We start from the raw sequence: 57,671 nt of genomic DNA on the forward strand, positions 1-57,671 counted from the left end.
GACGGCCGCGTGGCGGTCAACGGCAAGCCGATCGTCATCCGCGGCGTCAATCGCCACGAGCACGACCCGGAGACCTTCCACGTCATCTCCGAAGCCTCGATGCGCCGCGACATCGAGCTGATGAAGCGCAACAACATCAACGCCGTGCGCACCTCGCACTATCCCAACGCCGAGCTCTGGTACGCCCTGGCCGACGAGTACGGCCTCTATGTCATGGACGAGGCCGACATCGAGAGCCACGCGTATATGGATTACGCGAACAAGCACCCGGAGCTGCGGCCCAAGCTGCAGATCGGCTTCGACCCGGCCTGGGAAGGCGCTCACGTCAGTCGCGTGCTCAACATGGTCGAGCGCGACAAGAACCACCCCTCGGTGATCTTCTGGTCGCTCGGCAACGAGGCCGGCATCGGGCCCAATTTCGAGAAGGCGGCCGCCGAGGCCCGCAAGCGCGATCCGTCGCGCCTGATCTCGTATCTCGGCTGGGGCACCCTGGACTGGGAGCATGCCCCCAACGCCTATGTCGACGTCTATGCGCCGATGTACGACGATGTCGAGAAGATGGTCGACTGGGCGCTGGATCCGACCCGCACCCAGCCGATGATCCAGTGCGAATATTCCCACATGCAGGGTAACTCCGGCGGGAACTTCAAGGAGTACTGGGACACCATCTACAAGTACGACAAGCTGCAGGGCGGCTTCATCTGGGACTGGGTCGACCAGTCGATGTACCGCTATGCCAAGGACGGCCGCCGCTATTGGGGCGATGGCGGCGAGTATGGCCCCAACCCCGGCGGCGACGTCGAGTTCGGCGACGGCCTGATCCAACCGGATCGCACCCCTAACCCGCACATCTACGAGGTCCAGAAGGTCCTCTCGCCGATCCAGTTTGAGGCCTTCGATCCGGCGACCGGCGCGGTGACGGTGCGCAACCGCCACGACTTCCGCGACCTGTCCGGCTTCGCGTTCGAGTGGGCGCTGCTGGAGAACGGCGTCACCATCGCGTCGGGCGATCTGCCGGCGCTGGCGACCAAGGCGCGGGCGACCCAGACCGTCACCCTTCCGCTGCCCAAGATCGAGCGCAAGGCGGGGGCGGAGTACTTCGTGACGATCCGCGCCAAGGCCAAGGCGGGCTCGGTGTCGCTGACGCCCGAAGGCTATGTGGTCGGCTGGGAGCAGTTCGCCCTGAGCCAGCCGGCGATCGCGACCGCTCAAGCCGTCAAGGGCGCCGTCGAGCTGAAGGACGCCGCCGACGCCGTCACCCTGTCGGCGGGCGGAACCAGCCTGACCCTGGATCGCAAGACGGGCCTGGTCTCCGGCTATGGCAAGGCCGGCGCGGCCCTGCTGACCGGCGGCCAGCCCAACTTCTTCCGGGCCGAGATCGACAACGACACCCTGACCGGCACCGTCTCGCAGCAGACGCCGTGGAAGGTGATGACCAAGGAGCGGCAGGTCCGCGCGATCACCAGCCGCCGCCTGCCGGGCGGCGGGGCCGAGGTCGTCGTCGACCATGAGCTGGGGGCGGGCGCGGCGCGCTTCGTCACCACCTATACGATGAACGGCGACGGGACCGTCGACGTGGCCGGCCTGCTGACGCCGCTGAAGAGCGATCTGCCGCCGCCCGTGCGCGTGGGGCTGTGGTTCTCCATGCCGACCAGCCTCAAGACGGTCGAGTGGTACGGCCGCGGTCCGCACGAGAGCTACGTCGACCGCAAGACCAGCGCGCCCATCGGCCTGTGGCGCGGGGCGATCGCCGAGCAGAACCACGACTACATGCGGCCCCAGGACACCGGCAACAAGGTCGACGTCCGCTGGATGGAGGTCTCAGGCGAGGGCAAGGGCCTGCGGGTCCGAGGCGCCAGCCCGCTGATGATGAACGTCCTGGCCTTCCCGTACACGGACCTCTACCGCCGTCCGGAAGGAACCTGGAAGAGCACCGACATCACGCCGCACGGCGAGGTCTCGTTGCTGGTCGACGGGGCGCAATGGGGCGTCGGCGGCGACACGGCCTGGAACCATGTCGGCCAGCCGCACATGCAATACCGCACCAAGCTGGAGCCGACCCGCGTGGCCTTCCGGCTCGAGCCTTTCGACGGCGAAGGCACGACACCAGACAAGGCCTCGCCGGCCCAGGCGACCACGCCGCAGTAGATCGCGCACGAGGAGGCGGCCGTTCGATGGACGGCCGTCTCCCGCAGCCTAGCGTTGGGGCGACTGAAAGGTATTAAATTGGTCGCATCCACTGTCAGCGCGGCGATCGCGTTGTTGCCTTTTCGTGGGAATTGAAACCAAAATTCCACCTGCCGGAAAATTCCGGCTTGTGAAGCCCCGCAACCGCGTTGTCTAAGGATATGGGGCAATGTGGCTCCGGGGTTGGTGAGGGGCGTTGGCCCGGTCGGAAGCGCCTTCAATGTACTCTCGCCGTCCAAGGTGGCGCGAAGAGGTATTGAAATGGTCTCTACCGGGGCGCTGGTATGCATGGCCGCTTTTCTAAATCGACGTCAGGCGTTGACCACCGCGCTGGCCGCCGCCGCGGTGGCCAGGCCCGCCTTGGCCGCGAGCCCGGTCGGGACGACCGCCGCCGCCAAGGCCAGCCTCACGCGTCTGTTCGGCAAGCGCCTGGCGAGCGTGTCCCTGCGCCTCGCGCCCAGCGATGGGCGGGCCTGGTATTCCGTCAGCGGTGAGGGCGGAAAGCTCTCGATCGCCGGCGACAGCCCCGTGGCCCTGGTTCGCGGCGCCTACGCCTATCTGCGCCAGGCGGGCCTGGCCCATGTCAGCTGGGAGGGGGATCGGGTCACCCAGGGCGGCGCCTTGCCCGCCTCGGCCGGCGGCCGGGTCGAGAGCCCGTTCAAGCATCGCGCTTACCTCAACACCTGCACCTACGGCTACACGACCCCCTGGTGGGGCTGGGGGCGCTGGAGCCGCGAGATCGACTGGATGGCGGCGCACGGCGTCGACATGCCCCTGGCCATGGAAGGTCAGGAATATGTCTGGCGGGCGCTGTGGCGTGAGTTCGGCCTGACCGAGAGCGAGCTGGCCGACTATTTCTCCGGGCCCGCCTTCACGCCCTGGCAGCGCATGGGCAATATCGAAGGCTATCGCGCCCCGCTGCCGACCGCTTGGATCGACAAGAAGAAGGATCTGCAGGTCAAGATCCTGAGCCGGATGCGGTCGCTGGGCATGAGCCCGATCCTGCCGGCCTTCGGCGGCTACGTGCCCAAGGCCTTCGCCCAGAAGAACCCCAAGGCCCGCATCTACCGGATGCGGCCGTGGGAGGGCTTCCACGAGACCTATTGGCTGGACCCGGCCGACCCGCTGTTCGCCAAGATCGCCGGCCGTTTCCTGGCGCTGTACGCGCAGACCTACGGGGCGGGGACCTACTACCTGGCCGACTCGTTCAACGAGATGCTGCCGCCGATCAACGCCGACGGCGCCGACGCCCGCGACGCGGCCTATGGCGACGGAACCGCCAACACCGTCGCGACCAAGACCAAGGTCGAGATCGACCCGGCCCTGAAAGCCAAGCGCCTGGCCGCCTATGGCAAGGCGCTCTACGACTCGATCCGTCAAGGCCAACCGGACGCCGTTTGGGTGATGCAAGGCTGGCTGTTCGGCGCCGACAGCCACTTCTGGGACCCGCCGGCCATCTCGGCCTATCTGAGCCTGGTTCCCGACGACAAGCTGATGGTCCTAGACATCGGCAACGACCGCTATCCGGCGGTCTGGAAGAACGCCAAGGCCTTCGGTGGCAAGCCGTGGATCTATGGCTACGTGCACAATTACGGGGCCAGCAACCCGGTCTATGGGGACCTCGACTACTACCGCCGAGACCTCGCGGCCATCGCGGCCAACCCCGACACCGGCAAGCTGGCGGGCTTCGGCATGTTCCCTGAGGGGCTGCACAGCAATTCGATCGTCTACGAGGCCGCCTATGACCAGGCCTGGGGCGCGGGCCACGAGTCGTTGGCCGTGTGGCTGTCGACCTACGCCCGCTCGCGCTACGGCCGGACCACGCCCGCCCTGGACGCGGCGCTGGGCCAGCTGGTCCAGGCCGCCTATTCGACCCGCTACTGGTCGCCGCGCTGGTGGAAGAGCAAGGCCGGCGCCTATCTCTTCTTCAAGCGCCCGACCGCGACGATCGGCGAGTTTCCGCCCCATCCCGGCGACCGCGCCCAGCTGGACGCCGCCGTCCGCGCCCTGGCGGCCCAGGTCGGCGCCTTCGCCGACCAGCCGCTGTTCGTGCTGGACCTGGTCGACGCGGTCCGGCACCTGGCCAGCCTGGAGATCGACGGCCAGCTGCAGGCCGCCGTCACCGCCTATCGCCAGGGCGATGTCGCCGCCGGCGACCGGGCGCGCGGCGAGGTCGAGGCCCTGGCCCGCGCCATCGACGCCCTGCTCGGCGTCCAGCCCGAGACCTTGGCCACCTGGATCGACGACGCCCGCGCCTATGGCGACACCCCGGCGGACGCGGCGGCCTATGTCGCCAACGCCAAGGCCCAGGTCACGATCTGGGGCGGGGAGGGCAACCTCAACGACTACGCCTCCAAGGCCTGGCAGGGCCTCTATCGCGACTTCTACCTGCCGCGCTGGTCGCGGTTCCTCGACGCCCTGAAGGCGGCGAGGACCGGACCGTTCGACGAGGCCGCCGTCACCCGCGACGGCATCGCCTGGGAGCGCGCCTGGGTCGCCGCCGACGTCACCTATCGCCGCGAGCGGCCGGCCGATCCGGTCGGCGAGGTGAAGGCCCTGATCGCTCGCCTGGACCAGGCCCGAGGGAAAGCCGCATGACCAAGCCCGCCACGCGTTTCCTGTCCCTGGACGTCTTCCGGGGCCTGACGGTCTGCCTGATGATCGTCGTCAACACCAATGGTCCCGGCGCGAAGGCCTATACACAGCTGGTCCATGCCCCGTGGTTCGGGTTCACGGCGGCCGACGCGGTGTTCCCGTCGTTCCTGTTCGCCGTGGGCTGTTCGATGGCTTTCGCCTTCTCGCGGCCGATCCCGACGGGCGAGTTCGTGGCCAAGGTGCTGCGGCGCACGGCCCTGATCTTCCTGCTGGGCTTCCTGATGTACTGGTTCCCGTTCGTCCATAAGGTCGACGGGCACTGGGCGCTGAGCCCGTTTTCCAACACGCGGGTGATGGGCGTCCTGCAGCGGATCGCCCTCTGCTACATGCTGGCCGCCTTCGCCGTGCGTTGGCTGTCGCCGCGCTTGATCGTCGTGTTGTCGATCGCGCTGCTGCTGGGCTACTGGGCGATCCTGATGGCCTTTGGCGACCCGGCCGCCCCGCTGTCCAAGCTCGGCAACGCTGGCACCCATCTAGACCTGTGGCTCATCGGCCAGAACCACCTCTATCGCAAGGACGGCGGGTTCGACCCCGAAGGCTTGCTGGGAACCCTGCCGTCGACGGTCAATGTGCTGGCCGGTTACCTGGCCGCGCGCTTCCTGAAGGAAGCGACCGACGCCCGTCGCGCCACCCTGCGCATGGCCCTGGCCGGCCTCGTCCTGATCGTCGCCGCGCTGGCCTGGGGCCTGGCCTTCCCGATCGCCAAGAAGCTGTGGACCAGCAGCTTCGTCCTGCTGACCGTGGGCCTGGACCTGGTGGTGCTGGCCGGCCTGACCGCGCTGCTGGAGGGCAAGTCGCCCAATCCGGCGACGCGCTTCTTCCAGGTGTTCGGCCTCAATCCGCTGGTGATCTACCTGTTCTCCGAGCTGTTCGTGACGGTGCTGGGCATGATCGAGGTCGAGCCGGGCGTTGGGCTCTACGCGTGGGTCGGGATCCATGTATTCCAGGCGCTGACGCCGGGGGCGCTAGGCTCGCTGCTGTGCGCGATCGCCTACATGCTGGTGTGCTGGCTGCTCGGCTATGTCATGGATCGGCGCGGCATCGTCGTGAAGCTGTAGGAACCGCCATGCGCCTGCCTGTTCGTATCGCCGCCGTCGCGGTCGCCCTACTGTCGGCGACGTCGGCTCAAGCGGGTCCCGCGGCTGACCGGCTCGAGAAAGTCGTCATCCTCAGCCGCCACGGCGTCCGGGCCGCGATGTCGACGCCGGAGCGGCTGGAGGAGGCCTCGGCCCGCCCGTGGCCCCGCTTCGACGTGCCGCCCGGCCACCTGACCGCGCGCGGCGGCCAGCTGGTCGAACTGATGGGCGGCTATTATCGCCAGCTCTACGCCGCCGAGGGGCTGCTGAAGTCCGGCGATTGCGGCGCGGTCTATTACTGGGCCAACGTCACCCAGCGCACCATCGCCACCGCCGGCGCCTATGCTCGGGCCCTCTCGCCCGGCTGCGCGATCACCGTGAACACGGCGGGCGAGGGGCGGTTCGATCCGATGTTCGAGCCGGTCAAGGCCGGCGTCGCCACGCCCGATCCAGCCCTGGCCCGCGCCGCCGTGGCGGGCCGGGTCGGCGGCGACCTCTCCGCCTGGAGCGCCAGCCACCGCCAGGAGGCCGAGCAGCTCGACGCCTTCCTGATGCAGTGCGCCCAAGGGCCTTGTCCGCCGACCCAAGGCAAACGCCGGATCCTGGACGCCAAGCCCGGCTTCGCCGAGGGCGAGGAGCTGGCCAGCCTGTCCGGCCCCGAGGCCTTCGCCTCGGGCGTCACCGAGAGCCTGCTGATGGCTTGGGCCGACGGCCGCGACTTCGCCAGCCTGGGTTGGAAGGGCGTCGACGAGCAGACGCTGACCCAAACCTTCTTCCTGCACCAGGCCGAGTTCGACCTGCGCCTGCGGACGCCCTACATCGCCAAGGCCCTATCCAGCCAGATCGCGGGACGCCTGCTGGCCACCCTGAAGCCCGGCGCTTCGCCGTCGATGATCGGCCCGGCCGACGCGCGGGTGGTGGTGATCGCCGGCCACGACGGTACTCTGGCCCTGCTGGGCGGCCTGCTGCGCCTGGAATGGACGCTGCCGGGCTACCAGCCCAATCAGATCCAGCCCGGCGCGGCCCTGGTGTTCGAGCGTTGGCGTCGCGCCGATGGCGTCCGGGTGATCCGGACTCGCTTCACCGGCCAGAGCCTGAGCCAATTGCGCGCGGCCGCGCCGCTGAGCCTGGCCGCGCCGCCGTCGAGCGCGCCAGTGTTCATCCCCGGATGCAGCACGGCGACGCCGGCCTTCGACTGTCCGGTGGACAAGTTCGACGCGGTCGTGGCCCGGGCGCTGAGCTTCTAGGAACGCGCGGCGCCCGGCGCGGCCGTGGAGGCGCGCGGAACCAAGGTCAGCCCGGCATTGACGTGGCGGCGTTCGTCCTCGCCGTCCTGGCGGATGAGGGCGGCGGCCATGGACACGGCGGTCGCCGCCATCTCGGCGATCGGCTGGCGGATGGTGGTCAGTTCGGGCCAGACGGTCGAGGCCACCGGCGTGTCGTCGAAGCCGCCGATGCTGAGTTCGCTGGGCACGTCCAGGCCCAGGCCATGGGCCACGGCGCTGACGGCGGCGGCCATGTCGTCATTGGCCGCGAAGATCGCCGTCGGACGCTTGCCCGTCGCCAGCAGCTGGCGGGCGGCGTCCAGTCCCGAACGATAGGTGAAGTCACCGTCGGCGACTCGGGTGTCGGGAACGGCCAGGCCGGCGGCGGCCATGGTCTCGCGGAAGCCTTCCTCGCGCCGGCGGGCGGTGGAGTGTTTCGGATCGCCTCGGATGAAGGCGATGTCGACATGGCCGAGATCGATCAGGTGTTGGGTCATCATCCGCGCGCCGGCGTAGTCGTCGACGAAGACCGCGGCCTTCTCGGGACGCGGCGTGGCGGTGGCGAAGCTGACCGAGGGCACGCGCTCCCGTTCCAGATAGGCGAACACCTCGGGGTCGTCGCACAGCGGCGGCGGCAGGACGATGGCGCGGACGCCGGCCTCGACCAGCTTGCGAACCGCGGCCAGCGGCGTCGGATGGGCCGGAGTCGGCTCGATCAGCAACTGGTTGCCGCTGGCGCTGGCCTCCTTGAACGCCCCCATCAGGAAGTTGCTGAGATTGGACGAGTTCGGGTTCGAATAGAGCAGGCCGATCTGGGCGATGCCGGTGCGGGTGGCGCGGGCCTGGGTGTTGGGGCGATAGCCGAGGGTTTGGATCGCCGCATTGACCCGCTCGCGAACCGGGGCGCTGACGTGCGGATAGTCGTTGACCACCCGCGAGGCCGTCATGGACGAGACCCCCGCGTGGCGCGCCACATCGTGGATGGTGGGCGCCTGCCGCCGCTGTCCGCTCAAGACTCGCCCTCATACGCTGGCGCGACTCTCTGCCGGAGTCCGCGCTCGCGGACACTCTACCGAAGTCGCGGGGGCGATGTCCAAGCGCACGCGCTACGACCTTGGTCCAGTGTCGACGACGGCTTGCCAAGGGCGGCGTCCTCGGGTTTGATATCGTTATCATAAGCGGTGACGCAAAAAGAGTTGGGGTGGAGCGTGTCGGGAGAAGAACGGTCGAAAGACGTGGGCGGACCGGCGCGACGCGCGGTTTTGGCGGGCGCCGGCGCGGCGCTGCTCGCGGGTCCTGTCTGGGCGGCCAAGGGCGACGGGCTCGAGGTCGTTTCGCCGGACGGCCGTCTTCGGCTGCGATTGAGCGTCGGCGCGGGCGGCCTCGCCTGGACTGTGACGCGCGCGGGACGGACGGTGCTTGCCCCCAGCCCACTGGGCCTCGTCCTGGCGGATGGYCGCCGACTGGGACCCGGCGCGCGCCTGACGGGCGTGACGCACCGGCGGGAGCGCGGCGCCTGGACGCCGCCGTACGGGATCCGCGCCCGCTATGACCAGACCTGTTCCGAACTGACCGTCGAGTTCGAGCAGCCCGGCACGGGCGTCCGCTTCGCGGTGGTCGCTCGCGCTTACGACCACGGCTGCGCGGTGCGCTGCGTGCTGCGCGGCGCGGCCGGCGGCGCCGTGAAGCTGGCGGGAGAGGCGACCGGGTTCGTGTTGCCGCCGGAAACCGTCCTCTACGCCAGCCGCGACGAGGGCGAGTACCAGCGCACCGCGCCGGCGGGCCTAGCGCCGGTCGTCCATCCGAACCTGACCACCAGCGCCGACAAGGGACCATTCGCCGACCTGCCGGTGACGGCGATGGTCCCAGGCGCGGCGGTTCTGATCGCCGAGTCCGATCGCCTGGACTATCCGCGCGCCATGCTGAAGGCCGACGGCGCCAAGCTGGACGTCCACCTGATGCGCTTCCCCGGGCGCGCCGACGGCTGGTCTGGGCCAGGCGACACGCCAGCGGAGGAGAGCTTCGACTTCGCGATTGGCCAGGCCAGCCCGTGGCGGGTGCTGCTGGTCGCCGAGACCGAGGCGGGCCTGATCGAGCACGCCGACCTGATCACCACCCTGGCCTCGCCCAACCGGCTGGGCGACGTGCGCTGGGTCAAGCCGGGCCGGGCTGTGCGGGTTCGCAAGCCGTACTCGATGGCCGGAACGATGGAGGTCATCGCCTTCGCCGCTGCGCACAAGCTGGACTACATCGAGTTCGACGCCCACTGGTACGGCGACGGCACCGACCCCAGCGACGCCACCCGCGCCATTCCCGCCCTGGACATGCCGGCCATCGTCGCGGCGGCGCGCGAGAAGGGGCTGGGCGTCATCCTCTATGTCGACCGCGTGCCAGCCATGCGCCAGCGCGACGCGATCCTTTCGACCTACAAGGCCTGGGGCGTGGCGGGGATCAAGTTCGGCTTCGTCTGGGAGGGCCGTCAGTCGGACAACCGGTTCATCACCGACCTGGTCCGCGCCTGTGGCGAGCACGGCCTGCTGGTGAACCTGCACGACAATCTGCGCCCGGCAGGGCTGGAGCGGACCTATCCGAACTATGTCGCGCTGGAGGGCGTGCGCGGCAACGAGCAGTTCCCGACCGCCCGCCACAACGTCACCCTGCCGTTCACGCGGGCCGTGGCGGGGCCGATCGACTACACCATCTGCTACGCCCACGAGCGCAACCAGACGACCAACGCCCACCAGCTGGCGATGGCCGCCGTCTACTACAATCCGCTGACCTTCCTCTACTGGTACGACACGCCGGCCAAATACGCCGCCAAGCCGTGGCCGGAGCTGGCCTGGTTCGACGCGTGCCCCACCGTCTGGGACGAGACCCGGGCCCTGGCCGGCCGCATCGGTGAGTACGTGGTGGTAGCGCGCCGGCATGGCGACCGCTGGTTTCTCGGGGCGATGACCAACGAGACGCCGCGCGTGCTGAAGATCCCGCTCGGCTTCCTCGGCAAGGGCGTGCGCCAGGCGCGGGTGTTCGCCGATGGCCCGGCCGGCGCCAAGGCCAACCAGACGCCGGTGTCGCTGTCCGAGCTCCGGGTCGACCCCGGCGACGTCCTCACCCTTGACCTCAAGCCGAGCGGCGGCCAAGCGGTCTTGTTCGACGCCCCGGGAGCCAAGGCATGAGCGAGCGATCGATCCTTCTCGCCTTGGCCCTGCTGGCCGCCTCGCCGACCTTGGCGGCGGAGCAGAAAGCGTGGCTGCCGGACCAGGGCGACGGGACCTATCGCAACCCGGTGCTGGCCGGCGACTATTCCGATCCGGACGTCGTGCGGGTCGGCCAGTTCTACTATTTGACCGCCTCGTCGTTCACGAACACGCCCGGCCTGCCGATCCTGCGTTCGACCGACCTCGTGAACTGGACGCTGATCGGTCATGCGCTGACCGACATCCCGCCCGTGGCCCATCACATGACGCCGCGCCGCGGCGGCGGGGTCTGGGCGCCGGCCATCCGCCATCACGGCGGTAAGTTCATGATCTACTATCCGGACCCGGACTTCGGGGTATTCCTGGTCACCGCCAAGGATCCGGCCGGGCCGTGGACCAAGCCGGTGCTAGTCGACGACGCCAAGGGCATGATCGATCCCGCGCCCTTTTGGGACGATGACGGCCAGGGCTGGCTGGTCCACGGCTGGGCGCGCAGCCGCGCGGGCATCGCCAACATCATCAGCCTGCGGAAGCTGAATGCCGCCGGCGACAAGACGGTGGGCGAGCGGATCAAGATTATCGACGGCGAGATCCTGCCCAAGGTCATGACCTCGCGCGGGCCGTTCCCGTGGATGACCACCGAGGGCCCCAAGCTCTATAAGCGCGACGGCTGGTACTATGTCTTCGCCCCCAGCGGCAGCGTGAAGGGCGGCTGGCAGGGCGTGTTCCGCGCGCGCAAGCTGGCCGGGCCCTATGAGGGTCGCGACGTGCTCGACCAGGGCAAGACCGAGGTCAACGGCCCGCACCAGGGCGCCTGGGTGAGCACTCCGACCGGCGAGGACTGGTTCCTGCACTTCCAGGACTTCGACTCCTACGGCCGTCGGGTCTGGCTGCAGCCGATGGCCTGGAAGGACGGCTGGCCGGTGATCGGCGCCGACCCGGACGGCGACGGCATCGGCGAGCCGGTGCTCGCACACCGTAAGCCCAAGAGCGCTATGGCCTCGGCGATCACCGCCCCGCCGGACAGCGACCGCTTCGACGGCAAGCTGTCGCCGGCCTGGCAGTGGAACGCCAATGCGCAGGCCGACTGGGCCGACCTGAAGGCCGCGCCCGGCAAGCTGCGCCTGAAGTCGATCTCGGGCTCGGAAAACCTCTGGGAGGTCGGGGCGCTGCTGACCCAGAAGCTGCCGGCCGAGCGCTTCACCGCGACCGCCAAGCTGACCTTCGCGCCGCGCGCGGTGGGGGAGCGGACGGGCCTGGTGATGTTCGGCGCGGACTATGCCTGGCTCGGGCTGCGGAACGGCAAGGACGGGTTGTCCCTGGTTCGCGTGGACCGGACCGGCGCTGACGCCTTCAAGCCGGAGCAGGTCACGACGGTGCTGGAGACCGCGCCCGCCACGGTGTGGCTGCGCCTGTCGGCCGAGCCGGTGACCGTGGCCGATCCGCCGCCGAGCTTTTCGCCCTACTGGCCGTCGATGCTGCGCTCGACCCACGCCAAGGTGACGTTCAGCTACAGCCTCGACGGCGTGTCCTATAAGCCCGTCGGCGAACCGTTCGTCAGCAAGCCTGGCCGCTGGGTCGGCGCCCAGATGGGCCTGTTCGCCCAGGCGACCAGCGGCACGCCGTCCAACACCTCGACCCGTATCGGCTGGTCGGACGTCGAAGAGTTTCTCGTCGGTCCCTGATCACGGACGCTGACGCGTTTGATCGCGCGCCGGCGCCTGCTAAGGACTGTGTTTGTTATCGTCACCAATCGCGAGGCCGCTTGACCGAGACGCGCGAAGGCAAGGCCCGAAAACGCCGGGAGCCGTCCAAGGCCGACGACCCATCACGGCCGATCACCATCCACGACGTGGCGCGCCACGCCGGGGTCGGCTCGATGACGGTGTCGCGGGTGATCCGGGGCGCGGCCAATGTCAGCCCGGCCATGCGCGAGCGGGTCGAGGCGTCGGTGCGGGCCCTGAACTACCAGGTCAATGTCGCGGCGCGGGCGACGCGCTCTCGGACCACGGCGGCGCGGATCGGCATCCTCTACAGCAACCCGAGCGCCTCGTATCTCAGCGAGATCATGGTCGGCGGGCTGGAGCAGAGCTCCAAACTGGCCAGCCACCTGCTGCTGGAGCGCTGCGAGGGCCTGGCCGGCCAGCAGGCGGCCGTGAAGCGGCTGCTGGCGGCGGGCGTGGACGGGGTGATCCTGCCACCGCCGCTCTGCGACTCGCGGCCGACCATCAACCGGCTGCGGGCGGCGGGCGTGACGGTCCTGGCCCTGGCCACGGCGCGGCCGATGCCCGACGTCTCGTGCGTGCGGATCGACGACTTCCAGGGCGCCCTGGCCATGACCCGGCGACTGGTGGCCTTGGGTCATCGCGACATCGCCTTCATCAAGGGCGATCCGCTGCACACCCCCACCGAGGTGCGGTTCGAGGGCTTCGCGGCGGGCATGGCCGAGGCGGGGATCACGCTGCGGCAGGAATGGATCGCCGAGGGCCTGTTCACCTATCGCTCGGGCCTGGCGGCGGCCGAGCAGTTGCTGGACGGGCCGGCGCGGCCGACCGCGATCTTCGCCAGCAACGACGACATGGCCGCCGCGGCCCTGGCCGTCGCCCATGGCCGTCAGATCGCCGTGCCCCAGGATCTCACCGTCTGCGGCTTCGACGACACCGCCGTGGCGACCACGGTCTGGCCCGAGCTGACCACCATCCACCAGCCGATCGCCGCCATGGGGCGGACGGCGGTCGCGATGATCGCCGACCAGATCCGCGTCGAGAAGGCCGGCGGCGAACCCGCGCCCGACCATCACCTGATGAAGTTCACCCTGATCGAGCGCGGCTCGTCGGGACCGCCGCCGAGCGTCTAGGCGGTCACCGCCGCCAGGGCCCGGACCTCGTCCAGCGACCACAGCCGCGCGGCGCCGCGCACGCCCGAGGCGTCGCCCCAGACCGCGGGCGCGATCTTGGCCCGCCATGGGTCGGCAAAGACGCGCGGCGCGATCAGGGCCGGCAGGCGGGCGTAGATCTCCGACACGTTCGACAGCCCGCCGCCCAGCACGATCACGTCCGGATCGACGATGTTGCACAGCACGGCGACGGCGCGGCCCAGCCGGTCCAGATAGCGGTCGAAGGCGGCGGTGGCCTCGGCCTCGCCGGCGCGGAAGCGGGCGATGATCTCCTCGCCCGGCAGGTCCTCGCCTGCAGCGCGGCGGAAGTCGTGACGCAGGCCGGTGCCGGAGATCCACATCTCCAGGCATCCGCGCTGGCCGCACCAGCATTGGGGGCCGTCTTGCTCCTCGGCCGTCGGCCAGGGCAGGGGCATATGCCCCCATTCGCCGGCGATGCCGTTGGGGCCCTCGATCAGCTTGCCATCGATGGTCAGGCCGCCACCGCAACCGGTGCCCAGGATGATGGCGAAGGCGACCTTGGCGCCGGCCGCGGCGCCATCGACGGCCTCGGACAGCGCCAGGCAGTTGGCGTCGTTGGCCAGGCGCACGGGACGGCCCAGGGCCTCGGACAGGTCTTCGCGGAAGCGGCGGCCGTTCAGGTACAGCGAGTTGGCGTTGCGCATGACGCCGGTGGCCGGCGAGATCGAGCCGGGCGCGCCGRCGCCCAACGTTCCGCGCTCGCCAACCTGCTGCTCAAGCTTGGCCACCAGATCGCGCACGACCGTCAAGGCCGCGTCGTAGCCGCCGGGGTTCGGAACGCGCGCTCGGGCCAGCACTTGGCCGGTCGCGTCCAGGGCGGCGGCCTCGACCTTGGTGCCGCCGAAATCCACGCCGATCTGGATCACCAGTAGGGCTCCCAGACGCGCGTCAGGCGCACCAGCGCCTCGAGGAAAAAGTAGTCGCCCCAGATGCAGGCCTCGTCGACGCCGACGCCGTTGGGCATGTGGTAGACGGCATGGGCCAGGACGCCGGTCCCGGGCGGTCCCAGGGGCAGCAGGTAGCGCTCGCCCAGCACATCGACCATGGCCAGGGCGGCGGCCGCGTAGGTCTCGCGGTCGGGATCGTCCAGCGGCAGGGCGCGGGTCAGTTCCAGCAGGCCGCACACCGCGATGGCCGCGGCCGAACTGTCGCGCGGCTGGGTGTCGTCGGTGAAGACCAGGTCCCAGCAGCAGATCAGGTCTTCCGGCAAACGATTGAGGAAGTAGTTGGCCAACCGCGCGGCTACGTCGATCAACGCCGGGTCGGCGTGGTGGCGGTGGACCAGCGGGAAGCCCGACACGCCCCAGGCCTGGCCTCGCGCCCAGCACGAGCTGTCGCTGAAGCCTTGGTGGGTGGTCCCGCGCAACGGCGCGCCCGAATGCGGGTCCATGAAGAAGGTGTGGAAGGTCGAGGCGTCGGGCCTGACGATGTAACGCGCCGCCTGAGCGATATGGCGGTTGGCGGCCTCGGCGAAGGCGGGCTCGCCGGTCTCCTTCCCGGCCCAATAGAGCAGGGGGAGGTTCAGGTTACAGTCGATGATCATCCGACCGGCCTGGCTGGGGTCGGAAAGGTCGCCCCAGGCCTGGATCACGCCCGCCACCGGCAGGTAGCGATCCAACAGCTTCCGCGCCGCGGCCAGGGCGGCGTCACGGGCGATGGTGTCGCCGGTGAGCTTCCAGGCGGAGACGCAGGACAGCGAATAGAGGAAGCCCAGGTCGTGGTGGTCGACGGCGATGGCGTTGTCGATCCGGTCGCGGAAGCTCAGCACCTGGCGCTCGGCCGCCTCGCGATAGCGGTCCTGGCCGCTGGCCTCCCAGGCCAGCCACAGCATTCCGGTCCAGAAGCCGTTAGTCCATTCGGTGTTGTCGATCGCCGGGTAGACGCCGCCCTGGCTGGAGGGGGCGGGGAAGGCGTCGGTGAAAATCTCGAGGTTCCGATCGATCCGCGCCAGCACGGACGCCAGGATCGCGTCGAGACGCGCGCGGTCGGGGCGGGGGCGGCGGAGGATCTCGCCGGCTCGCGCGATGGGCGCGCGCTGGATCGGCTCGCGCGCGGCGGGGGCCACGGGGGTGGAATGGATCATCTCAATTGACCTTGGCGACGTCCGGACCAAGGTCGGCCCGGGCCAGCGGCGGCAGCGGCTCGGCCTCGGCGACGGTCCGGGGCGTGGGGGACAGGCTGAACAGCGAGGCCAGCCAGAAGGCGGCCGCACCCAGGGCGATCAGCAGGTAGGTGTGGGGGAAGCCGATCAGGTCGTAGCTCTTGCCGACGATCGGCGACAGGATGGCCAGGCCCAGCGAGTGGCCGAAGCTGACGCCCACCAGATAGAGGGTCGAGGCCAGGCGAGTCTCGAAGTGAAAGGCGATGTAGCGGAAGATCGACACCGCCAGGATCGGCAGCTCGATCGCATGCAGCATCTTCATGGCCGAGATCGCCCACGGCCCGGCGACCAGACCCGATCCGGCGATACGGACGATCATGATCGACGCCGCCAGCAGCAGGCCCCGCTTGGCGCCGATGCGGTTGACGATGAACGGGGCCACGAACAGCATCCCGGCCTCGACGAAGATCTGCGCCGAGTTCAGGTAGCCGAACATCGCCGCGCCCTGCTTGGGATCCGCGAACTGCGAGGCGTAGTAGGCCGGGAACTGCTGGTCGTAGACCAGGTAGAGATTGGTCACGCCCAGGATCAGCACCATGAACCCCCAGAACTTGGGCAGCTTCAGGATGGCCAGGGCGTCCAGCGCCTTGAGGCTGTCCGAACTCTGGAGCTCGTCGTCGGTGACCTCGATCCTGGCGAAGGCCAGCAGCGGCAGCAGCAGCAGGCCGGCGACCGAGGCGAGGGCGAAGTTGATCATCGGATCGATGTTGAACAGCCGGCCCGAGAAGAACGCCGCGAAGGCGAAGCCCAGCGAGCCCCACAGGCGCGCGCGACTGTATTCGAAGCCGTACTTGCGGCCCACGCGGTCGACATAGGACTCGATCGCGTAGCTGCCGGCGATGAAGGTCACGCCTAGATAGGCCCCGCCGATCGCCGCGCCCAACAGCAGGTTGGTCTTCAGCAGCGGTCCGTAGACGAAGGCGAAGAAGGCGCCGGAGAGCAGGACGAGGATACCCACGGTCCAGAGGATCGTCTTGCGCAGTCCCACCTTGTCCGAGACGAAGCCGTAGATCGGCTGCGAGGCCATGGCGAAGACAAAGTTGGCGGCGAACACCACGCCGGTCTGGGCGCCGGTCAGGCCCAGGGTGCGCTTGAGCCACAGGGCCAGCAGCGAGATGCTCATGGCCTGGGCGAAGAAGTACAGGAACAGGAAGGCGCTGAGCAGCGCGTAGTTCTTCTTCTTCAAGTTCATGGCCCGACGCCTCCCTTGTCCGGAGAGGGCCCGCTGCTTCGGCGGGCTGACCGGACATTTCGGTCATAGAACATGCTGATAACGATACCAACAAAAATTCGTGGACGGCCATCGGTTTTCCGGATGGCTTGCGCAAAGTGAATGATATCGATATCAATCTACCGTCCTTCGGGACCTCCCCCTGCATGACGGCCTTCGGGCCGATGGGGCGTCGGCAGGTCCGACGCCCCGCCTTTTCGACCGCGGGCGCGGCGTGTCGGGGGGGGGCCGGCGGGGGCGAGGCGATACAAGAACAAGCTGGGCAGCGCCGTCCGAAGGGAGACCGTCATGATCCGATCCGCCGCCCTCATGGGCGCCGCCTTGGCGCTGCTGGCCCCTGCGTCCGAGGCCTGGTCGCAGGAGACCTCGGAGGCGGGGCTCTACACCTATGCCGCGCCGCCTCCGAAGCTGCTCTACGCCCTGCACAATGACGACTTCACGGTGCGTGTCCGCCGGCCCGGAGGGCCGTGGCGGGACCTCTACGAGTACACCGCCAAGGTCGACCAGGACGGCCCCAGCGACGTCTCGATGGTGCAGTTCGATTTCGCGGGCGGAACGGTCGAGATCGGGATCGAGAAGAACAACGGCGACTTCCGGCGCGTCGAGGTGCGGCCCGTCGCCAACGCCATCAAGCCCAGGATCGAGAACGGCCGCGTCGTCTTCACGATCGACAAGCCTCAGAACCTGTCCGTCGAGTTCGACGGCGACCGGCTGCACAACCTGCACATCTTCGCCGGCGCGCTGATCCCTCGGCCCGCGCCGGGGCCGGACGTCGTCGTCTTCGAGCCGGGCATCCACGCGCCGCCCGAGGGCGGAGCCTTCTTCCCGGTTAAATCGGGCCAGACGATCTATGTCGCCGGCGGCGCGCTGCTGCAGGGCACGTTCAAGCCGGAGAAGGTCGAGAACGTCCGCATCATCGGCCACGGCATCGTCGTCCGCCCGGCCGACCAGTTGACGGTCCAGGACTCGCGGAACGTGACGGTCGAGGGCCTGACCTTCCTGACGCCCGTGCACGGCACGATCGCCTGCTCGTCGTCGCGTCRGGTGGCGTTCAAGGACATCAAGACCCTCAGCAACGGCCAATGGTCCGACGGCATCAACGTGTTCGCCTGCCAGGACTTCGCGGTCGAGCGCGCCTTCGTGCGGACGTCGGACGACAGCATCGCGATCTACGCCACGCGCAAGGACGGGATCGGCGACACGCGCCACGTGCGTGTGAGCCATTCGGTGTTCTGGCCCGACGTCGCCCACGCGATCTTCATCGGCCTGCACGGCGACAGCAAGGCGCCGAACACGCTGGAGGACATCGCCTTCGACGACATCGACGTGCTGGGCCTGGACGAGGACGATCCCGAATACCAAGGCGTAATGGCGATCAGCGCGGGCGACACCAATACGGTGCGGAACGTCGCCTTCAACCGCGTGCGCGTCGAGCACATCCAGGAAGGCAAGCTGTTCAACCTGCGCACCGTCTACAACGGCAAGTACAACACCAGCCCCGGGCTTCTGGTCGAGGGGATCCACTTCCGCGACATCACCTATTCGGGCGCCGGCTGGGCCAGCCCGTCGACGATCGCGGGTCTCGCGCCCGACCGTCCGGTGCGCGATATCACGTTCGAGAATGTGGTGATCGCCGGCCGCAAGCTGACCGCCAAGGATCATGACGCGATAGAGATCGGCCTGAACGTGGAGGGTGTCCGGTTCAAGTAGCTCGACCTCGGGACGAGCCAGTTCTCACAAATGTGTGATATCGATATCATATGCGACCATTTGTCTGACTAATGGTCTTGCCAATGCTCTCTTGATAACGATATCAATAACCGCGGCCATAGAGCCGAAGACATCAGAACGGCCCCGGCGCACGACGCGTCCAAGGCCGCCAGGGAGTGAAACCGGGCGCGTCGCGCCCCATGAGTTCGGACAAACATCCGCCGACAGGCGAAAACGCATCGGGGAACTCGACGCCGGCCACAGAGTCCAGCGCGGGTCCTCGGGAGGGGACACCATGAAGACGCAACACCAACACCGCCGCCTCTTGCTGACGGCTTCGGCCGTGGCCCTGCTGGCTGCCGGCGCCGCTCAGGCCCAAACCGCGCCGGCCAGCGACACCGCCGTCCAGGAGGTGGTCGTCACCGGCATCCGCCAGAGCCTGCAATCGGCCGTGCAGATGAAGAAGAACACCATGGAGGTGGTCGACTCCATCCGCGCCGAGGACATCGGTAAGCTGCCCGATCCGAACGTCGCCGAGACGCTGACGCGGATCCCGGGCGTTCAGGGCTACCGCTACGGCGGTGAGGGCGCTTCGCCGGTCGGCGTCGGCTCGGGCCTCACCATTCGCGGCCTTTCGGGCCAGACCGCCTCGCAGGTCGATGGCCGTTCGTACTTCACCGCCGGCGGCAGCGAGTTCAACATCGAAGGCGCCATCCCGGGCATGGTCGCAGGCTTGGACGTCTACAAGAACCCCTCGGCCGAGCACATCGAGGGCGGCATCGGCGGCCTGATCGACATCCGCACCCGCAAGCCGCTGGACATGCCGGACTTCTCGGGCAGCGCCGCGATCTCGGGCCGCTACAACGACATGGTCAAGCAATGGCAGCCCGAATACTTCGCCCTGCTGTCGCACCGCTGGAGCGTCGGCGACGGCGAGATGGGCCTGCTGCTGGCCGCCAACTACCAGAAGAGCTGGAACCGCTCGGACAACGCCCCGGGCCCCGGCGGCGCCAATCTGCGCCGCGCGGTTCGCGCCGACAGCGCCGAGTTCATCGGCAACGCCGCCTACAACCAGGCCTATGCCGGCCGCGGCGATGTCGCCTTCCTGGCCGACGTGCCCGATCCTCTGGCCCTGACCGCCGCCCAGCGCTCGGGCCTGGTCAACATGGCCGGCGTGCAGATCAACGTGAACGAGGAAGACATCCAGCGCACCCGCAAGGGCGTGTCGGGCGCCTTCCAGTGGAAGCCGCGTCCCGGCCTCGAGTTCTATGTCGACGGCAACTACAACTCGTATCTCTATCACCAGGGCTATCGGTTCCTGAACGGCGCCGACAGCCGCTACGTCCAGGGCCTTCAGACCTCGGCCTTCAACACCACCGAGGGCCTGACTCAGCGCAATCGCAACGGCGGCGAGGACGTCTCCCTGGCCGGCCAGCGGTTCGCGAGCGGCACGTTCCTGGGATCCAGCTTCTCCTCGACCGGCGGCGACGAGCATCGCCTGTACGAGACCTACATCCTGGCCGGCGGGGCCAAGTGGTCGCCGACCGACGACCTGGATCTGCGGGCCGACCTCTCGTACGTGAAGGCCGACCAGGAGCAGGACAACCGCTCGGTCGCCATGCAGCCGCGCGCCGGGTTGACCTGGAACACCACCCGGACGGTCGGCTTGCCGCAGCAGGTGTCGATCAGCGGTCCGTCGCTGTCGAACCCGGCCAACTGGGTTCTCCAGAACTACGCCAACGGCACCGAGAACATCTATGACGACGTCGGCTACGCCGCCCAGTTCGACGGCAAGCTGCGGGTCCACGACAGCTTCATCGAGGCCGTGAAGTTCGGCGCTCGCTACTACCGGAAGAAGTCGCGCTTCTACAACTATTCCTATAGCGGCAAGAATCTGACGACGGACGGCCTGGCGCTGACCGCCAACCAGTCGAACGGCATCCTGGCCAGCAGCGTCCAGGACCTGGTCGCCGGCTCGCACACCAACTGGCTCGATGGCGAGGGCGGCTATTCCGGCGGCTACCTGACCTTCAACCCGGACTCGCTGCTGGGCGACAACGTCCGCAACCGCTTCCCGCTGGCCGGCATCCCGGCGGAGGACTCGATTCCTGAAGTGCTGCTGTCGCGCCGCAAGGCTGTCGAGCAGACCTACGCCGGCTATGGGGTTGTCGACTTCGCGTTCCTGAACGACCGCATCCGCGGCAACGCCGGCGTCCGCGTCGTGCGCACCGAGTTGAACGCCCAGGCGATGATCACCGACACCACCAGCGCCACGCCGGTGATCGTGCCCAACAGCAAGAGCAACAGCTACACCGACGTCCTGCCGACCCTGAACGTCACCGGCTATCTCCAGGACGACCTGCTGCTGCGCTTCGGCTTCGGCAAGGGCCTGACCCGTCCTAGCGTCGGCGACATCAACCCGACGGTCTCGGTCAACATCACCAACGGCACCGGCTCGCAGGGCAACCCCAACCTGGCCCCGCTGCGCGCCAAGAGCTACGACCTGTCGCTGGAAAAGTACTTCAGCAAGTCGGCCTATGCGTCGGTGGCCGCCTTCTACAAGGACATCAACGGCTTCGCCCTTGGCGTCGAGAGCTGTCAGACGGTGGCCACGGCGCCGGCCTATACCGGGGCGACGCCGAACAATTGCGCGACCGGCCAATACCGGATCACCCAGTCGGTCAACGCCGATCCTGGCTACGCCAAGGGTGTCGAAGTCGCGGGCCAGACCTTCTTCGACTACGACTTCGTGCCGGGCTTCCTGCACAATTTCGGCGTCCAGGGGTCGTACACCTGGGTGAAGACCGAGCTGCCGCTGTTGCTGGCGGGCGCGAAGGTCAAGGTGCGCCAGCCGTTCCAGTCGGACAAGAACTGGAGCCTGGCCGGCCTCTACGAGAACAAGCTGATCTCGGCCCGCGTGGTCTACACCTACCGCTCCGACTACGTGCTGTTCGGGGTCTCGGCCAATCCGATCGATGGCCGCTATCTGAAGGGCTACGGCCTGCTGGACGCCTCGGTGAACGTCAATCTGCGCAAGGACCTGTCGCTATCGATCACAGCGTCGAACCTGACCAACAAGGCCCCGACCCGCTACGTCGGCGAGCCGGGCGCCGGCTACGACACCGACATCCTGCGCCAGTCCTTCATGAACGGCCGGATCTACGGCCTGAGCCTTCGGTACAAGTTCGGCGGCTGATCAATCCTCGCGATCCCCCGCTCCCCCTGGGCGCTGTCTTCGGACAGCGCCCATTTTTTATGTGGCGCGACGCAGGAAGCGGCCGGACCGCTCGGCCGTCGGACCGCCCTCGGTCCAGGCCAGGACGCCGTTGACGAACACATGCGCGATCCCCGCCGCCGTTTGGGTCGGAGCCTCGTAAGTGGCGCGGTCCAGGATGGTCTCGGCGTCGAAGACGGTGATGTCGGCCTTCATGCCCACAGCGATCCGGCCCCGGTCCTTCAGGCCGAAGGTCTCGGCGGCCAGGCCGGTCATCTTGCGCACGGCGGCCTCTAGGCTCAGCAGTCCCAGATCGCGGGCATAGTGGCCCAGCACGCGAGGGAAGGCCCCCCACAAGCGCGGGTGGGGCAGGGTGTCGTGCGGCAGGCCGTCGGACCCGACCATGCAGCAGGCGTGGCTGAGAATGGCCTGCATGTCGCTCTCGGCCATCTGGAAATAGCTGGCCCCGCCCGGCTGCAGGCGCTCGGCCGCCTCGGCCTGGGTGAGGCCCCAATCCTCGGCGATCGACTTCAGAGTCTGACCGCCCAGCTCGGGATGCGGTTCGGACCAGTTGATCAGGATCTCGACCTCGCCGTCGGCCAGGTCGGGGCGGATGATCGTCGAGCCGGCCGTGTAGGGATAGCAGTCCAGATGGACCGGCTGGCGCTGGCGGGCTTGGTCGATCAGGCCCAGGGTCTCGGCCGCGCGGCCCCAGTTGCGAAGGCCCGCGCACTTGTGGTGCGACAGGATCAGCGACGCCGGACCGGTGTCGGCGCTGGCCTCCATTCGCCCTTGGGCCACCGCGAAGGCCTCATGCAGCGCTTCGATGATGCCTTCGCGTTCATCGCGGATGTGGGCGGTGTAGACGCCGCCGGCCGCCGCCACCGTCGCAGCCAGGCCTTGCAGCTCCGCGACGTCGGCGGCCCAGGCCGGGGCGTAGAACACGCCCGAGCTGAGGCCCAGGGCGCCTTCGTCCAAAGCATCCTGGAGCAGGGCGTCCATGCGCGCGCGCTCGGCGGCGGTGGCCGGGCGGTCCAGGTCCTCCAGACAGAGCACGCGCAGGGCCGAGTGGCCGACCAGGGCCGCGACATTGACCCGGGGCGCGGCCGCCTCGACCGCCCGGCGGTAGTCGGCGAAGGTGTCGTAGGCGAAGTCCTCGCGCGCCCCCAGCAGGTTGAACGGCTCGGCGACGGCGTCGTCGAAGCGCAGCAGCGGCGCGGAGATCCCGCAATTGCCGGCCACCACCGTGGTCACGCCCTGGCTGATCTTCGGGACCATGTCGGGCTGGGTGATGCAGATCAGATCATCGTGGGTGTGCACGTCGATGAAGCCGGGGGCCACGATTAGGCCAGTGACGTCGACGACGCGGGCGCTCGGGACGTCCAGCGCCTGGCCGACGGCGACGATGGTGTCGCCGGCGATCGCCACGTCGGCCGCGAAGGCTGGGCCGTCGCCGCCGTCGATGATGCGGCCGCCCTTCAGGACGAGGTCGGCGGAGAGGATGTCTTTGGCCATGATGCGCGTCAGAAGAACGTCTTGAGGCCGCCCAGAACGGCGTAGTTGTCGTCGACCTCAAGCAGCAGCGACCACTTGTCGAAGGTCGTGCAGGGATGGGAGATCTCGAAGCCCAGCAGGTCGCCGACCGCCAGGTCTGCCTCCGGCGGAACGGACAGGAAGCCGTGCTGATCGGCCAGCTTCTCGACCGTGACGTCGGGCGCCGCCTGGGGCGCTGTGTGCAAGCCCTCGCGGAACCAGCGGCGGGCCATGGGCAGGTGGATGTCGAACGACACGTCGCGCTTGCCCATCATCACGATGGCCAGGTCTGGCTGCGGGCGCGAGATCACCCGCGTCCAGACCTCGAGCGCCGGCTTCAGGCGGGGTGGCTCGCCGACGACGCTGCGGTCGTCCATGCGGGCCAGCAGCTCGCGATAGAAGCCGCTGTCATGGGTGACGTAGCAGCCGCTGCGCAGCACCGGGACCACACCGGGTGCGCGGCCCGCCAGGGCGTGGGCGACGAGGTCGTAATAGGCCGAGCCGCCGGCGGTCAGGATCACCTGGTCCGGATCGGCGAACAGGCCCTCGGCGCGCAGCGCTTCGTGGAAGCCGAGCACGCCGCCGAGATAGGCGTCGACCTCGGTGGCGTCGCGAACGGCGCGGTCGCTGAAGATCAGGCCCTCATAGCCCTCGACGCCGTAAAGGTCGACGCGCGGCAGGTCGCGGACCCGGCGGGCCAGGGTCAGGCCTTCGTCGATCGAGCGCACGCCACAGCGGCCGTTCGCCATGCCCAGCTCGATCAGCAGACGGGCGGGCGGCGCGGCGGGGAAGCGGGCAAAGATGTCCGAGATCGCCATGGCGCCGGCGGCGCTGTCGATCAGGACGTAGCAAGGGCGGTCGGGCGCGGCGGCGGTCAGGCGCGCCAGGGCCTCGATCTCGGCCCGGCCGACCAGCTGATTGGCCAGAATCAGGCGTGGCGCGCTCAGGTCGTGGCACAGCTTCAGCTGGGTCATGGTCGCGACCGTCAGGCCCCAGGCGCCGGCGTCCAGCTGACGGACCAGCAGCTGCGGGCACATCGTGGTCTTGGCGTGCGGGGCCAGCTTGGCGCCGGCCCGGTCGACATAGGCCTGCATGACCGCCAGGTTGTTCGCCAGCGCCGAGCGCTTGAGCACCGCTGCGGGCATCGGCAGGTCGCCGGCCAGCAGGTTCAGGCCGGCGGTGGCCAGGTCGCCCACCGTCCGGACCGAGCCGTCCAGCGGGATCGCCTTGGTCCCTGGCGCCAGTTCCAGATCGTCGATGTCGCCGAGGCGCACGCGCGGTCTCCGGTCTAGGCTTGCGGCTTCAGGGCGATGACCTCGATCTCGACCTTGGCGTCGATCATCAGAGGCGACTGCACGCAGGCGCGAGCCGGCATGGCGTCGCCGAAATAGCTGGCGTAGACGCGGTTGAAAGCGTGGAAGTCGCGGGCGTCATCCAGCCAGACATTCGCCTTCACGACGTCCTTCAGGGTGCAGCCGGCCTTTTCCAGGATGGCGATCAGGTTCTGGATGGTCTTGTGGGTCTGCGGAACGACGCCGCCCTCGACCACGAAACCGTTCTCGTCCATCGCCACCTGGCCTGACACGAACACGAAGCCGTTGGCGATCGTGGCCTGGCAAAAGGGCAGGGCCTGGCCGCCCATTCCGGTGGCCGCGGCCCCGATGCGTTCAATCGACAAGATGACCTCCTACAGCGCTATTGAGGCCGAAAAGGCCACCGGTGATGTAGTGGTGTCAACGAAAATGTAGTGAAACTTTCATTTCGGCTATCATTCGAGTCGTCAAACGCGATTGCGAGGCGACATCGTTGTCACTATCTGTTGCGGCGCGACGGGAAACCGGCCGAAGATAAGCCTTGCCGCGTCGGGGATCAGGGCGCTTGCGAGAGGGAACTACGGGATGAGCCAGCCTGGCGCGCAGATCGACGGCGGCGACATCCTTCCGCGCCTGAAGGGCATGATGGAGTCGATGACTCGATCGGACTTGAAGATCGCCAAGCTGATCCTGAAATCGCCCAACGAATTCGTCCGCTCCAGTGTCCGCTCGGTAGCCGCCGACCTTGGCCTCAGCGAGCCGACCGTGCTGCGCTTTTGCCGGACCGTCGGGTGCGAAGGCTTCAAAGACCTGAAGTTCCGGCTGATCCAGGAACTGGCCCTGGCCCAGGCGATGACCGACCAGCGCGAGCGTGCCGCGCGGCCCGTCCGCGAAGTCCAGGCGGTCCGCGATCCGGCGACCGGCGACGGCGAGGTCGGCGACCGGGTCTTCGACACCATCATCGAGGCCCTGAACCGCACCCGCGACACCCTGGTCGAGGACGACCTGCTGGCCGCCGCCGCCGCCATCGCCCGGGCCGGACGGGTGGTGATCTACGGCATTGGCGGCAGTTCGGCGGCCCTGGCCACCGAGATCCACAACCGCCTGTTCCGCCTGGACGTGCCGGCCATGGTGTTCACCGACGGCTACGCCCAGCGCATGTCGGCGGCGATCCTGTCCGAGGGCGACGTGGCGATCTTCCTGTCCTCGACGGGGCGGCCGCGCGAACTGCAGGAGAGCATGGAGCTGGCCAAGTACTACAAGGCCTCGTGCATCGCGATCACCGACGCCGAGTCGCCGCTGGGCCGCGACGCTGACATCTGCCTGCATGTGGGCCTGGCGGCCTCGGGGATCGAGGAGTTTCAGCCCAATCCGATGCGCTTCGCCCAGCTGTTCGTCATCGACCGCCTGGCCTATGCCGTGGCCGTGACGATGGGCGAGCGGGCTCATTTGATGCTGCGCCGGGCGCGCGGCAGCGTGGCGTGGCTGCACGGCATCGCGCCGCGGCAGCCGATCGGGGATTAGGCCGCAAAAGCTGTCATCCCGGACAAGCGCGCAGCGCGCCGATCCGGGACCGCCGGAAACGCGGCGCTTGTGGCGGTCCCGGCTCTACGCTGCGCTTCGCCCGGGATGACACGAGAAGGGGGCTTGGACCGTTTTAGCGGTCGGCCTCCAGCGTCACCGAATCCAGCGCCCACAACATCTCCTGCTTCGGCCGATTGAACGTCAGGCACACGTCCTTCACGCCCTCGGTCGGCGGGATCCGCGCCGTCACTTCCGACAGCCCGGCCTTCGCCGCCGCCGTCGCGTCGATCGGGATCACCGCCAGGGTCTGGCCCTCGCACAGCGCGCCATCCGTCTCGCGCTTGCGTACGACGAGCTCGCCATAGGGGCTGGTCTTCGGCGTGTCGAACTTGACGATCCGTCGCCCACCGGCCAGCTGGAAGTTGAACGGGGCCTGGCCGATCCGCGCGGTCAGGGTCGCGCCCTTAGCCAGGTCCGCGCCTTCCCAGACCCAGCAGGGCCGGTAGATGCCGATCATGAACACCGGCCGCTGTCCCTCGCGCGGGAAGTCCGCCTCGAGCCGCAGCGGCACGGTCTCGCCGCAGAATTTCAGCTGGCTGCTGACCCGGGTGTTCAGGGCTCGCGTCGAGACGTCGATATCGCGCACGGCGCCCAGCGGCTGGCCGTTCAGGTAGGTTCGAGCCTTCAGTCTCGTCCCGTCCGTCAGGGTCGGCGGCGCGGCGTACAGGGGCGAGGCGGTGGTCGGGATCTTGCCGCCGGTGGCGTAGCGGATCTCGCCCAAGCCCAGCGGGGAGGCGAGGGCGACGTCGATTTTGCCGTCCTGCTTGGACAGCGTCGCCTCGGGCTCGAACGGCACATCGTCATGAACCACGTCCAGCGCCTTCAGCTGGCCAAGGATCACCGGCAATCCGTTGCTGAAACGGGTCCAGTCGCGGCGCTCCGGCGCCGTCCAGCCCAGCTCGGCCACGGCCGTCAGGCGCGGGAAGGCCATGGCCTCAACGCGTCTGGCGGTGCGCTGGTGCTCGGTGAAGCTGTTGGCCTGCACGCCGATCACGTGACGGGCTTGCTCCTCGGAAAGGCCTTCGGTGCGGGCATCGAACGTGTAGAGGCTCTTCAGCGTCGAGATCTCGCTGCGGCCTGGCGGCTCATTCGCTGACAGGCTCTGGCGGCTATCCATGTAGAACTGAGGATGCGCGGTCAGGATGGTGTCGTGACCCAGGCGGGCGGCCTCGGCGGCGCGGTCGACGCCGCGCCAGGCCATGACGATCGAGCTCTGATCGGCGCCGCCCTCGAGGATCTCGTCCCAGCCGATGATGCGCCGGCCCTTCTTGGCCAGGTGAGCGGCGATGCGGTTGATGAACCAACTCTGGAGCTTGTCCTCGTTCTCGATCCCCAGCGCCTTCATCTGGGCCTGGATTTTGGGGCTGGCCTGCCACTGGTTCTTGATCGCCTCGTCGCCGCCGATGTGCAGGTAGGGGCCGGGGAACAGGGCGACGACCTCGTCCAGCACGGTCTCCAGGAAGGCGAAGGTCGTGTCGTCGATGTTGTAGAGGTTGGCGAACACCCCCCAGTCCGACATGCCGGATGTCGGGACCTCGCCGGTGACGCCCAGTTCCGGATAGGCGGTGATCGCCGCCGTGGCGTGGCCGGGCAGTTCGATCTCCGGCACGACCATGATGTTGCGGGCGGCGGCATAGGCGACGATCTCGCGGGCCTGCGCCTGGGTGTAGAAGCCGCCGTAGGGTTCGTACTTGGCGGGCGCGGGGCGATAGGCGTCGGCCCCCTTGGGCGCGCGCCAGGCCCCAACCTTGGTCAGCTTCGGATAGGCCTTGATCTCCAGCCGCCAGCCCTGGTCGTCGTTCAGGTGCCAGTGCAGGACGTTCAGCTTGTAGGCGGCCATGGCGTCGATCAGGCGCTTGACCTCGTCGACGCTCTGGAAGTGGCGGGCGCTGTCCAGCATGAAGCCGCGCCAGGCGTAGCGTGGCGCGTCCTTGATGGTCATGGCGGGCAGGGCGGGGCCGTTAGTCGCCAGCTGCCAGACGGTGACCGCGCCATAGAACAGGCCCCTGCGGTCGCCGGCGGCGATCTCGACGCCAGACGGCGTGACCTTCAGGGCATAGGCCTCGCCCGTGCTGGCCGAACGCTTCAGCACGATCGCGCCGGCCGAGATCGGGCCGCCTTGGACGACCGCCAGCCGGGGTTTTCCCGCGCGGACCAGCATGTCGCGCAGCTGCAGCGCCACCGCCTTGGCTTCGGCGTCACCGGCCGGGACGTGGATGCGGGTCTTGGCGGTCAGTTGGAAGTCGCCGGCCTGGGGCGCGATCTCCGCCGGCCAGGGCGCGAGCGCCGGCGCCGTGGCCGCGAGGGCCGGTGAGGCGAGGCACGTGGCGGCCGCCAGGGCCAGAAACACGGCGCGTGAGGGGCTTGAAGCCATCATGTCGGAGGTCCTCCCGGCGGTTTCGCGATCATGTTTGATAGGGTGACTACATCGGGCCCTTCGTCAGGTCGAGAGGGTGTCGGACATTTGCGGTTGCCCTCAAGGAAACTGCTACCTGGGGGAAATTGCTGAGAAACATTGGGAGTTGATAGCTCAATCCGTTGGAACCGATAACCTGTGGATGAGGGGTAAAGCCCATCATGCGTACCGGCGCCGTATTTCCGGGCGCCGTGCTGTCACATTGAAAAATATGGAAAATTTTATCGATCGTGACGTTTAACCAAGCGATGTCTTTAGGAACGCTACATAAATGAATGTTTTATGATTGACGTTCTCCGAACGCCGTGCCTATCCTCGTTGTGTTCCGAATAGGGCGTCAGAAGCAGATCAGTGAGGCGTAGTTACAGTACGCACCGATGCTGCGTCCATACATGTAAGTGAACTTAAGAACAGTGCGCCAGCGCTGAAATAAAAAAGAAACTAATGCATGCGGTCGGTGCTCCCAGCCGGGGGCCAGGGGATAGTCTTCTCAGCACGGGGGCAGGAATTTTGTTCAAGATAAATCGCCGTATCTATGCCGGTTCGGCCTCGGCTCTGGCGCTGTTGTCCTGGGGGGCGATGGCCAACGCACAGCAGGCCGCCGCGCCGGCGGCCGACGAGGGGACGACCATCACCGAAGTGGTCGTCACCGGTTCGCGCATCAACTCGCGCGGCTTTACCCAGCCGACGCCGACCACGACGGTCACGGCCGAGGACCTGGAGAAGGCCTCGCAGCCCAACATCTTCCAGGCCATCACCCAGATGCCGGCCCTGCAAGGCAGTACGGGCAAGACGGTGGCGGCCAACGGCACCAGCTCGGGCGCCCAGGGCCTGAGCGCGTTCAGTCTGCGGGGCCTCGGCGCCATCCGCACCCTGACCCTGCTGGACGGCCAGCGCGTCACCCCGGCCAACATCACCGGCGTCACCGACGTCAGCCAGTTCCCGCAACTGCTGATCAAGCGCGTCGACGTGGTGACCGGCGGGGCCTCGGCCTCGTACGGTTCGGACGCGGTCGGCGGCGTGATCAACTTCGTGACCGACAAGACCTTCGAAGGCTTCAAGGCCCGGCTCGAAGGCGGCGAGAGCAAGTACCACGACAACGACACGGTCGTGGCCCAGTTCGCCGGCGGCAAGTCGTTCTTCGACGGCCGCCTGCGCGTGATCGGCAGCGTCGAGTACAACCGCGAGGCGGGCGTCCTGGCCGGCGACTTCGGCCTGAACCAGGCCGGCGGCCGCGACTGGTTCAACTCGCCCGCCATCCAGGTGCGCCCGCTCGGCGCGACCACCGACGGCCTGCCGCAGTACCGCGTCATCCAGGGCGCCCAGCAGATCCAGTACGCCAAGTACGGCCTGATCACGAACGGCCCGCTGCAAGGCGTCGCCTTCGGGGCCAACGGCGCGCCGCGTCAGTTCCAATACGGCTCGAACGGCGTCGCCACGGGCGCGGGCGCGGTGACCAACTGCTTCAGCCCGTTCTGCGTGGGCGGCGACCTGTCGGGCATCATCGGCGCCTCGCCGACCCTGGCCGCGCGCCTGAAGCGCAAGGTCGCCTACGGCCGCGTCAGCCTCAAGGCCACCGAGAACGACGAGGTCTATTTCACGGCCAACCTGGCCGACGCCTATTCGCTGAACCAGCCCAACACGGGGGAGGAGAAGACGGGCCTGACCATCCAGTGCGAGAACCCGTTCGTTCCCGCCGCGATCAAGGCCTCGTGCGCCACCGCCGGCATCACCAGCTTCGCCTTCGGCACCAGCAACGGCGGCTTCGGCCCGATCGCCGTCAACATCAAGCGCGAACAGGCCCGCTTCGTTCTGGGCGCGAGCGGTAGCCACAACCTGTTTGGCACGGACTGGAAGTACGACGCCTACTACGCGTTCGGCACGAACCGCATCAAGCTGGACGTCGACAACATTTCGGTCACCTCGCGCTACAACGCTGCGATCGACGCCATCGCCGGCCCGAACGGCATCGCGATCTGCCGCGACCCGGTCGCCCGCGCCAACGGCTGCGTGCCGCTGAACGTCATCGGCCAAGTCACCCTGGACCCGGCCGCCCTGGCCTATGTCCTGCCGGCCAATGGTCCGTTCCAACGCTCCAAGCAGATCGAGTCCGTCGCCAGCTTCAACGTCACCGGCGAGCCCTTCTCGACCTGGGCCGGCCCGGTGGCCATCGCCACCGGCGTCGAGTGGCGTGAAGAGGACTACCGCACGATCACCGACCCGTACGGCGACGGCCTGACGGCCACCGCCCAGTACAACGCCGAGTATCCGGCCGACCCGCTGGTCCGCACGACCGGCAACAACTGGTACGCCGGCAACTACCACAGCGGCCACGGCTACTATCACGTGGTCGAAGGCTATCTCGAAGCCAACGTGCCGATCCTGAAGTCGGACGCTTTGGGCGAGGCCAATATCAACGGCGCGGTCCGCCAGACCAAGTACAGCACCTCGGGCAACGTCACCGCCTGGAAGCTGGGCGGCGCCTGGAAGACCCCGATCGAGGGCCTGCGCTTCCGCGCCGTGACCTCGCGCGACATCCGCGCTCCGAACCTTTCGGAGCTGTTCGCGCCGCCGGTCGTGACCAACGCCACCGTCCTCTATCGGGGCGCGGCGACGAACGTCCTGCTGCAGACGATCGGCAACGCCAACCTGCGTCCGGAAACGGCGCGCAACACCGAGGTCGGCGTCGTGCTGGCCGAGCCGAAGTTCCTGCCGGGCTTCAGCCTGTCGGTCGACTATTTCGACATCAAGGTGAAGGGCGCCATCAGCACCCTGGCCGCCCAGGACCTGGTCGACCTCTGCGTCGCGGGCAACCAGGAGATCTGCTCGGCCATGCTGCTGACCAGCACCACGCCGAACACCAACTTCGTCCGCGTCCAGGCCTTCAACGTCGCCTCGCTGCGCAACAAGGGCTTCGACGTCGAGGCGGTCTATCGCAAGAACCTCGAGGACTGGGGCCTGCCAGGCCAGGTGCAGCTGCGGGCCCTGGCCACGCACACCATCAGCTTCCTGACCAAGTCGGGCGTTCTGGGCACCATCCCGGTGCAGAGCGCGGGCGTCAACGTCGGCAACACGCCCGACTGGAAGGCCACGTTCAGCCAGACCTGGACCAAGGACAAGCTCAGCCTATCGGTCTACGAGCGCTGGATCAGCGACGGCGTCTACAGCAACGAGTTCATCGAGTGCCGGACCGGCTGCCCGGTCTCGACGGTGGCTCACCACACCATCGACAACAACCAGATGAAGGGCGCGACCTATGTCGACGTCGGCGGCTCGTACGAGGTCACCGCCAACACGACCGCCTACTTCAAGATCGACAACCTGTTCGACAAGGATCCGGTCGCCTCGCCGACGACCAATGTCAGCCCTGGCGTGAACCCGTTCCTCTATGACGTCATCGGCCGGATGTACCGCGCCGGCGTGCGCCTGAGGTTCTAGGGTCCAACCTCTCGGGCGCGTCCTTCCCCCGGCGCGCCCCGATCAGGCCGCGACATCACCTCCCCGGTGAAGCGGCCGATCCGAGCCCCTCCGACGGCCTCCCCGCCGCGAGGGGTTTGATTCCCCGGCGTCGTGGCCGAACACCACGACGCCGGGGAATCGCTCTTTAACTCCTCCGGTCGCGGAGCTTCCCGCGCGTTCAAGGGTGGCCTTCCCCGATGGTGTTCACGGCCTTCGCGCTGATCGCCCTGCTGGTCGTGCTGATCGGCTGGGGCAAGGTCCCGCCCTTCGTCGCCTTCCTGCTGACGGCCCTGGCCGCCGCCTTCTGCTTCGGCATGCCGCTGGACCACGTGGCCAAGTCGATGGAGAAGGGCGTCGGCGACATGCTGGGCGGCCTGACCGCCATCATCTGCCTGGGCGCGATGTTCGGTCGGGCGATCGCCGACAGCGGCGCGGCCCAGAGCATCGCCCGGACCTTGATCGGCGCGGTCGGCCTGCGCTTCATCCTGCTGGCCATGGCCCTGACCGGCCTGATCGTCGGCATCCCGCTGTTCTACAGCGTCGGCTTCGTGGTCATGGTCCCGCTGATCCTGACCATCGCCAAGCGCGCCGACCTGTCGCCGGTCTATGTCGGCCTGCCGTTGCTGTGCGGCCTGTCGGTGGCCCACGGCTTCCTGCCGCCGCATCCGTCGCCCGTGGCGCTGATCACCCTGTTCGGGGCCGACACCGGCCTGACCCTGGGCTACGGCCTGGTCGTCAGCGTCGTGGCGCTGATGATCGGCGGGCCGCTGCTGATCCTGGTCCTCAACCGCCTGAACGCCGTGCCCCAGGCCGAACCGGGCGCGGAAGCCACATTCGTCGTCGTCGAGACCGCCGAGGCGGCGACGCCCGGCGCGCTGAACAGCTTCACCACCGCTCTGCTGCCGGTGGTGATGATCGCCGCGACCACCGCCCTGGTCTTCGCGATGAAGGCGCCGTCCGAGACCAAGACCATCGTCACCTTCGTCGGCCAGCCGGTCGTGGTGCTGACCCTGTCGCTGGTCTACGCCACCTTCAGCCTGGGCGTGCTGCGCGGCCTGCCGTTCACCGGCCAGATGGGCCGCTATGGCGACGCGTTGAAGGACGTGGCCGGCATCCTGCTGATCCTGGCCGGGGCCGGAGCGCTGAAGCAGGTGTTCGTCGACAGCGGGATCAGTAACGAGCTGGGCGGCTGGCTGCGCTCCGTGCCGCTGCATCCGCTGGTGCTGGGCTGGCTGATCGCCATGGTCATCCGCGTGGCCTTGGGGTCGGCCACGATCGCCGGCCTGACGGCGGCCGGCCTGCTGCAGCCGGTGGTGGCCGCCTCGCACGTCGACCCGAACCTGATGGTGCTGGCCGTTGGGGCGGGCAGCCTGATGTTCTCCCACGTCAACGACCCCGGCTTCTGGATGTTCAAGGAGTATTTCGGCCTCAGCCTGAAGGGCACCTTCCTGTCATGGACGGTGATGGAGAGTCTGGTCGGCGTGGTGGGATTGTTGGGCGTGCTGGCGCTGAGCGTAGTCCTGCCCGGCTGAGCCTTCCGTCGACAATCCGACCGAATACTCGCGTTTAAGGCGATCGTTGCGGCGCGAATCGCAGCCCTATGGGACGGCAGGCTTCCCTTACGAAACTAGGGCTCGGCGGGACCCGAATGTTGAAGAGGCCGACGGACGTCACCCAGCTCGACGGGCTGGTGCGCTATTCGCGTGGCGTGGCCTTGTCGCGCCTGGGACTCGTCGCCTGCTTCGTTCTGTTGCTGCTGAAGTTCACACCCTGGCGGATCGCCGCGCTGGGCGTTTTGGAACTCGGACTCTACTTCGCCCTGTTCCTCGCCACCGAGCTGGCGTTGCGCGACCCGGATCCCGTCAAGGCGCACCGGCGGCTCGCTCTGCAGTCCGACGTTCTGATGTTCCTGCTGGTGTCGAACGCCTGCTGGATGGCGGTGCAGATCCGGCTCTACGACCATCCGCAGATGCAGGTCGAGGCGGCGCTGCTGGCGATCTGCGTCCTGCTGTTCGTGGCGCTGCGGGCGCATCTGACCCGGGTAAGCTACGTGGTCGGGGTGGTCCCACCGGCCCTGACCCTGATCTGGATCGCGATCGACTGGAGCGATCCGCTCAAGGCTCATCACTACACCCTGGCCATGGCGCTGTTCGTGGCGGCGGTGCTGGTGGTCACCGGGCGCCAGCAGGTGACGGACCGGGCCTTGGCCGCCGCCATGCGCGACCTGACCCGCAACAATGTCGCTCTGACCCAGGCTGTGCACGAGACCCGCACGGCCAACCGCGTGAAGAGCGATCTGCTGGCCGTGGCCAGTCACGAGATCCGCACGCCGTTGAACGCCGTCCTGGGCTTCGCCCGGGCCCTGAAGGGCGAGCCGTTGTCACCGCGCCAGGCCGAGCTGGCGGACGGCGTGGTCGAGGGCGGCGAGCAGCTGGCGCGCCTGCTGGGCGGGATCCTGGACCTGGCCCAGGCCGATACGCGGGATGCGCGCCTGGAGCTGTCGCCGGTCGACCTGCGGGCCCTGGCGCGCTCGGTGATCCGGGTCTGGAGCGGCCACGCCCGCGCGATCGGCGTCGACTTGACCCTGGAAGAGGCCGATCCGACCGTGTCGTTCCTGGTGAGGACCGACCTGGTCAGGGTCGAGCAGACCCTGGTCAACCTGGTCTCCAGCGCCCTGGGCGCCGTCTCCGAAGGCGGCAAGGTCAAGCTGCGGCTGGCCGGGGTCGTCGAGGACGAGGTGCTGCGGATCCTGATCGAGGTGGCCGACACGGGCCCTCCGATCCCGCCCGACGAGCGGTACAAGGTGTTCGAGGCCTGGGACCAGACCGAACGCGGTCGGATCCAGGGCGGCACCGGCCTGGCCTTGAGGATCTGCGCCCAGAACCTGGCCCTGATGGGCGGCGAGATCGGCGTCGACTCGGCGACCGCGCCGGCGGGGCGGAGCGGAGCGGTGTTCTGGTTCGCCTTCGCGGCGCGGATCCATCGCCCGCTCCCGCCGCCGGCCCAGCGCGAAGAGGCGGCGCGCGACCAGATCCGCGTGCTGGCGGCGGAGGACAACGCCGCCAACCGCCGGGTCCTGGCCCTGGCGCTGGAAAGCGTCCCGGTGTCGCTGACCTTCGCCGAGGACGGGGCGCGGGCGCTGGACCTCTGGCGCGCGACCGCCTTCGACCTGATCCTGATGGATGTGAACATGCCGGTGCTGGGCGGGCGCGAGGCGGTGCGGGCGATCCGCGCGGCCGAGCCGGCCGGCGCGCGAATCCCGATCTGGATGCTGACCGCCAATGTCTCCCCGGACGACGTCGCTCGCTACCATGAGGACGGGGCCGACGGCGTTCTGCGCAAGCCTCTGGACGTGGCTGCCCTGTACGCTGTGTTGGCCGACGTGGCCCAGGCGCGGCAGGCCGAGACCTGACCGCGACTTGCAATAATTGTACGACAAATGATAGTCGCGGAAGGCGACGCGCGCTTGTTCCTATCCCGAGGCCCCTTCCCGATGGTCGAGATCAACCGGCGCCAGGCCCTGGCCGCCACCGCGGGCGCGGCGCTGCTGACGCGGGCTTCGGGCGCGAGCGCCCAAGCCGCCCAGGCTGACCTCGCGCCGCGCGAGCGGACCTCGTTGGACTTCGACTGGCGCTTCGCCCTGGGCCACGCATCCGATCCGGTCAAGGATTTCGGCTTCGGCGCCAACCAGCGCACCTACGCCAAGGCCGGCGCCAGCAGCCCGTCGTGGCAGGTCGCCGCCGCCGCGCAGAAGGACTTCGACGATAGCGCCTGGAAGCTGGTGACCCTGCCGCACGACTGGGCCGTCGAACTGCCGTTCGTCCCCAATCCCGACTACAAACCCTCGGGCAAGCCCGACGACGAGGATTTGCGCGCCGCTCACGGCTACAAGCCCCTGGGCCGCGAGTTCCCGGAGACCAGCGTCGGCTGGTACCGCAGGACCTTCGCCCTGCCGGCCGCCGACGCGGGCAAGCGGCTGTCGATCGAGTTCGACGGCGCGTTCCGCGACGCCCTGGTGATGGTCAACGGTTACATCCTCGAGCGCGAGGACAGCGGCTACAGCCCGTTCCGCGTCGATATCACCGACATCGCCAAGCTGGGCGGCGACAACTTTCTGACCGTGCGCGTCGACGCCAGCCTGGGCGAGGGCTGGTTCTACGAAGGGGCAGGGCTTTATCGCCACGTCTGGCTGGTCAAGACCGCGCCGGTCCACGTGCCACGATGGGGCGTCTTCGTGCGCGCCAAGCTCGACGGGACGCTGCGGATCGACACCGACCTGGTCAACGAATCCGACGCGGCGCAGACCTTCGAGGTCTCGCACGTGGTGCTGGACGCCGCCGGCAAGCCGGCCTTGGCCGTCGCGCCCGCCGCCGGCAAGATCCCGGCCTGGGAGCGCCAGAGCCTGTCGCAGACAGTGACTCTGGCCAATCCCATTCCGTGGTCGCTGGAGAACCCGCACCTCTACGCGCTGGTTACCGAGACCAAGGTCGGCGTGGCGGTGGTCGACCGGTTCGTCACCCGTTTCGGCGTGCGGTCGATCCGCTTCGATCCGGCCAACGGCTTCTTCCTCAACGACAGGCCCGTCAAGCTGAAGGGGACCTGCAACCACCAGGACCACGCCGGCGTCGGCGCGGCGATCCCGGACGCCTTGCAGGTCTGGCGGCTGGAGCAGCTGAAGTCGATGGGCTGCAACGCCTATCGCGCCTCGCACAATCCGCCGACCCCGGAGCTGCTCGACGCCTGCGACCGCCTAGGGATGCTGGTCATCGACGAGACCCGCCGGATGTCCAGCGACCCGACGTCGATGGACGAGCTGGAGCGCCTGGTCCGCCGCGACCGCAATCACCCGTCGGTGATCCTGTGGTCGATCGGCAACGAGGAGCCGCAGCAGGGCACGGCCCGCGGCGCCCAGGTGGCGCGCGCGATGAAGCGGCTGGTCAATCGGCTGGACGACACCCGCCTGGTCACCGCCGCCATGGACAACGGCTTCGGCGAGGGGATCAGCCCGGTCATCGACGTCCAGGGCTTCAACTACCGTCACGAGAAGATGGACGAATTCCACGCCCGCTTCCCGAACGTGCCGATCATCGGCACCGAGAGCGCCAGCACCGTGGCCACGCGGGGCGAGTACGCCCGCGACGACGCCAAGTCGTACGTGCCCGCCTACGACACCGAGCATCCCTGGTGGGCGACGACGGCCGAGAAGTGGTGGAGCCACGCGGCCGAGAGGCCGTGGCTGGCGGGCGGCTTCATCTGGACCGGCTTCGACTATCGCGGCGAGCCGACGCCCTTCAACCGCTGGCCCAGCATCAGTTCGCACTTCGGGGCGCTGGATACCTGCGGCTTCCCGAAGGACAACTACTTCTACTACCGCGCCTGGTGGCGGGCCGAGCCGCTGCTGCACCTGCTGCCGCATTGGAATTGGGAAGGCCGCGAGGGCCAGCCGATCGCGGTCTGGGCGCATGGCAACTGCGACAAGGTCGAGCTCTTCCTGAACGGCAAGAGCCAGGGCGTTCGCGACGTGAAGCCGAACCATCACGTCGAATGGTCCGTGCCCTATGCGCCGGGTGTGCTCGAGGCGCATGGCTACAAGGGCGGCAAGGTCGTGCTGCGCGTGCGTCGCGAGACCGCCGGCCCGGCCGCCGCCCTGCGCCTCACCGCCGACCGCGCGCGGCTGGACGCCGATGGCCAGGACGTGGCGATCCTCAAGGTCGAGGTGCTGGACGCCAAGGGTCGTCCGGTTCCGCGCGCCGACCATCTGGTGCGCTTCGAGCTCTCAGGCGACGTCGAGGTGATCGGCGTCGGCAATGGCGACCCGACCAGCCACGAGCCGGACGTCGCCCGCCAGCGGAAAGTGTTCAATGGCCTAGCCCAGGCGATCGTCCGCACGCGACGCGGTGAGTCGGGGCGGGCGAGGGTGACGGCGACCGCCGAAGGGCTGAAGAGCGCCGGCGTCGAACTTATTCTCGGCTGACGCGCCGCACTCTTCGGCGAATTTCCATGCACGCATGAGAGGCGGCATTCGGCGATAAGCCGGCCGCACGCGCACGCTGCGACGTGTGGACACCGGTTTCCTTCGCGAAATATAACGCAACCTCGGCGCGATCGAGGGAATGCGGCGCCTTTGCGGCAGTGCGGTACGCGGCAAAATCAGCGCCCATTTATCATAAAAATAGGCCAAAAAAGGCCTTGAAAAAAGATTGCTAGCGCTGTCAATTTGTCATTGCGGCGGTCAGTGACCGATGTTACCGCTAACTCATCTCTCGTGCATTGGTTGTTCGCCAGGTGCGGGAGCGGGAAGAGCGGTCGGGAAATGCTTCCGGCTCGTAACAAAAACAGCGCCCCACAGGGGGCTAAATTAGGGGGAACGGCTATGAAGCGACTTCGTCGTTTGCACGCGTCTGCCTCTTGCGTCGCCATCACGGCGGCCATGTTCGCCAGCCCAGTGCTGGCCCAGCAGACTCAAGATAACGCCGTCGACGAGATCGTCGTCACCGGCATCCGCGCTTCGCTCGAGCGATCGATCGCGATCAAGCGCAACAACAGCGGCGTCGTCGACGCCATCTCCGCCGAAGACATCGGCAAGTTCCCGGACACCAACCTCGCCGAATCCCTGCAGCGGATCACCGGCGTGTCGATCGACCGGACCAACGGCGAAGGCTCGCAGGTCACGGTCCGCGGCTTCGGCGGCGGCTTCAACCTGGTGACCCTGAACGGCCGCACCATGCCGACCGCCAATGTCGCCACGGTCGGTGGCGACCAGGCGGTCGATTTCGCGGCGGGCACCAGCCGCTCGTTCGACTTCTCCAACCTCGCCTCGGAAGGCGTGACCACGCTGGAGGTCTACAAGACCGGCCGCGCGGGCATTCCGTCGGGCGGCATCGGCGCGACGATCAACGTCAAGACCCGCCATCCGCTGGACGCTCGTGAGAGCGGCCTCAGCGGCAGCATCGGCGTCAAGGGCGTCTACGACACCAGCATGGACAAGAAGGTCGACGACTTCGGCCACAAGATCACGCCGGAAGTCTCGGGCCTGCTGAACTGGCTGGACGACAGCGAAAAGTTCGGCGTCACCCTGTTCGGCAGCTATCAGAAGCGCGACTTCACCAGCCGCAGCGTCACGTCGAACGACTGGAACATCCGCACCTACGCCGACTTCATCAATCCGGCCAACGGCTTCGTCCGCAACGGCGGCGCGACCCAGATCACCAACGCGCCGTCCAGCGGCTCGACCCTGGTCGCGATCCCCAACGACAGCCGCTATCACTTCTCGCAAGGCGAGCGTGAGCGGATCAACGGCCAGCTGACCGCGCAATTCCGCCCGGTCGAAAACCTGACGATCACGGCTGACGCCCTCTATGCGCAGAACAAGTCGTTCGAACGCCGCAACGACAGCACCAACTGGTTCAACCGTCCGTTCGACAAGGTCACGTTCGACAACAACCCCGTCGTGGCCACCGCCGTCCTGCTGTCGGAAACGCTCAGCGGCACCAAGGACATGGGCTTCGAGCAGCAGTACCGCAGCAACGAAGACACGCTGAAGTCCTTTGGCTTGAACGCGGCTTGGGACCTGTCGGAACGTTTCCACGTCAATGTGGACGGCCATATCTCCAAGGCCGACTCCAAGCCGAACTCGCCGAACGGCACGACCTCGACCTCGGTGTCGATCGGCGCGCCGATCGTGTCGTCCCACTCGGTCGACTACAGCGGCAAGGTTCCGGTTCAGACGATCACGATCAACGACGCCGCCCCGCGCGGCAACGGCAACGGCGTGCTGGATGTCGGCGACCTGGGCAGCCAGGTGGCCCGCACCTCGGCCCAGCGCCAACAGCACGAGATCAAGGAATTCCGGGCCGACGCGACCTGGGACCTGGACGACAACGGCAGTCGCTTCGACTTCGGTGTCGATTACCGCACCTCGAAAATGGTCCAGTCCACCCTGAACACGCAGCAGGACCTGGGCAGCTGGGGTATCTCCAGCCCGCGTGACGTGCAGCAGTACGCTGGCAGCCTGGTGAAAGCCTTCTGCCTGGCTTGCCAGTTCGACGAGCTTGAGCTCAAGCAGAGCGGGGCCGGCCTGGTGTCGTTCCGCGCCAACGCGATCGATCTCTTCAACGCCATGTCGGCGCCTTACGTCGCCAAGGGCAACCCCGTCGGGGTCACGGGCCAAGCCAACAACCGCGTCGACGAAGACATCCTGGCCGGCTACGCCCAGGTGACGTGGAAGTCCCAACTGGCTGGCCATGAGGCGACCCTGGTCACCGGCGTCCGCTATGAAGAGACCAAAGTGACGTCGACGTCGCTGGTGCGCACGCCCAGCGGCATCGTCTGGACCGCCGACAACGACTTCCGTCTCGACACGGCCAGCACCTACTCGCCGATCTCGGGCAAGGGCAAATACAGCAGCCTGCTGCCGGCCTTGGACTTCCAGGTCGAGATCCGTGACGACCTGGTCGGCCGCTTCTCGTTCAGCCGGACGATCGCCCGTCCGGACTACGGCAACCTGTTCGCCGCCCAAACGGCCGGCGCGCCGAACCGTCCGATCGCCAACGGGGCCATCCCGCTCGGCACCAGCGGCAACCCCGACCTGGAACCGCTGATCTCGGACAACTTCGACGTCTCGCTCGAGTGGTACTACAAGCCCAGCAGCTTCATCACGGCCGGCTTCTTCGAGAAGCGCGTGAACAACTTCGTGGGCACCGGCACGGTGATGCAGAACCTGTTCGGTCTGCGTGACCCCAGCTCCGGCGCGGCGGGCACCCGTTCGGGTACGGCCAAGTCGATCCTGACGGCGATCGGCGCCGATCAGACCGACGTGAACCTGTTCACGATGACGGCGCTGCTGCAGACCACGGGTTCGTCGGCGGCGGCTCAGGCTCAATTCCAGGCCAATCGCGGCGCTGGCGGCGACCTGAACCAAGCGTTCGTGGACTCCATCCTGGCGGCCGTCGACATCTCGGCCAACAGCACCGACCCGCTGTTCAACTTCCAGGTGGCCCAGCCGATCAACAACAAGACCGGCAAGATCCACGGCTTCGAAATCGCGGCCCAGCACTTCTTCGGCGACACCGGCTTCGGTGTCGCGGGGGCCTATACGATGGTGCGCGGCGACGTCGGGTTCAACAACGGCTCCAACCCGGCGGAGGACCAGTTCGCTCTGCTGGGCCTGTCGGACACGGCCAACGCCACCCTGATCTACGACAAGAACGGGATCTCGGCGCGGGTCGCGTACAACTGGCGCGACAAGTTCCTGCAAGCCACCAACCGCGGCGGCTCGCGTAACCCGGTCTACGTCGCCCCGTTCGGCCAGCTGGACTTCAACATCAGCTACGACGTCACCCCCAAGCTGGCGGTCTCCCTGGAAGGTCTCAACCTCACCAAGGAAAGCCTGCGGACCTACGGGCGTGATCCGAACCAGCTGTGGTTCGCCCAAGAACTGGATCGGCGCTTCCTCCTCGGCGCCCGCTACCGCTTCTAGGATCGGAAGTCTCTAGAAGTGGATGGAGGGGGTCGTCGCGCTTGCGGCGGCCCCTTTCTTCCTTTGAAGTGCGTGAGTACGACGAGCGTGAGTGGGGCGGACAYGAACCGGGTGCTTTTGAACAATGTCGACCACGCCGATCTGCGTGTGATCGCGATCCACGGCGCGGCATTCGGCGACGCGATCAACCAGGTCCTGGTGCTGCCGACCGAGTTCGAGGCGGTGCAGCGCGAATATCCGATCCTGATCCGCAAGGACGCCAACGGCGCCTATCAGGCGGTGGCCTTGCTGGGCCTGGACCGCGACGAGAATCTGTTCCTGGACGAGGCCGGCTGGAACGCCCGCTACGTGCCGGCGGTCCAGCGACGCGGGCCGTTCTCGATCGCCCTGCAACGCGACGAGCCCGGCGGCGAGCCGCGGCCGATGATCCATGTCGACCTCGACCACCCGCGGATCAGCCGCGTCGAAGGCGAGCCCCTGTTTCTGCCGGCCGGCGGCAACGCGCCCTATCTGCAGGGCGTCAGCCGGGCCCTGGGCCAGATCCACGACGGCCTGGAAGTCGCCGGACCGATGTTCGCCTTCTTCGACGAACTGGGCCTGATCGAGCCCATCGATATCGAGATCAAGCTCGACGACAACACCGCCTACAATCTGCCGGACGTCTTCACCCTGGCCCCCGACCGCCTGGCGGCCATCACCGGCGAGCCTCTGGAGCGCCTGCACCAGTCGGGCCTGCTGCGCGCTGCCCACTGGATCATCGCGTCGATGGGCAATGTCGAGGCGCTGATCGCCCGCAAGGCCTCGCGTCGAGCCGCCCAGGAAGCCAGCGCGGCATGAACGCCCTGGTCGCCCGCCGGACGCTGGAGACGACGGTCGCGACGCCGGCCGAGATCCCGTTCGACGCGGTGCTGGCCGGCCAGACGCCGATGGTCTTCAAGGGCTTGGCGCGCGACTGGCCGCTGGTCCAGGCGGGTCTTCAATCCGGCCAGGCGGCCCGCGACTATATCCGCGCCCACGACCAGGGCGGACGCGTGGTCGGCTATACGGGCGACCCGGCTATCAAGGGCCGTTTCTTCTATGACGAGACCCGCACGGGCATGAACTTCAGGGCCGAGCGGGCGCCGCTCGAGACCTTCCTGCGGCGCATCGAGGAGGTCGAGGGCCGGAACGACGCCCCGTCGGTCTATGTCGGCTCCACCGATCTCGACGCCTATTTCCCCAGCCTGAAGGCGGCCAACGACCTGGGCCTTGGTCCCGAGAGTTTTGGTCCAGAGCCGCCGATGGCCGGGATCTGGCTGGGCAACCGCACGGTGGCCGCGGCCCACTACGACATGTCCAACAACATCGCCGTCTGCGCCGTRGGCCGGCGGCGCTTCACCCTGTTCCCGCCCGATCAGGTCGCCAACCTCTATCCCGGTCCGCTGGAGCCGACACCTGGCGGTCAGGTGGTCAGCATGGTCGACTTCGAGCGGCCGGATCTCGACCGCCACCCGCGGTTCCGCGAGGCTCAAGCGGCGGCCCAGGTGGCCGAGCTCGAACCCGGCGACGTGCTGGTCTATCCCGCCCTGTGGTGGCACCAGGTCGAGGCGCTGGACGCCTTCAACGTGCTGGTGAACTACTGGTGGAACGCCTCGCCAGCCTATGTCGATACGCCGATGAACACGCTGCTGCACGGCCTGCTCAGCCTGCGCGACCGGCCCGATTTCGAGAAGCAGGGCTGGAAGGCCCTGTTCGACTACTACCTGTTCGGCCCCGCCGAGCGCGCCGGGGCGCACCTGCCCGAGGCCGCTCGCGGTCCGCTGGGCCCGATGGACGAGCTGAAGGCCCGCCGCCTGCGCGCCTACCTGCTCGACCGTCTCAACCGATAAGACCCCTGGGAGGGACCGATGGACCAGCAGACGATCCGCAAGGTGGTGATCGCAGGCGGGGGCACCGCCGGCTGGATGGCCGCCGCCGCCCTGGCCCGGCAGCTGGGCCCGCTGCTCGACATCACCCTGGTCGAGTCCGAGGACATCGGCACGGTCGGGGTCGGCGAGTCGACGATCCCCACGGCCCGCACCTTCAACGCCCTGCTCGGCATCGACGAGCCGGAGTTCATGCGCGCCACCCAGGCGACCTTCAAGCTGGGCATCCTGTTCGAGAACTGGGGCGAGATCGGCGACCGCTACATCCACTCGTTCGGTCAGGTCGGCAAATCCACCTGGATGGGCGGCTTCCATCATTTCTGGATGCAGGCCAAGGCGCAGGGCTTCGGCGGCGACCTCGGCGACTACTGCTTCGAGTTGAAAGCGGCCGAGCAGAACAAGTTCTTCACCGGCGAAGAGAGCCCGCTGAACTACGCCTACCACCTGGACGCGGGACTCTACGGCCGGTTCCTGCGCGGCATGGCCGAGCGCGACGGCGTGCGGCGCGTCGAAGGCAAGATCTCCAGTGTTCGCCAGCGATCGACCGACGGCTATGTCGAGGCCCTGGTCATGGAGTCGGGGGACCTCGTCGAGGGCGATCTGTTCGTCGACTGCACCGGCTTCCGGGGCCTGCTGATCGAGCAGACCCTCAAGGCCGGGTTCGAGGATTGGGGCCAATGGCTGCCGACCAACAGCGCCCTGGCCGTCCAGACGCGCTCGACCGAGCCGGCCGTGCCCTATACCCGCGCCATCGCCCACAAGGCCGGCTGGCGCTGGAAGATCCCGCTGCAGCATCGCGTCGGCAACGGCCTCGTCTACAGCAACGCGCACATGTCCGACGACGAGGCCAAGGACATGCTGATGGCCGAGATCGAGGGCGAGACCCTGATCGAGCCGCGCCTGATCCGCTATCGCACCGGCCGCCGCCGCAAGACCTGGGACAAGAACGTGGTCGCGCTGGGCCTGGCCAGCGGCTTCGTCGAGCCCCTGGAATCGACCTCGATCCACCTGATCATGATCGGGGTGACGCGGCTGATGCAGCTGTTCCCGTTCGCCGGCGTCAGCCAGGCCGTGGTCGACCGCTACAACCGCCAAGCCGACGACGAGTTGGAGAAGATCCGCGACTTCATCATCCTGCACTACAAGGCGACCGAGCGGACCGACAGCCCGTTCTGGGACCAAGTGCGCGAGATGGACATCCCCGACAGCCTGGCCCAGCGGATCGAACTGTTCCGGCAAGGCGCCCAGGTCTATCAGGCGCCCGGCGAGCTGTTCCAGGTCGACTCGTGGCTACAGGTCCTGCTGGGCCAGCGCGTGACGCCCCAGACCTATCACCACATGGGCCGGTTGATGCCGCCACAGCAGCTGAAGCAGGCGCTGGATGACCTGAAGCGCAACATCGCCGGCGCGGTGACGCGCCTGCCGCAGCACCAGGCCTTCCTCGACACGTACTGCGCGCCGCCGGTCAGCAGGAGTGCTTAAGCATCCAGGGGCGCGAACAGCCTTTGCAGCGTGGCGCCGATCCGGGCCGTCGCCGGATCGGTGTCGGCCAAGCCCATGGCCTTCAGCTCGGCGCCGAGGCGGCGGCCGACGGCCAGCAGCGGGCGACTGGTGACCTGGGTCTCGGCCAGGGCTTCAACAGCGGCGGCGTAGCGCTCGGCGTTCAGGGTTTCCAGCGCCCAGGCGCGGGCGGCGACGCCGGTCTCGCGGCGCAGGACCGGATCGGCGACCAGGCGCTCTAGCACCGCGCGGAGTTCCTCGACCACGATCTCGCCGTCGATCTTGAACACCAGGTCGTCCGGCAGCTCACCGTAGAAGCCGGCCTTGGCCACCACGGTCGGGCGGCCACTCAGCATGGCCTCGCAGGCCGAGCCCGAGGCGCCCTCCAGCACCGGCTTGCGCAGGCAGACCATGATGTCGGCCTCGGCCAGGCGCTGGTCCAGGGTCTCGTCGTCCACCGCGCCTTCGATAGTCAGGTTCTCGAAGCCGACCTCGGCCGCGATGGCCGTCAGGCGCGCGCGCTCCTCGTCCGAGATGGGGCCAACCAGGCGATAGGCGCAGGCCTTCAGGGCCTCGGAGCCGCCGATCGCGCGGATCACGTCGGCGACGCGCTTGTTGGCGTTCATCACGCCCACCGTGGTGATGACCAGTTGGTCCTTGGCCTTGGCCGGGCCCGGCGGCGTCGCGCGGTCGGGGCAGCAGAGCGGCGTCACGGCCACCGGGCCGGGGCAGACAGCCTCCAGCTTCGGCGCGTAGAAGCGCGCATGAGCCAGGGCGGCCTCGCAACGGCTGGCCAGCCACTCGGTCATCGGCAGCTTGGCGGCGATCTCGCCCATGTCCAGCATCTGGCCCGAGCGGACGGCGACCGCATCGGCCTCGGCCGCCGCGCCGTAGGTGTGGATGACCTCGGCGTCGTGCCGGCGATAGTCCAGGCCGTTGTAGTGCAGCCAGCCCGAGAACAGGTTGTAGATATAGAAGTCGTGGAAGATCCCCAGGCACGGCGCGGCGTCCAGGATCGCGAACACGCCGGCGTGGAAGGGATAGTTGTCGCCGATATTGACGATGACGACATCGAACTCGGTCCGCAGGCGCGCCAGGTCGTAGGATCGCCAGTGCCGGACGGGCAGGGGCGTGGGGTGCAGCGGTTCGCCGGGCGCGTCGGCGTCCTCGCAGCGCAGGATCTCGACCTGATGGCCCCGGGCGGCCAGGGCGCGCGTGACCTCGGCGCTGACGCGACCGATCGACGAGCGGAGGGCGAACGGCGTGACCCAGCAGATCTTCACGGGCGAGGTCCTAGCGCTGCAGCAGGCGCCGCTCGGCGTCGCCGCCGGCGCGCACGAAGGCGATGTTGGCCGAGACCACCTTGGCGGCGGCCTTGGCGCTGGTCGGCGCGCAGGCGCTGGTCGCCTCGTCGATGATATAGGCCTTGAAGCCGGCGTCGGCGAAGGCCTTGAACCACTGGGCGGGGGTCTGGCCGACGCGCTTTAAGTGCTCGGGGCCGAACTCGGCGACGATGGCCAGGTCCGGGTTCTTGGCGATCACGCCGCTCATGCCGGCCAGCACGTCCAGCTCAGCGCCCTCGACATCGATCTTGACCACGTCCATGCGCTTGGCGGGCGCGACGTCGTCCAGGCGCACGACCTCGACCTCGACCGTGCGGGCCTCCTCGGCCTCGGGCAGGGCGTAGAGCGAGCTGTGGCCGATGATGTCGCTGACGTGGAAGGTCAAGCGGCCGGCCTGCTCGCCGACGGCCTGGTCGCGCACCTCGACCCAAGACAGGCCATTGAGATGCTTCATCTTTTCGAGGTTCGAACGCGGGATCGCCTCGGGTTCGAAGGCGACGACCTTGCCGCCCGGACCGGTCGCCCAGGCCATCAGCAGGGTCAGCAGGCCGATATTGGCGCCGACGTCGGCGACGGTCATGCCGGGCTGGATCAGGCGGCGCAGCACGTCGCCGGTGCCGGGCTCCAGACCCTTGCTGGTGGCGTTGGCCAACATGGTGACGAAGGTCGGTAGGGCGCGGGGAGCCAGGACGTAGCCGTCGCGCATGCGGATCGCCATCGACTCGTCGTCATAGGCGATCAACGGCCGCTGCTTGATCTCCAGCTCGTCGAAGCGCGGGCCGAACAGGCCGGGCAGGCGGGCCAGGTCGTCCTCGATCTTGTGGCCTAGGCCCTCGATCCGATGGCTCAAGCCCTCGATCCGGACACCGTGGTCCTCCGCCCGGGCGCTGTGACCCTCGATCCGCGCCAGCTGGGTCGCGATCGCCTGCGTCGCGACGGCGGCGGCCTGCTGCTGTTGCAACACCAGGTGCAGCAGGGTTTGGGTATGGTCGAGGCGGGCTTGGGTGGCGTGCAGCTCGCTCGACAGGACGTTGAGGTGGCCTTGCGCCTGCCGCAGCTCGTGCTCGACGCTGGCCTGCAGGTAGCGACGCGCGTAGTTGGCCACGGGCGACAGCACGGGCGCCAGGAGCCGACGGGCCAGGCCGAACCGGCGACGCGGCGGCGGGCCCGAAGGCGCCGGCGCCGGCGCGTCAGGAGAAGCGTTCGGCGTCTCGACGACGGGAGCGCGCATGGCGGAACTCATCGCCAGGTCCAGGCGTGCGGGCCTCAAATCAGTCCTTCCCGAGCGAGACCTGAAAGGCCGTCGCTCTCTGATCTCGCAACATCCGGAGCGTGACGCCCCAGACGTTCCGTCTAGACCAGAATCCCGTCGTTCAGGAAGGAAGAATGATTGCCGACAAGACTGATCGAGCCGCCATCGGCGAAGTCGAAGGTCATGCTGGTCAGGTGTGTCACCGCGCTCGCATCGTGCAGGATATGGGCGTCGAACATGACGATCGTGGTGCCCTGCACCATGATCTCGACGCTACCGGTATGGGCGATGAAGTAGTCGATGAACTGCTTGACCAGGTCCGGCGCGGCGAAGGTCGGCGGGGCGGGCGGCGGGGCGGTCGGTTGCTGCGCGGTCGGCTGCGGCTCGACCGGGGTCGGAACGGGCTGCGGATCCGCGGGCGTCGAGATCGGCGGGACCGGAGTCGCGACGTCTTCGACAGGAGTCGGGCTCGGCTCGGCCGTCACCGGTTCCGGCGTTGGCGTCGCGGGCGTCGCCGGCGTGACGTTATAGTGGTCGCCCTTGGCGATCAGGTCAGCCAGTACGTCGGGCAGCTTGGCGACCTCGATCACCGAGATCTTCTGCGCGCTGCCGTCGCCGACCAATCCGCGGACCAGTTGGACCGCTTCAACCGAGGGAAGCCCGCGCAGATTGACGCCCAGGCGCACGTCGATCGCCCAGTTGCCCGCGTCGGCGGAGGTCGGCAGGGGCGCCAGCGCGAGGTCGTGATGCGTGAAATCGCCGGCGCCGACCAGCAGGCCGTCGGTCGAGGAGGGCGCGCTCGCGGAAAGCGGCAAAGACGACAGGATCGCCACGAGAGAAAGGACGCTCGACACGGCCTGAGCCGGCGTGTTGTCGATGACAACGGCGTGGCTCGCGGAGGCGAGGGTGATCCCGCCGCTGGACGGCAGCGGCGCGGCGCTTACGCCACCGAAGTCAAGCGCGGCGGCGGCGGCCGAGATCGCGGTGTGAGCCACCGGATCAAGACTGGCGGCGTCGACGCCGTAGTCCGAGGCGAACAGCGCGGCCGCCATGATCAGCACGGCCTGGTTCGCGGGGACCCGGACGGAGTCGTAGGCCGGCTGCTGGGAAGCGATCGGCGGGCCGCCGGTCAGGCCGGAGGCCGAGCTCGACGACAGAAGCGCCGGGCGGCTGTGGCTGGAATGATTGTTCGTGGCGCCGGTTTCGGCCGCACGGGCTTCGCCCGTCTTGAAGAACGCGGTGCCGACCACGGCCACCAGCAGGGCGGCGGGATGGATCGACAGATTGCCGCTGCTTTCCGAACGGCGGATCAGCGGATGACGCGCCACCAGGTTGCGGACCAGGGCAGTGAAGTCGAAGCCGCGGGCGATCTCTTCATAGGCCGGTCCGGCGATCAGGTATTCGCCGTCGATGCGGGCGAAATGGATCACCACCTCGCCATCGTCGGAACGATAGAAGACGAACCAGGGCTCGTTCTCGTCGCTGAGGCCGCGGTCGGTGCCCACGCGGATGCCGGCGCGGATCAGGGCGCCTTCGACGCGATAGAATTCGGCGAGTTCCTGCTGACTCCAGTCAGTCGGAGCCGGCGCCAGGCGGGGCGAGCGCTGAAAGAACGAAAGGACCTGTGCGGCCATGCGGTTGGAAGTTTCCCAAGCCTAAAAAACGACAGCCGGCCCCCGCCGGCGGCGGCACACTAACCGAACTACTCTTCGCTGAACAGGATCTCGTAGGTGATCGGATCGTAGAAGCGGAGCAGTTCGCGGACGAAAGTCTTCTCCGGAACCTCGAACGCCTGGGCCCAGTCGCGGTAACGGTCGGGCGGAATGCGGCCTCGACCGGTCTCGAGCTGCGAGATGAACGTGTAGTAGTCCGCGCCGACCTTGGCCGCGAGCTGGCGTTGCGACAGGCCGACAGCCTCGCGCATTTCCTTCAGCCAGCGACCGCCCTCACGGCGGAGGTCTTGAACCTCCGAGGTGCTGCGTCGTTGTGGATTGCCATACATAACAAAGACCTCGCGCTTCGACCGGTGCGAAGGAGCGCGGGCGCGCTCACTCATCCACCCGACGAAATCGCCCTCTGTATAACGCGTTCCGAAGGGGGGTTCAAGGAACGCTATATAGGAATTTGCTGTACCGGTTAGAAAAATGCTGTACCCCGCGATTTCAGCTATTGTCGACGTATGACGTTTGCTCTATAGCCTTCGCTGCTCCCATGCGTGCCACTAGGTCGCAGGGGGTGTGGGATTTTTTTGGGAGACAATTCTCATGGCCTATACCACGGCCCAATTGGTGGCTCTGTACACCAACGCTAACCTCGGCAAGGCGCCTGACGCCGCCACCACCCTGACGATCGACGCCTACGCGACGCAGTCGTCGACCGGTGGCATTTCGGACGCCACCGCTCTGAACAACACCCTGAAGCTGGTCAACAGCACGACGGCCGTTGCGATCGAGACCTACCAGTTCTTCACCGGCCACGCTCCGTCGGCCGCCGGTCTGGACTACCTGGTCGACTCGACCACCAACACCAACGACCTGAACGACGCGTACTATTCGAAGTTCGCTCAGGAAAACCGCTTCATCAACTTCTCGATCAACCTCGCCACGGGCGCTGGTGAAGGCGCCGCCGCTTTCGCTCTCGCCTACGGTTCGGTGTCGTACGCCCAGACCGTCGCGTCGGCCTATGACAAGATCATCGGCAACGCCGCCGCCACCGCCGCCGGTGTCAACGTCGCCGACGCCGTGGCCTATCTGAGCCGCGCCGAGAACATCACCTACCTCACGAACTTCGTGAAGGCCAACACCGGCCTGACCGCCGCCGCCGACATCGACCTGGCCGTCAAGGCCGCCCTGATCGGTGAAATCCTGAACGCCGCCACGGTGTCGGGCATCGGTGGTTACGCCACCGCCACGACCGCCATGATCAGCGACCTGTCGGACGGCACCCTGTCGAGCGACAACTCGGCCGGCGTGAACCTGTTCACCGCCTATCCGTCGTCGGGTGTTGTGGGTTCGACCCTGGCTCTGACCGCCAGCGTTGACACCATCTCGGGCACCGCCAACAACGACACGATCAACGGCACGATCAACGGCGCGACCCTGACCACGCTGACGAACCTCGACTCGATCGATGGCGCCGGCGGCACCGACACCCTGAACATCACCGACGTCCTCGGCGGCTTCAGCACGGCCGCCGTGCTCGGCCTGACCGTGAAGAACGTCGAAACGGCCAATGTGCTCTCGGTCGGCACGACGACCCTCGACACCACCGCCTGGACGGGTCTCGCGACCCTGAACAGCACGACGGTCGGCGGCACCACCGTCACGACCAGCGCCACGACGGCCACCAACGTGACCGACGCCGCTCTCGGCGGCGGCGCCGTGGTCGTCAACGGCGGTTCGTCCGTTGGCGTCACCACCACCACGACCAGCACCGGCACCATTTCGGTCGGCGCGACGACCGCTCCGGCCGGCGCCGTGACCGTCTCGGCCAAGGTGACCGGCGCTGTGACGCAAGGCGCCATCGGCGTGACGGGCGGCACCACCGTCTCGATCACCGAAACCGCCGGCAACGCCGTCAACACCACGGCGACCCTCGGCGCCGTGACCGTCACCGGCAAGTCGACCAACACCTCGGTCACCGTCGCTCAAACCGCCGCCGCGACCGCCTCGGCCACCAAGGCCGGTGTCGTCAACGGCGCCGTGACGATCAACGACGTGAACTCGGCCTCGGCCACCAAGGCTGGCACGATCACTTCGGTGAGCCTGACCAACGCCGGCACCGTCGGCATCAACGACAACTCGCTGGCGACCCTGTCGCTGACGGGTGGCGTCGGCGCCGTCACCGTCACCGCGAACGCCACGGCGATCACGGACGGCATCGCGGCTTCGACCCTGGCCCTGAACCTGGGCAAGGGCACGACCACGTCGCTGACCGCCAACCAGTACAAGACGATCAACGCCAACGTCACCGGCGCCGCCACGGTCACCACCCTGGCGGACTCGGCTGCTACGGCTCTGACCGTCGCGGGTTCGGCCGTTCTGACCGTCGGCACCGCCACGCTGGCCGCCCTGTCCACCGCTACGGTGACCGGTTCGGCTGGTCTGACCGCCGACCTGTCGGCCGTCACGGCTCTGACCAAGGTCGACACCTCGGGCACCACGGGCACCTCGACCATCACGGTCGATGCGACTGACGGCGTCACCTTCGCCGGCGGCGCGGGCTCGGACTACCTGACCCTGGCCGGCGCGCTGAAGACCGGCACGTCGATCACCCTGGGCGCCGGCGCCGACCGTCTGCTGGGCACCACCGCTGTCACCACCTCGGCGACCTCGGTCGTGGACGGCGGCGACGGTTCGGACACCGTGGCCTCGGCTCTGATCAACGCCGGCAACGGTTCGATGTTCAAGAACTTCGAAGTGCTGGGCCTGGGCGCTAACACGCTCGACGCCGCGCTGCTGACGGGTTCGACCATCGCCAGCCTGGAACTGGGCGCGGGTGGCGGCACCGGCACGTTCTCGAACGTGACGGCGGCTCAATCCCTGTCGGTCACCGGCACCGCCGCTGCTGGCACCACGACGCTGACCTTCGCCAACGTGGGCGGTTCGGCTGATGCTTACACGATCGGCTTCGCCGGCGTGGGCAGCACCGATGAGACCGCTCCGACCACGGTCGACGGTAAGATCGTCGCGATCGCCAATATCGAAGCCGTGACCATCAACTCGGGTTCGGCCTCGGGCTTCACCGCCAACGTCATCTCGCTGACGGACGCGGCGGCTCGCACCCTGACCGTGACCGGCGCTCAAGACATCAGCGTCGCCTTCACGGGCCAGTTCGGCACCACCGGCACCAACGGCCTGAGCAAGATCGACGCTTCGGCTGTGACCGGTGACGTGACCCTGAACACCACGAACGTTCAGATCGCGACTGCTGGCCTGACGGTTTCGACCGGTTCGGGTGACGACACGGTGACCCTGACGACGGCCGCTACGGTTTCGACCGGCGCGGGCGACGACACGATCACCCTGGGCGGCGCTTCGACCCTGGACGCCGGCGCTGGTGACGACACGATCACCACCTCGGCCCACGCTTCGACCGTCACCCTGGGTGGCGGCGTCGATGCGATCAACGTGACCGCTTCGGTTTCGGTCGCGAACATGATCACCATCGCCGACACCATCGGCGCTGGCGACTCGATCACCTTCGCCAACGTCGGCACCGAGACCTTCAACACCGCGAAGATCAACGTGAACGCGGCGACGACCCTGGCCGAAGCCCTGGACCTCGCGGCCCAGTCGGCCACGGGCGCTGCCAACGCTGGCATCACCTGGTTCTGGTACGGCAACGACACCTACGTCGTCGAAGACAACACGACGAACGCCGCGGGCACCTTCGCCGCCACCGACATCGTCGTGAAGCTGACCGGCCACATCGACCTGTCGACGGCTGCTGGCGCTGGCACCAACGTCATCACGCTGGTTTAATATCGAAAGCCGCCAATCTCCCTCACGGGAGGTTGGCGACCTTCAGAACTTCGACGCCGCCCCGGTTCGCCTGGGCGGCGTTTTCTGTTTTCGCGCATCGCCGCCGGGAGCCCACTTGCGAACGGGTTCGCCCTATGCTCTAGGCCAAGCATGTCGTGCTGTTTTTCGGCCACAATTTCGTGGTCGAGACGCGACCTAAGTTGTTACTGTATACGGCCCCGCTCGCTAGCGTGGCGTCCTGAAGGCTCGAAATGATCTTCAACCGCTCCGGCGAGAAGCCGACTATCCTGGACCAGGCCGTGTTGGTCGCGAAGCCGGCGGTGATCACCGCCATGGTCTTCAGTTTCTTCATCAACATCCTGGCCCTGGTCAGCCCGATGTACATGCTGCAGGTCTATGACCGCGTGCTGTCGAGCCGCAGCGTCTCGACGCTGGTGGTCCTGACCATCATCTGCGTCTTCCTGTTCATCATCTACGGGTTGCTGGAGGCGCTCCGCACCCAGGTTCTGGTGCGCGGCGGCCTGAAGTTCGACGGCGTGGCGCGCGACCCGATCTTCAAGGCGGTGCTGGATTCGACGCTCAGCCGGCGCGGTGGAGGCGGCCAAGCGTTCCGCGACATGGACCAAGTCCGCGAGTTCATGACGGGCGGCCTGATCGCCTTCTGCGACGCGCCCTGGACGCCCGTCTTCGTCGTCGTCTCGTGGATGTTGCACCCTTACTTCGGCATCCTGGCCATCATCAGCTGCTTCATCATTTTCGGCCTGGCCGTGATGAACGACCGCAGCACCAAGAACCCCGTGCAGATGGCCACCATGGCCTCGATCGCGGCCCAGAACGACGCCAGCTCGACCCTGCGCAACGCCGAGGTCATGAAGGCGATGGGCATGTGGGGCGGCCTGCAGGCGCGTTGGCGCGTCCGTCGCGATGAGCAGGTGGCCTGGCAGGCCGCCGCCAGCGACGCCGGCGGCGCGGTGATGTCCGGCATCAAGGTGTTCCGCCAGGTGGTTCAGACCCTGATCTTGGGGGGCGGCGCCTATCTGGCGATCGAGGGTAAGATCTCGGCGGGCGCCATGATCGCCGGTTCGATCCTGGTCGGCCGCGCCCTCGCGCCGATCGAAGGCGCCGTCGGTCAGTGGAAGGGCCTGCTGGGGGCCCGCAGCTCGTGGGATCGCCTGCAAACCATGCTCCGTGAGGAGAAGTCAGCCGAAGACCACATGCCGCTGCCGGACCCGCGCGGCGTGCTGTCGGCCGAGGCCGCCTCGATCCTGCCGCCGGGCGCGCAGGTTCCGACCATGCGCCAGGCCAGTTTCCGCATCGAGGCCGGCACGGCCGTGGCGCTGGTCGGTCCCAGCGCGGCGGGCAAGTCGTCGCTGCTGCGCGGCATCGTCGGCGTTTGGCCGTGCGCGGCGGGCGTGATCCGCCTCGACGGCTACGACATCAAACAGTGGGATCCCGAGAAGCTGGGCCGCCACATCGGCTACCTGCCGCAGGACATCGAGCTGTTCTCGGGCACCGTCGCCCAGAACATCGCCCGCTTCACCGAGTACGAATCCCAGGAAGTCATCGAGGCGGCCACCCTGGCCGGCGTGCACGAGATGATCCAGGGCTTGCCCATGGGTTACGACACGCCGATCGGCGAAGGCGGCGCCTCGCTCTCGGGCGGCCAGCGCCAGCGCCTGGCCCTGGCCCGCGCCATCTTCCGGATGCCGGCCCTGCTGGTTCTGGACGAACCGAACGCCAGCCTGGACCAGACCGGCGAGATCGCGCTGATGGAAGCCATGAACAAGCTGAAGGCCGCCAAGCGCACCGTGATCTTCGCCACCCACAAGGTGAACCTGCTGGGTCAGGCCGACTACATCATGGTCATCAACCAGGGCGTCATCGCCGACTTCGGTCCGCGCGACGCCATGCTGGCCAAGCTGACCGGCGCGGCGCCGCCGCCCCAGCCGACCGCGCCCACGCCGATCCAGAGCGCCCACTAGTCGTCCGTTCGCTCCCTTTCCTAAGGCCGTCCACGGGACGCGCCCATCAGGCTGAAGACAAGATGAAGCCCCCCAAGATCCAGCGTCCGACGGACAACTACAAAAGCGTGGCCCGTATAGGCTACGCCGTGATCGCCGTGCTGTTCCTAGGCCTGTTCGCGGCCGGGTTCACGAAGCTGGACAGCTCCGTGAGGGCCGGCGGCGTCATCACCGCGGAGGGCAATCGCAAGACCATCCAGCACCTGGAAGGCGGCATGCTCCGCAAGATCCTCGTGCACGAGGGCCAGAAGGTGAAGGCCGGCCAGATCCTGTTCGAGCTGGACCCGACCCAGGCCAACGCCGCCGCGGGGATCACCAAGAACCAGTACGTGGCCTTGATGGCCATGGAGGCGCGCTTGCTGGCCGAGCGCGACCAGCGCCCGACCATCAGTTTCCCGGCCGACTTGCTCAGCCAGCGCGCCGACCCGATGGTCGCGCGGGCGATCGCCGACGAGCAGTCCCAGTTTCTCGAACGCCGCCAGACGATCCAGGGCCAGACCGACCTGATGAACGCCCAGCGGGACCAGTATAAGAGCGAGATCGAGGGCATCGACCGCCAGACTCAGGGTCTGAAGGACCAGCTGGGCTTCATCGAGGACGAGCTCAGCGATCTGCGCAAGATCTACGACAAGGGCCTCGTGCCGCGGCCGCGCCTGCTGGCGCTGGAGCGGGAGCAGGCTTCGCTGTCGGGCTCGATCGGCCGCTTGACCGCCGACCGTTCCAAGGCGGTGCAGGGGATGGCGGAAACCCAGCTGAAGATCCGTCAGATCCGGCAGCAGTTCTTCGAGGAAGTCAGCCAGAGCATCAGCGAGACCCGCGTCAAGTTGGCCGAGGTGACCGAACGGGAGGTCGTGGCCTCCGACGCCCAGCGACGGATCAACGTCGTCTCGCCGGTCGAAGGCACGGCCCAGAACCTGCGCTTCTTCACTGAAGGCGCGGTCGTTCGCGCCGCCGAGCCGCTGGTCGATATCGCACCGGACAACGAGGCATTCGTGATCCAGGCCCATTTCGCGCCGACCGACGTCGACAATATCTACCCCGGCATGGTGACCGAGGTGCGTCTTCCGTCCTTCCATTCTCGCGAAATCCCGATCCTGAACGGCAAGATCATGTCGATTTCGCGCGACCGGTTGAGCGATCCAGAGGGCAAGACGGTCTATTTCCTCGCGATCGTTCAAGTCGACGTGAAGCAGTTGCCAAGGGAGTTCCGCGCCAAGGTCACCGCAGGCATGCCGGCCGAGGTGGTGGTGCCGACCGGCGAACGCACCGTGCTGCAGTATCTGTTCTCGCCCCTGCGCGACGCGATGCGCACGGCCATGCGCGAGGAGTAGGCGGGTTTCAACAACCTGATTTCCAACGCTTTTTGGAAAGCGGTCCTCTGGCCGCTTTCCAATCGGCGCCAATAGTGTAGTCAGGACCCTTCGTTGTTACTGGAGTCGACGGCAGCGTATGGCCAAGACGGCATTGATCACCGGTGTGACCGGTCAGGACGGCGCCTATCTCGCCAAGCTGCTGCTGGAGAAGGGCTATACCGTCCACGGCATGCTGCGCCGCTCGGCCTCGGCCGACGTGATCGGCGACCGCCTGCGCTGGATGGGCGTCTATGACGACATCCGCTTCGAGCTGGGCGACCTGCTGGACGAGGGCGGCCTCTCGCGGCTGATGCGCCGGCTGCAGCCSGACGAGGTCTAYAACCTCGCCGCCCAGAGCTTCGTCGGCGCCTCGTGGGACCAGCCGCACCTGACCGGTTCGGTCACGGGCCTGGGGACCACCAACATGCTGGAGGCCGTGCGGCTGGAATGYCCGCAGGCCCGCTTCTACCAGGCCTCGTCGTCGGAAATGTACGGTCTGGTGCAGCATCCGATCCAGTCGGAGACCACCCCCTTCTATCCGCGTTCGCCCTATGCCGTGGCCAAGCTCTACGCCCACTGGATGACGGTGAACTATCGCGAGAGCTTCGGGCTGCACGCCTCGGCCGGCATCCTGTTCAACCACGAGAGCCCGCTGCGCGGCATCGAGTTCGTGACCCGCAAGGTCACCGACGCGGTGGCGGCGATCAAGCTGGGCCAGCAGAAGACGGTCGAGCTGGGCAATCTCGACGCCAAGCGCGACTGGGGTCACGCCCGTGACTATGTCGAGGCCATGTGGCTGATGCTGCAGCAGGAGACCCCGGACGACTACGTGGTCGCCACCGGCAAGACCTGGACGGTCCGCCAGATGTGCGAGGTCGCGTTCGCCACGGTCGGCCTGAACTACCAGGACCACATCACGATCAATCCGAAGTTCCTGCGTCCGGCCGAGGTCGACCTGCTGCTGGGCGACCCGGCCAAGGCCAAGGCCAAGCTGGGCTGGGAGGCCACGACGACCATGCAGGACATGATCGCCGAGATGGTGGAAGCCGACATCGTCCGGCGCTCGCGGAACTGACGTCCCCTTCCCTGCCCTAGGATCGACAACACATGACGCAAGACCCGTCACGGATCGCGGTCGCGGTTCCAAGCCTGGACGGCAATGAACGCGACTATGTACTCGAATGCCTGGATTCGACGTGGATCTCGTCAACCGGCCCCTTCATCACCGACTTCGAAAAGGCCTTCGCCGACTACTGCGGCGTCAAGCACGCGATCACCTGCAACAACGGCACGACGGCGCTGCATCTGGCCCTGGTGGCCATGGGCATCGGTCCGGGCGATGAGGTGATCATCCCTAGCCTGACCTACATCGCCTCGTGCAACGCGGTAACCTACTGCGGCGGCACGGTGGTGCTGGTCG

General features: G+C 67.8%; 35 protein-coding genes (1 of these 35 running past the window's edge). 23 read left to right on the forward strand and 12 right to left on the reverse strand.

Going from position 1 to position 57,671, the window contains the following annotated elements; all coding sequences use genetic code 11:
- The 4 genes from AC1DSO_RS05815 to AC1DSO_RS05830 all read left to right on the forward strand — a co-directional run.
- Positions 1 to 2,148: glycoside hydrolase family 2 TIM barrel-domain containing protein (locus AC1DSO_RS05815; RefSeq protein ID WP_477067947.1), on the forward strand; the 2,148-nt coding region annotated here is incomplete at its 5' end.
- 327 nt (positions 2,149 to 2,475) lie between these two features.
- Positions 2,476 to 4,785, forward strand: coding sequence for an alpha-N-acetylglucosaminidase (locus AC1DSO_RS05820; protein ID WP_477067948.1), 2,310 nt, complete (start codon positions 2,476 to 2,478; stop codon positions 4,783 to 4,785).
- Entirely contained in the window at positions 4,782 to 5,900 is a 1,119-nt protein-coding gene (locus AC1DSO_RS05825; protein WP_477067949.1) for an acyltransferase family protein, read from the forward strand. Before AC1DSO_RS05820 ends, AC1DSO_RS05825 begins: the two co-directional genes overlap by 4 nt.
- An 8-nt stretch (positions 5,901 to 5,908) precedes the next feature.
- Positions 5,909 to 7,165, forward strand: coding sequence for a histidine-type phosphatase (locus AC1DSO_RS05830; RefSeq protein ID WP_477067950.1), 1,257 nt, complete (start codon positions 5,909 to 5,911; stop codon positions 7,163 to 7,165).
- Here the strand turns inward: AC1DSO_RS05830 and AC1DSO_RS05835 are convergent.
- Entirely contained in the window at positions 7,162 to 8,196 is a 1,035-nt protein-coding gene (locus AC1DSO_RS05835) for a LacI family DNA-binding transcriptional regulator (protein ID WP_477067951.1), read from the reverse strand. The two genes, AC1DSO_RS05830 and AC1DSO_RS05835, sit on opposite strands and share 4 nt — an antisense overlap.
- A gap of 222 nt (positions 8,197 to 8,418) precedes the next feature.
- On the opposite strand from AC1DSO_RS05835, the gene AC1DSO_RS05840 reads away from it, so the two are divergent.
- The 3 genes from AC1DSO_RS05840 (at position 8,419) to AC1DSO_RS05850 (ending at position 13,237) form a co-directional block, all read left to right on the forward strand.
- The gene (locus AC1DSO_RS05840) at positions 8,419 to 10,359 is read left to right on the forward strand and encodes a glycoside hydrolase family 97 protein (protein ID WP_477067952.1); all 1,941 of its coding nucleotides are present in this window, start codon (positions 8,419 to 8,421) and stop codon (positions 10,357 to 10,359) included.
- The gene (locus tag AC1DSO_RS05845; protein ID WP_477067953.1) at positions 10,356 to 12,065 is read left to right on the forward strand and encodes a glycoside hydrolase family 43 protein; all 1,710 of its coding nucleotides are present in this window, start codon (positions 10,356 to 10,358) and stop codon (positions 12,063 to 12,065) included. Before AC1DSO_RS05840 ends, AC1DSO_RS05845 begins: the two co-directional genes overlap by 4 nt.
- Before the next feature lie 80 nt (positions 12,066 to 12,145).
- On the forward strand, positions 12,146 to 13,237 hold the full coding sequence (locus AC1DSO_RS05850; RefSeq protein WP_477067954.1) for a LacI family DNA-binding transcriptional regulator: 1,092 nt from the start codon (positions 12,146 to 12,148) through the stop codon (positions 13,235 to 13,237).
- Here the strand turns inward: AC1DSO_RS05850 and AC1DSO_RS05855 are convergent.
- Genes AC1DSO_RS05855 through AC1DSO_RS05865 form a run of 3 tightly spaced genes read right to left on the reverse strand, consistent with a single transcriptional unit; the run spans position 13,234 to position 16,650 of the window.
- Entirely contained in the window at positions 13,234 to 14,163 is a 930-nt protein-coding gene (locus tag AC1DSO_RS05855; protein ID WP_477067955.1) for an ROK family protein, read from the reverse strand. The genes AC1DSO_RS05850 and AC1DSO_RS05855 overlap by 4 nt on opposite strands.
- Positions 14,160 to 15,380 carry a glycoside hydrolase family 88 protein gene (locus tag AC1DSO_RS05860; RefSeq protein WP_477067956.1) on the reverse strand — a complete coding sequence of 407 codons (1,221 nt, stop codon included), beginning with the start codon at positions 15,378 to 15,380 and terminating at the stop codon, positions 14,160 to 14,162. Before AC1DSO_RS05860 ends, AC1DSO_RS05855 begins: the two co-directional genes overlap by 4 nt.
- 1 nt (position 15,381) lies before the next feature.
- Positions 15,382 to 16,650 (reverse strand): oligosaccharide MFS transporter, encoded by a 1,269-nt coding sequence (locus tag AC1DSO_RS05865; protein WP_477067957.1) that lies wholly within the window; start codon positions 16,648 to 16,650, stop codon positions 15,382 to 15,384.
- 327 nt (positions 16,651 to 16,977) lie between these two features.
- On the opposite strand from AC1DSO_RS05865, the gene AC1DSO_RS05870 reads away from it, so the two are divergent.
- Positions 16,978 to 18,399: a glycosyl hydrolase family 28 protein gene (locus AC1DSO_RS05870; RefSeq protein WP_477067958.1), complete on the forward strand. Its 1,422-nt coding sequence runs from the start codon at positions 16,978 to 16,980 to the stop codon at positions 18,397 to 18,399.
- A gap of 295 nt (positions 18,400 to 18,694) precedes the next feature.
- Positions 18,695 to 21,595, forward strand: a complete 2,901-nt coding sequence (locus AC1DSO_RS05875) for a TonB-dependent receptor (RefSeq protein WP_477067959.1) — start codon at positions 18,695 to 18,697, stop codon at positions 21,593 to 21,595.
- Positions 21,596 to 21,652: 57 nt separating this feature from the next.
- Here the strand turns inward: AC1DSO_RS05875 and AC1DSO_RS05880 are convergent, their stop codons facing one another.
- Genes AC1DSO_RS05880 through AC1DSO_RS05890 form a run of 3 tightly spaced genes read right to left on the reverse strand, consistent with a single transcriptional unit; the run spans position 21,653 to position 24,824 of the window.
- A complete protein-coding gene (locus AC1DSO_RS05880) occupies positions 21,653 to 23,128 on the reverse strand; it encodes an N-acyl-D-amino-acid deacylase family protein (RefSeq protein WP_477067960.1) in 1,476 nt (491 codons plus the stop codon).
- A gap of 8 nt (positions 23,129 to 23,136) precedes the next feature.
- Positions 23,137 to 24,420: a type III PLP-dependent enzyme domain-containing protein gene (locus tag AC1DSO_RS05885; protein ID WP_477067961.1), complete on the reverse strand. Its 1,284-nt coding sequence runs from the start codon at positions 24,418 to 24,420 to the stop codon at positions 23,137 to 23,139.
- A 14-nt stretch (positions 24,421 to 24,434) separates the two neighbouring features.
- Positions 24,435 to 24,824 (reverse strand): RidA family protein, encoded by a 390-nt coding sequence (locus AC1DSO_RS05890; RefSeq protein WP_477067962.1) that lies wholly within the window; start codon positions 24,822 to 24,824, stop codon positions 24,435 to 24,437.
- 220 nt (positions 24,825 to 25,044) lie between these two features.
- On the opposite strand from AC1DSO_RS05890, the gene AC1DSO_RS05895 reads away from it, so the two are divergent.
- Positions 25,045 to 25,983, forward strand: a complete 939-nt coding sequence (locus AC1DSO_RS05895; RefSeq protein ID WP_477067963.1) for a MurR/RpiR family transcriptional regulator — start codon at positions 25,045 to 25,047, stop codon at positions 25,981 to 25,983.
- A gap of 133 nt (positions 25,984 to 26,116) precedes the next feature.
- Here AC1DSO_RS05895 and AC1DSO_RS05900 read toward each other — a convergent pair whose 3' ends face one another.
- Positions 26,117 to 28,420 (reverse strand): beta-N-acetylhexosaminidase, encoded by a 2,304-nt coding sequence (locus tag AC1DSO_RS05900; protein WP_477067964.1) that lies wholly within the window; start codon positions 28,418 to 28,420, stop codon positions 26,117 to 26,119.
- A 549-nt stretch (positions 28,421 to 28,969) separates the two neighbouring features.
- Here AC1DSO_RS05900 and AC1DSO_RS05905 point away from each other — a divergent pair.
- The 8 genes from AC1DSO_RS05905 to AC1DSO_RS05940 all read left to right on the forward strand — a co-directional run bounded on the left by AC1DSO_RS05905 (position 28,970) and on the right by AC1DSO_RS05940 (position 44,782).
- A complete protein-coding gene (locus AC1DSO_RS05905) occupies positions 28,970 to 31,897 on the forward strand; it encodes a TonB-dependent receptor domain-containing protein (RefSeq protein ID WP_477067965.1) in 2,928 nt (975 codons plus the stop codon).
- Positions 31,898 to 32,115: 218 nt separating this feature from the next.
- The gene (locus AC1DSO_RS05910; protein ID WP_477067966.1) at positions 32,116 to 33,450 is read left to right on the forward strand and encodes a GntP family permease; all 1,335 of its coding nucleotides are present in this window, start codon (positions 32,116 to 32,118) and stop codon (positions 33,448 to 33,450) included.
- 116 nt (positions 33,451 to 33,566) lie between these two features.
- Entirely contained in the window at positions 33,567 to 35,330 is a 1,764-nt protein-coding gene (locus AC1DSO_RS05915; protein WP_477067967.1) for a response regulator, read from the forward strand.
- A gap of 81 nt (positions 35,331 to 35,411) precedes the next feature.
- Entirely contained in the window at positions 35,412 to 37,892 is a 2,481-nt protein-coding gene (gene galA, locus AC1DSO_RS05920; RefSeq protein WP_477067993.1) for a beta-galactosidase GalA, read from the forward strand.
- A 339-nt stretch (positions 37,893 to 38,231) separates the two neighbouring features.
- The gene (locus AC1DSO_RS05925) at positions 38,232 to 41,396 is read left to right on the forward strand and encodes a TonB-dependent receptor (RefSeq protein ID WP_477067968.1); all 3,165 of its coding nucleotides are present in this window, start codon (positions 38,232 to 38,234) and stop codon (positions 41,394 to 41,396) included.
- Positions 41,397 to 41,483: 87 nt separating this feature from the next.
- Positions 41,484 to 42,233, forward strand: a complete 750-nt coding sequence (locus tag AC1DSO_RS05930; RefSeq protein WP_477067994.1) for a SapC family protein — start codon at positions 41,484 to 41,486, stop codon at positions 42,231 to 42,233.
- Complete coding sequence (locus AC1DSO_RS05935) at positions 42,146 to 43,264, forward strand: cupin-like domain-containing protein (RefSeq protein ID WP_477067995.1); 1,119 nt, start codon at positions 42,146 to 42,148, stop codon at positions 43,262 to 43,264. The genes AC1DSO_RS05930 and AC1DSO_RS05935 overlap by 88 nt, the downstream gene beginning before the upstream one ends.
- Before the next feature lie 18 nt (positions 43,265 to 43,282).
- Positions 43,283 to 44,782, forward strand: a complete 1,500-nt coding sequence (locus tag AC1DSO_RS05940) for a tryptophan halogenase family protein (protein WP_477067969.1) — start codon at positions 43,283 to 43,285, stop codon at positions 44,780 to 44,782.
- On the opposite strand, the gene AC1DSO_RS05945 is transcribed toward AC1DSO_RS05940, so the two are convergent.
- From AC1DSO_RS05945 to AC1DSO_RS05960, 4 genes are all read right to left on the reverse strand, one after another.
- On the reverse strand, positions 44,779 to 46,083 hold the full coding sequence (locus AC1DSO_RS05945) for a glycosyltransferase family 4 protein (RefSeq protein ID WP_477067970.1): 1,305 nt from the start codon (positions 46,081 to 46,083) through the stop codon (positions 44,779 to 44,781). The genes AC1DSO_RS05940 and AC1DSO_RS05945 overlap by 4 nt on opposite strands.
- 10 nt (positions 46,084 to 46,093) lie before the next feature.
- The gene (locus tag AC1DSO_RS05950; RefSeq protein ID WP_477067971.1) at positions 46,094 to 47,413 is read right to left on the reverse strand and encodes an FkbM family methyltransferase; all 1,320 of its coding nucleotides are present in this window, start codon (positions 47,411 to 47,413) and stop codon (positions 46,094 to 46,096) included.
- An 83-nt stretch (positions 47,414 to 47,496) separates the two neighbouring features.
- Positions 47,497 to 49,029, reverse strand: coding sequence for a hypothetical protein (locus tag AC1DSO_RS05955; protein ID WP_477067972.1), 1,533 nt, complete (start codon positions 49,027 to 49,029; stop codon positions 47,497 to 47,499).
- A gap of 68 nt (positions 49,030 to 49,097) precedes the next feature.
- Positions 49,098 to 49,397 carry a helix-turn-helix domain-containing protein gene (locus tag AC1DSO_RS05960; RefSeq protein WP_477067973.1) on the reverse strand — a complete coding sequence of 100 codons (300 nt, stop codon included), beginning with the start codon at positions 49,395 to 49,397 and terminating at the stop codon, positions 49,098 to 49,100.
- A 262-nt stretch (positions 49,398 to 49,659) separates the two neighbouring features.
- On the opposite strand from AC1DSO_RS05960, the gene AC1DSO_RS05965 reads away from it, so the two are divergent.
- The 5 genes from AC1DSO_RS05965 to AC1DSO_RS05985 form a co-directional block, all read left to right on the forward strand.
- A complete protein-coding gene (locus AC1DSO_RS05965) occupies positions 49,660 to 52,878 on the forward strand; it encodes an S-layer protein RsaA (protein WP_477067974.1) in 3,219 nt (1,072 codons plus the stop codon).
- Positions 52,879 to 53,132: 254 nt separating this feature from the next.
- Positions 53,133 to 54,860 (forward strand): type I secretion system permease/ATPase, encoded by a 1,728-nt coding sequence (locus AC1DSO_RS05970; protein WP_477067996.1) that lies wholly within the window; start codon positions 53,133 to 53,135, stop codon positions 54,858 to 54,860.
- A 62-nt stretch (positions 54,861 to 54,922) separates the two neighbouring features.
- The gene (locus tag AC1DSO_RS05975; protein WP_477067975.1) at positions 54,923 to 56,230 is read left to right on the forward strand and encodes an HlyD family type I secretion periplasmic adaptor subunit; all 1,308 of its coding nucleotides are present in this window, start codon (positions 54,923 to 54,925) and stop codon (positions 56,228 to 56,230) included.
- A 118-nt stretch (positions 56,231 to 56,348) separates the two neighbouring features.
- Positions 56,349 to 57,326 carry a GDP-mannose 4,6-dehydratase gene (gene gmd / locus AC1DSO_RS05980; protein ID WP_477067976.1) on the forward strand — a complete coding sequence of 326 codons (978 nt, stop codon included), beginning with the start codon at positions 56,349 to 56,351 and terminating at the stop codon, positions 57,324 to 57,326.
- A gap of 32 nt (positions 57,327 to 57,358) precedes the next feature.
- Positions 57,359 to 57,671: the beginning of a DegT/DnrJ/EryC1/StrS family aminotransferase gene (locus AC1DSO_RS05985; protein ID WP_477067977.1), read on the forward strand. It continues 806 nt past the right edge of the window; 313 of the gene's 1,119 nt are visible here — the first part of the coding sequence; it begins with the start codon at positions 57,359 to 57,361; its stop codon lies off the right edge, out of view.

Source organism: Caulobacter sp. P4_E5 (assembly GCF_056401555.1).

What these genes read in the sequence shown, in the direction of transcription:
- AC1DSO_RS05865 (WP_477067957.1), bottom strand. Translation starts at nt 16,650, where the DNA reads ATGAACTTGAAGAAGAAGAACTACGCGCTGCTCAGCGCCTTCCTGTTC.
- galA (WP_477067993.1), top strand. Translation starts at nt 35,412, where the DNA reads ATGGTCGAGATCAACCGGCGCCAGGCCCTGGCCGCCACCGCGGGCGCG.
- AC1DSO_RS05940 (WP_477067969.1), top strand. Translation starts at nt 43,283, where the DNA reads ATGGACCAGCAGACGATCCGCAAGGTGGTGATCGCAGGCGGGGGCACC.
- AC1DSO_RS05860 (WP_477067956.1), bottom strand. Translation starts at nt 15,380, where the DNA reads ATGATCCATTCCACCCCCGTGGCCCCCGCCGCGCGCGAGCCGATCCAG.
- AC1DSO_RS05965 (WP_477067974.1), top strand. Translation starts at nt 49,660, where the DNA reads ATGGCCTATACCACGGCCCAATTGGTGGCTCTGTACACCAACGCTAAC.
- AC1DSO_RS05915 (WP_477067967.1), top strand. Translation starts at nt 33,567, where the DNA reads ATGTTGAAGAGGCCGACGGACGTCACCCAGCTCGACGGGCTGGTGCGC.
- AC1DSO_RS05875 (WP_477067959.1), top strand. Translation starts at nt 18,695, where the DNA reads ATGAAGACGCAACACCAACACCGCCGCCTCTTGCTGACGGCTTCGGCC.
- AC1DSO_RS05960 (WP_477067973.1), bottom strand. Translation starts at nt 49,397, where the DNA reads ATGTATGGCAATCCACAACGACGCAGCACCTCGGAGGTTCAAGACCTC.
- AC1DSO_RS05975 (WP_477067975.1), top strand. Translation starts at nt 54,923, where the DNA reads ATGAAGCCCCCCAAGATCCAGCGTCCGACGGACAACTACAAAAGCGTG.
- AC1DSO_RS05845 (WP_477067953.1), top strand. Translation starts at nt 10,356, where the DNA reads ATGAGCGAGCGATCGATCCTTCTCGCCTTGGCCCTGCTGGCCGCCTCG.
- AC1DSO_RS05830 (WP_477067950.1), top strand. Translation starts at nt 5,909, where the DNA reads ATGCGCCTGCCTGTTCGTATCGCCGCCGTCGCGGTCGCCCTACTGTCG.
- AC1DSO_RS05825 (WP_477067949.1), top strand. Translation starts at nt 4,782, where the DNA reads ATGACCAAGCCCGCCACGCGTTTCCTGTCCCTGGACGTCTTCCGGGGC.
- AC1DSO_RS05900 (WP_477067964.1), bottom strand. Translation starts at nt 28,420, where the DNA reads ATGATGGCTTCAAGCCCCTCACGCGCCGTGTTTCTGGCCCTGGCGGCC.
- AC1DSO_RS05880 (WP_477067960.1), bottom strand. Translation starts at nt 23,128, where the DNA reads ATGGCCAAAGACATCCTCTCCGCCGACCTCGTCCTGAAGGGCGGCCGC.
- AC1DSO_RS05925 (WP_477067968.1), top strand. Translation starts at nt 38,232, where the DNA reads ATGCTTCCGGCTCGTAACAAAAACAGCGCCCCACAGGGGGCTAAATTA.
- AC1DSO_RS05955 (WP_477067972.1), bottom strand. Translation starts at nt 49,029, where the DNA reads ATGGCCGCACAGGTCCTTTCGTTCTTTCAGCGCTCGCCCCGCCTGGCG.
- AC1DSO_RS05910 (WP_477067966.1), top strand. Translation starts at nt 32,116, where the DNA reads ATGGTGTTCACGGCCTTCGCGCTGATCGCCCTGCTGGTCGTGCTGATC.
- AC1DSO_RS05895 (WP_477067963.1), top strand. Translation starts at nt 25,045, where the DNA reads ATGAGCCAGCCTGGCGCGCAGATCGACGGCGGCGACATCCTTCCGCGC.
- AC1DSO_RS05820 (WP_477067948.1), top strand. Translation starts at nt 2,476, where the DNA reads ATGGCCGCTTTTCTAAATCGACGTCAGGCGTTGACCACCGCGCTGGCC.